Source organism: Micromonospora sp. L32 (assembly GCF_052068055.1).
Taxonomy (GTDB): domain Bacteria; phylum Actinomycetota; class Actinomycetes; order Mycobacteriales; family Micromonosporaceae; genus Micromonospora; species Micromonospora purpureochromogenes.
Map to the genome: position 1 here is coordinate 56,534 of NZ_JBQHDD010000012.1, position 54,856 is coordinate 111,389.

The 54,856-nt window shown below is 72.7% G+C and carries 58 protein-coding genes, 2 pseudogenes and 1 riboswitch (2 of these 61 cut by a window edge); of the genes and pseudogenes, 33 read left to right on the forward strand and 27 right to left on the reverse strand.

What is annotated here, in order from left to right; translation table 11 throughout:
- From ACTMTB_RS27110 to ACTMTB_RS27130, 5 genes are all read left to right on the forward strand, one after another.
- On the forward strand, positions 1–203 hold the 3' portion of the coding sequence (locus ACTMTB_RS27110) for a WXG100 family type VII secretion target (RefSeq protein WP_088964212.1). Its footprint begins 106 nt before the window's first position; 203 of the gene's 309 nt are visible here — the last part of the coding sequence; the start codon falls outside the window, past its left edge; it ends in the stop codon at positions 201–203.
- Between the two features lie 28 nt (positions 204–231).
- On the forward strand, positions 232–510 hold the full coding sequence (locus tag ACTMTB_RS27115) for a WXG100 family type VII secretion target (protein WP_377604913.1): 279 nt from the start codon (positions 232–234) through the stop codon (positions 508–510).
- A gap of 112 nt (positions 511–622) precedes the next feature.
- Positions 623–2,071 carry a S8 family serine peptidase gene (locus ACTMTB_RS27120; protein ID WP_441149027.1) on the forward strand — a complete coding sequence of 483 codons (1,449 nt, stop codon included), beginning with the start codon at positions 623–625 and terminating at the stop codon, positions 2,069–2,071.
- A 34-nt stretch (positions 2,072–2,105) separates the two neighbouring features.
- Entirely contained in the window at positions 2,106–2,666 is a 561-nt protein-coding gene (locus ACTMTB_RS27125) for a hypothetical protein (RefSeq protein WP_441149028.1), read from the forward strand.
- A 17-nt stretch (positions 2,667–2,683) separates the two neighbouring features.
- On the forward strand, positions 2,684–3,976 hold the full coding sequence (locus ACTMTB_RS27130; RefSeq protein ID WP_441149029.1) for a WXG100 family type VII secretion target: 1,293 nt from the start codon (positions 2,684–2,686) through the stop codon (positions 3,974–3,976).
- A 128-nt stretch (positions 3,977–4,104) separates the two neighbouring features.
- On the opposite strand, the gene mycP is transcribed toward ACTMTB_RS27130, so the two are convergent.
- Positions 4,105–5,343: a type VII secretion-associated serine protease mycosin gene (gene mycP, locus ACTMTB_RS27135; protein ID WP_441149030.1), complete on the reverse strand. Its 1,239-nt coding sequence runs from the start codon at positions 5,341–5,343 to the stop codon at positions 4,105–4,107.
- 72 nt (positions 5,344–5,415) lie between these two features.
- Positions 5,416–5,745 (reverse strand): helix-turn-helix transcriptional regulator, encoded by a 330-nt coding sequence (locus ACTMTB_RS27140; protein ID WP_334572654.1) that lies wholly within the window; start codon positions 5,743–5,745, stop codon positions 5,416–5,418.
- Positions 5,746–5,978: 233 nt separating this feature from the next.
- On the opposite strand from ACTMTB_RS27140, the gene ACTMTB_RS27145 reads away from it, so the two are divergent.
- Complete coding sequence (locus ACTMTB_RS27145) at positions 5,979–6,632, forward strand: carbonic anhydrase (protein ID WP_441149031.1); 654 nt, start codon at positions 5,979–5,981, stop codon at positions 6,630–6,632.
- Between the two features lie 64 nt (positions 6,633–6,696).
- Here the strand turns inward: ACTMTB_RS27145 and ACTMTB_RS27150 are convergent, their stop codons facing one another.
- Together ACTMTB_RS27150 and ACTMTB_RS27155 are read right to left on the reverse strand one after the other, a co-directional pair.
- Entirely contained in the window at positions 6,697–7,716 is a 1,020-nt protein-coding gene (locus ACTMTB_RS27150; RefSeq protein WP_441149032.1) for a coiled-coil domain-containing protein, read from the reverse strand.
- 4 nt (positions 7,717–7,720) lie between these two features.
- Positions 7,721–7,851: riboswitch (cyclic di-AMP (ydaO/yuaA leader) on the reverse strand.
- Positions 7,852–8,017: 166 nt separating this feature from the next.
- Positions 8,018–9,358 carry a YibE/F family protein gene (locus ACTMTB_RS27155; protein WP_441149033.1) on the reverse strand — a complete coding sequence of 447 codons (1,341 nt, stop codon included), beginning with the start codon at positions 9,356–9,358 and terminating at the stop codon, positions 8,018–8,020.
- Positions 9,359–9,676: 318 nt separating this feature from the next.
- Between ACTMTB_RS27155 and ACTMTB_RS27160 the strand changes: the two genes are divergently transcribed.
- The 3 genes from ACTMTB_RS27160 (at position 9,677) to ACTMTB_RS27170 (ending at position 12,935) form a co-directional block, all read left to right on the forward strand.
- Positions 9,677–11,710 (forward strand): copper-translocating P-type ATPase, encoded by a 2,034-nt coding sequence (locus ACTMTB_RS27160; RefSeq protein ID WP_441149034.1) that lies wholly within the window; start codon positions 9,677–9,679, stop codon positions 11,708–11,710.
- A 29-nt stretch (positions 11,711–11,739) separates the two neighbouring features.
- Positions 11,740–12,240 (forward strand): hypothetical protein, encoded by a 501-nt coding sequence (locus ACTMTB_RS27165; RefSeq protein ID WP_441149035.1) that lies wholly within the window; start codon positions 11,740–11,742, stop codon positions 12,238–12,240.
- A gap of 68 nt (positions 12,241–12,308) precedes the next feature.
- Positions 12,309–12,935: a DUF305 domain-containing protein gene (locus tag ACTMTB_RS27170; protein ID WP_441149036.1), complete on the forward strand. Its 627-nt coding sequence runs from the start codon at positions 12,309–12,311 to the stop codon at positions 12,933–12,935.
- Positions 12,936–13,023: 88 nt separating this feature from the next.
- On the opposite strand, the gene ACTMTB_RS27175 is transcribed toward ACTMTB_RS27170, so the two are convergent.
- Positions 13,024–13,323 (reverse strand): metal-sensitive transcriptional regulator, encoded by a 300-nt coding sequence (locus ACTMTB_RS27175; protein WP_154939970.1) that lies wholly within the window; start codon positions 13,321–13,323, stop codon positions 13,024–13,026.
- 94 nt (positions 13,324–13,417) lie between these two features.
- Between ACTMTB_RS27175 and ACTMTB_RS27180 the strand changes: the two genes are divergently transcribed.
- The 5 genes from ACTMTB_RS27180 to ACTMTB_RS27200 all read left to right on the forward strand — a co-directional run bounded on the left by ACTMTB_RS27180 (position 13,418) and on the right by ACTMTB_RS27200 (position 18,082).
- Entirely contained in the window at positions 13,418–13,627 is a 210-nt protein-coding gene (locus ACTMTB_RS27180; RefSeq protein ID WP_346536774.1) for a heavy-metal-associated domain-containing protein, read from the forward strand.
- A 34-nt stretch (positions 13,628–13,661) separates the two neighbouring features.
- Entirely contained in the window at positions 13,662–14,660 is a 999-nt protein-coding gene (locus ACTMTB_RS27185; protein WP_441149037.1) for a hypothetical protein, read from the forward strand.
- 14 nt (positions 14,661–14,674) lie between these two features.
- Positions 14,675–16,933, forward strand: coding sequence for a heavy metal translocating P-type ATPase (locus ACTMTB_RS27190; RefSeq protein ID WP_441149038.1), 2,259 nt, complete (start codon positions 14,675–14,677; stop codon positions 16,931–16,933).
- A gap of 189 nt (positions 16,934–17,122) precedes the next feature.
- Entirely contained in the window at positions 17,123–17,296 is a 174-nt protein-coding gene (locus ACTMTB_RS27195; protein ID WP_088964196.1) for a CsbD family protein, read from the forward strand.
- Between the two features lie 282 nt (positions 17,297–17,578).
- The gene (locus ACTMTB_RS27200) at positions 17,579–18,082 is read left to right on the forward strand and encodes a hypothetical protein (protein ID WP_441149039.1); all 504 of its coding nucleotides are present in this window, start codon (positions 17,579–17,581) and stop codon (positions 18,080–18,082) included.
- A 201-nt stretch (positions 18,083–18,283) separates the two neighbouring features.
- Here the strand turns inward: ACTMTB_RS27200 and ACTMTB_RS27205 are convergent, their stop codons facing one another.
- The 4 genes from ACTMTB_RS27205 to ACTMTB_RS27220 all read right to left on the reverse strand — a co-directional run bounded on the left by ACTMTB_RS27205 (position 18,284) and on the right by ACTMTB_RS27220 (position 21,910).
- On the reverse strand, positions 18,284–18,919 hold the full coding sequence (locus ACTMTB_RS27205) for a dihydrofolate reductase family protein (RefSeq protein WP_441149040.1): 636 nt from the start codon (positions 18,917–18,919) through the stop codon (positions 18,284–18,286).
- A 29-nt stretch (positions 18,920–18,948) separates the two neighbouring features.
- Complete coding sequence (locus tag ACTMTB_RS27210; protein WP_441149041.1) at positions 18,949–20,193, reverse strand: RNA polymerase sigma factor; 1,245 nt, start codon at positions 20,191–20,193, stop codon at positions 18,949–18,951.
- Complete coding sequence (locus ACTMTB_RS27215; RefSeq protein ID WP_218896811.1) at positions 20,190–20,549, reverse strand: YciI family protein; 360 nt, start codon at positions 20,547–20,549, stop codon at positions 20,190–20,192. The genes ACTMTB_RS27210 and ACTMTB_RS27215 overlap by 4 nt, the downstream gene beginning before the upstream one ends.
- A gap of 116 nt (positions 20,550–20,665) precedes the next feature.
- The gene (locus ACTMTB_RS27220; RefSeq protein WP_441149042.1) at positions 20,666–21,910 is read right to left on the reverse strand and encodes a DUF2786 domain-containing protein; all 1,245 of its coding nucleotides are present in this window, start codon (positions 21,908–21,910) and stop codon (positions 20,666–20,668) included.
- 153 nt (positions 21,911–22,063) lie between these two features.
- On the opposite strand from ACTMTB_RS27220, the gene ACTMTB_RS27225 reads away from it, so the two are divergent.
- Together ACTMTB_RS27225 and ACTMTB_RS27230 are read left to right on the forward strand one after the other, a co-directional pair.
- Complete coding sequence (locus ACTMTB_RS27225; protein WP_441149043.1) at positions 22,064–22,915, forward strand: DUF3152 domain-containing protein; 852 nt, start codon at positions 22,064–22,066, stop codon at positions 22,913–22,915.
- Between the two features lie 127 nt (positions 22,916–23,042).
- The gene (locus ACTMTB_RS27230) at positions 23,043–23,408 is read left to right on the forward strand and encodes an STAS domain-containing protein (RefSeq protein WP_441149044.1); all 366 of its coding nucleotides are present in this window, start codon (positions 23,043–23,045) and stop codon (positions 23,406–23,408) included.
- On the opposite strand, the gene ACTMTB_RS27235 is transcribed toward ACTMTB_RS27230, so the two are convergent.
- From ACTMTB_RS27235 to ACTMTB_RS27245, 3 genes are all read right to left on the reverse strand, one after another.
- Positions 23,362–24,117, reverse strand: coding sequence for a GAF and ANTAR domain-containing protein (locus ACTMTB_RS27235; protein WP_441149045.1), 756 nt, complete (start codon positions 24,115–24,117; stop codon positions 23,362–23,364). The two genes, ACTMTB_RS27230 and ACTMTB_RS27235, sit on opposite strands and share 47 nt — an antisense overlap.
- 145 nt (positions 24,118–24,262) lie before the next feature.
- Positions 24,263–25,459: a PP2C family protein-serine/threonine phosphatase gene (locus tag ACTMTB_RS27240; RefSeq protein WP_441149046.1), complete on the reverse strand. Its 1,197-nt coding sequence runs from the start codon at positions 25,457–25,459 to the stop codon at positions 24,263–24,265.
- Between the two features lie 69 nt (positions 25,460–25,528).
- Positions 25,529–25,957, reverse strand: a complete 429-nt coding sequence (locus ACTMTB_RS27245) for an ATP-binding protein (protein WP_441149047.1) — start codon at positions 25,955–25,957, stop codon at positions 25,529–25,531.
- A 171-nt stretch (positions 25,958–26,128) separates the two neighbouring features.
- On the opposite strand from ACTMTB_RS27245, the gene ACTMTB_RS27250 reads away from it, so the two are divergent.
- Together ACTMTB_RS27250 and ACTMTB_RS27255 are read left to right on the forward strand one after the other, a co-directional pair.
- Entirely contained in the window at positions 26,129–26,797 is a 669-nt protein-coding gene (locus ACTMTB_RS27250; protein ID WP_441149048.1) for a DUF1707 SHOCT-like domain-containing protein, read from the forward strand.
- 148 nt (positions 26,798–26,945) lie between these two features.
- Positions 26,946–27,164 carry a hypothetical protein gene (locus tag ACTMTB_RS27255; RefSeq protein WP_088964186.1) on the forward strand — a complete coding sequence of 73 codons (219 nt, stop codon included), beginning with the start codon at positions 26,946–26,948 and terminating at the stop codon, positions 27,162–27,164.
- Between the two features lie 148 nt (positions 27,165–27,312).
- Here ACTMTB_RS27255 and ACTMTB_RS27260 read toward each other — a convergent pair whose 3' ends face one another.
- Positions 27,313–27,627 carry a hypothetical protein gene (locus ACTMTB_RS27260; protein WP_441149049.1) on the reverse strand — a complete coding sequence of 105 codons (315 nt, stop codon included), beginning with the start codon at positions 27,625–27,627 and terminating at the stop codon, positions 27,313–27,315.
- A 174-nt stretch (positions 27,628–27,801) separates the two neighbouring features.
- Here ACTMTB_RS27260 and ACTMTB_RS27265 point away from each other — a divergent pair, with 174 nt between their 5' ends.
- Positions 27,802–28,125, forward strand: a complete 324-nt coding sequence (locus ACTMTB_RS27265; protein WP_441149050.1) for a nuclear transport factor 2 family protein — start codon at positions 27,802–27,804, stop codon at positions 28,123–28,125.
- 64 nt (positions 28,126–28,189) lie between these two features.
- On the opposite strand, the gene ACTMTB_RS27270 is transcribed toward ACTMTB_RS27265, so the two are convergent.
- The 3 genes from ACTMTB_RS27270 to ACTMTB_RS27280 form a co-directional block, all read right to left on the reverse strand.
- A complete protein-coding gene (locus tag ACTMTB_RS27270; protein WP_441149051.1) occupies positions 28,190–29,371 on the reverse strand; it encodes a low temperature requirement protein A in 1,182 nt (393 codons plus the stop codon).
- Positions 29,372–29,555: 184 nt separating this feature from the next.
- Entirely contained in the window at positions 29,556–30,110 is a 555-nt protein-coding gene (locus tag ACTMTB_RS27275) for a DUF5994 family protein (protein ID WP_441149052.1), read from the reverse strand.
- A 3-nt stretch (positions 30,111–30,113) separates the two neighbouring features.
- Positions 30,114–30,494, reverse strand: coding sequence for a LapA family protein (locus ACTMTB_RS27280; protein ID WP_441149053.1), 381 nt, complete (start codon positions 30,492–30,494; stop codon positions 30,114–30,116).
- A 578-nt stretch (positions 30,495–31,072) separates the two neighbouring features.
- Here ACTMTB_RS27280 and ACTMTB_RS27285 point away from each other — a divergent pair.
- From ACTMTB_RS27285 to ACTMTB_RS27305, 5 genes are all read left to right on the forward strand, one after another.
- Complete coding sequence (locus ACTMTB_RS27285) at positions 31,073–31,246, forward strand: hypothetical protein (protein WP_441149054.1); 174 nt, start codon at positions 31,073–31,075, stop codon at positions 31,244–31,246.
- The gene (locus ACTMTB_RS27290; RefSeq protein WP_441149055.1) at positions 31,243–32,274 is read left to right on the forward strand and encodes a glycosyltransferase family 4 protein; all 1,032 of its coding nucleotides are present in this window, start codon (positions 31,243–31,245) and stop codon (positions 32,272–32,274) included. Before ACTMTB_RS27285 ends, ACTMTB_RS27290 begins: the two co-directional genes overlap by 4 nt.
- 112 nt (positions 32,275–32,386) lie before the next feature.
- A complete protein-coding gene (locus ACTMTB_RS27295) occupies positions 32,387–33,523 on the forward strand; it encodes a glycosyltransferase (RefSeq protein WP_441149056.1) in 1,137 nt (378 codons plus the stop codon).
- Entirely contained in the window at positions 33,520–34,572 is a 1,053-nt protein-coding gene (locus tag ACTMTB_RS27300) for a glycosyltransferase (RefSeq protein WP_441149057.1), read from the forward strand. The genes ACTMTB_RS27295 and ACTMTB_RS27300 overlap by 4 nt, the downstream gene beginning before the upstream one ends.
- Positions 34,569–36,059, forward strand: coding sequence for a glycoside hydrolase family 130 protein (locus ACTMTB_RS27305; RefSeq protein ID WP_441149058.1), 1,491 nt, complete (start codon positions 34,569–34,571; stop codon positions 36,057–36,059). Before ACTMTB_RS27300 ends, ACTMTB_RS27305 begins: the two co-directional genes overlap by 4 nt.
- A gap of 33 nt (positions 36,060–36,092) precedes the next feature.
- Here the strand turns inward: ACTMTB_RS27305 and ACTMTB_RS27310 are convergent, their stop codons facing one another.
- Positions 36,093–36,905, reverse strand: coding sequence for a SigB/SigF/SigG family RNA polymerase sigma factor (locus tag ACTMTB_RS27310; RefSeq protein ID WP_441149059.1), 813 nt, complete (start codon positions 36,903–36,905; stop codon positions 36,093–36,095).
- Positions 36,906–37,241: 336 nt separating this feature from the next.
- Here ACTMTB_RS27310 and ACTMTB_RS27315 point away from each other — a divergent pair, with 336 nt between their 5' ends.
- Both ACTMTB_RS27315 and ACTMTB_RS27320 read left to right on the forward strand, forming a co-directional pair.
- A complete protein-coding gene (locus ACTMTB_RS27315; protein WP_441149060.1) occupies positions 37,242–37,406 on the forward strand; it encodes a hypothetical protein in 165 nt (54 codons plus the stop codon).
- A 31-nt stretch (positions 37,407–37,437) separates the two neighbouring features.
- Positions 37,438–38,484, forward strand: coding sequence for a fatty acid desaturase family protein (locus tag ACTMTB_RS27320; protein WP_441149134.1), 1,047 nt, complete (start codon positions 37,438–37,440; stop codon positions 38,482–38,484).
- Positions 38,485–38,603: 119 nt separating this feature from the next.
- On the opposite strand, the gene ACTMTB_RS27325 is transcribed toward ACTMTB_RS27320, so the two are convergent.
- From ACTMTB_RS27325 to ACTMTB_RS27335, 3 genes are all read right to left on the reverse strand, one after another.
- Positions 38,604–38,801, reverse strand: a complete 198-nt coding sequence (locus tag ACTMTB_RS27325; RefSeq protein WP_441149061.1) for a hypothetical protein — start codon at positions 38,799–38,801, stop codon at positions 38,604–38,606.
- 114 nt (positions 38,802–38,915) lie between these two features.
- Entirely contained in the window at positions 38,916–39,290 is a 375-nt protein-coding gene (locus ACTMTB_RS27330; RefSeq protein ID WP_441149135.1) for a hypothetical protein, read from the reverse strand.
- A 520-nt stretch (positions 39,291–39,810) separates the two neighbouring features.
- On the reverse strand, positions 39,811–40,437 hold the full coding sequence (locus tag ACTMTB_RS27335; protein ID WP_441149062.1) for a hypothetical protein: 627 nt from the start codon (positions 40,435–40,437) through the stop codon (positions 39,811–39,813).
- Between the two features lie 791 nt (positions 40,438–41,228).
- Between ACTMTB_RS27335 and ACTMTB_RS27340 the strand changes: the two genes are divergently transcribed.
- Positions 41,229–41,978, forward strand: coding sequence for a GAF and ANTAR domain-containing protein (locus tag ACTMTB_RS27340; RefSeq protein ID WP_441149063.1), 750 nt, complete (start codon positions 41,229–41,231; stop codon positions 41,976–41,978).
- A gap of 150 nt (positions 41,979–42,128) precedes the next feature.
- On the opposite strand, the pseudogene ACTMTB_RS27345 reads toward ACTMTB_RS27340, so the two are convergent.
- Positions 42,129–42,446 (reverse strand): annotated as a pseudogene (locus ACTMTB_RS27345) (STAS domain-containing protein); the annotation flags it as partial.
- A gap of 539 nt (positions 42,447–42,985) precedes the next feature.
- On the reverse strand, positions 42,986–43,144 hold the full coding sequence (locus ACTMTB_RS27350; protein ID WP_441149064.1) for a hypothetical protein: 159 nt from the start codon (positions 43,142–43,144) through the stop codon (positions 42,986–42,988).
- 531 nt (positions 43,145–43,675) lie between these two features.
- Here ACTMTB_RS27350 and ACTMTB_RS27355 point away from each other — a divergent pair.
- Both ACTMTB_RS27355 and ACTMTB_RS27360 read left to right on the forward strand, forming a co-directional pair.
- The gene (locus tag ACTMTB_RS27355; protein WP_441149065.1) at positions 43,676–44,485 is read left to right on the forward strand and encodes a hypothetical protein; all 810 of its coding nucleotides are present in this window, start codon (positions 43,676–43,678) and stop codon (positions 44,483–44,485) included.
- 266 nt (positions 44,486–44,751) lie between these two features.
- The gene (locus ACTMTB_RS27360) at positions 44,752–45,744 is read left to right on the forward strand and encodes a hypothetical protein (RefSeq protein ID WP_441149066.1); all 993 of its coding nucleotides are present in this window, start codon (positions 44,752–44,754) and stop codon (positions 45,742–45,744) included.
- A 418-nt stretch (positions 45,745–46,162) separates the two neighbouring features.
- Here ACTMTB_RS27360 and ACTMTB_RS27365 read toward each other — a convergent pair whose 3' ends face one another.
- Positions 46,163–47,557, reverse strand: coding sequence for a hypothetical protein (locus tag ACTMTB_RS27365; protein WP_441149067.1), 1,395 nt, complete (start codon positions 47,555–47,557; stop codon positions 46,163–46,165).
- 105 nt (positions 47,558–47,662) lie between these two features.
- Between ACTMTB_RS27365 and ACTMTB_RS27370 the strand changes: the two genes are divergently transcribed.
- The 3 genes from ACTMTB_RS27370 to ACTMTB_RS27380 all read left to right on the forward strand — a co-directional run bounded on the left by ACTMTB_RS27370 (position 47,663) and on the right by ACTMTB_RS27380 (position 50,373).
- Positions 47,663–48,367 carry an alpha/beta fold hydrolase gene (locus ACTMTB_RS27370; protein ID WP_441149068.1) on the forward strand — a complete coding sequence of 235 codons (705 nt, stop codon included), beginning with the start codon at positions 47,663–47,665 and terminating at the stop codon, positions 48,365–48,367.
- A gap of 619 nt (positions 48,368–48,986) precedes the next feature.
- A complete protein-coding gene (locus tag ACTMTB_RS27375; protein WP_210777039.1) occupies positions 48,987–49,484 on the forward strand; it encodes an RNA polymerase sigma factor in 498 nt (165 codons plus the stop codon).
- The gene (locus ACTMTB_RS27380; protein ID WP_441149069.1) at positions 49,477–50,373 is read left to right on the forward strand and encodes a hypothetical protein; all 897 of its coding nucleotides are present in this window, start codon (positions 49,477–49,479) and stop codon (positions 50,371–50,373) included. The genes ACTMTB_RS27375 and ACTMTB_RS27380 overlap by 8 nt, the downstream gene beginning before the upstream one ends.
- Positions 50,374–50,428: 55 nt before the next feature.
- Here the strand turns inward: ACTMTB_RS27380 and ACTMTB_RS27385 are convergent, their stop codons facing one another.
- Together ACTMTB_RS27385 and ACTMTB_RS27390 are read right to left on the reverse strand one after the other, a co-directional pair.
- Entirely contained in the window at positions 50,429–50,704 is a 276-nt protein-coding gene (locus ACTMTB_RS27385) for a tyrosine-type recombinase/integrase (RefSeq protein ID WP_441149070.1), read from the reverse strand.
- A 223-nt stretch (positions 50,705–50,927) separates the two neighbouring features.
- Positions 50,928–51,545 carry a TetR/AcrR family transcriptional regulator gene (locus ACTMTB_RS27390; RefSeq protein ID WP_441149071.1) on the reverse strand — a complete coding sequence of 206 codons (618 nt, stop codon included), beginning with the start codon at positions 51,543–51,545 and terminating at the stop codon, positions 50,928–50,930.
- A gap of 48 nt (positions 51,546–51,593) precedes the next feature.
- Between ACTMTB_RS27390 and ACTMTB_RS27395 the strand changes: the two are divergent.
- Positions 51,594–52,130, forward strand: a pseudogene (locus ACTMTB_RS27395) (GNAT family N-acetyltransferase); the annotation flags it as partial.
- 824 nt (positions 52,131–52,954) lie between these two features.
- On the opposite strand, the gene ACTMTB_RS27400 reads toward ACTMTB_RS27395, so the two are convergent.
- Entirely contained in the window at positions 52,955–53,869 is a 915-nt protein-coding gene (locus ACTMTB_RS27400) for a DMT family transporter (RefSeq protein ID WP_441149072.1), read from the reverse strand.
- Positions 53,870–54,142: 273 nt separating this feature from the next.
- A protein-coding gene (locus ACTMTB_RS27405; RefSeq protein ID WP_441149073.1) for a GlxA family transcriptional regulator crosses the window boundary here: on the reverse strand, positions 54,143–54,856 show its 3' portion. The gene runs 225 nt beyond the window's last position; 714 of the gene's 939 nt are visible here — the last part of the coding sequence; its start codon lies beyond the right edge, outside the window; it ends in the stop codon at positions 54,143–54,145.

The window sequence follows — 54,856 nt, forward strand, 5'->3', positions numbered from 1 at the left end:
ACGACCTGGCCATCGCCTGGAAGGGACAGGCGTCCACGGGCTTCCAGTCGCTGATGAACCGCTGGAACGAGGACACGGTCAAGCTGCTGACGGCGATGGACAACATCGCCGACCTGCTCGACAAGTCGGGTACGACGCACCAGGTCAACGACGAAGAGCAGCAGCAGATGCTGGACAAGTTCCACTCTGCTCTCAACCCGTGATCCGCCGAGAAGAGCAGGGGAGGAAATCATGAGCATCAAGGTTGACTACGCAGTCCTCGAAAGCGCCAACCAGCAGATGCAGTCCATCTCGAAGACCATCGACGAGAAGCTGGACACGCTGCGGTCGATGCTGTCGAAGCTCCAGTGGGAGGGCCAGGACCGGGCCGCCTACGAGCAGCACCAGGCGCAGTGGGACACCGCTGTGCGCGACATCAACCGCATCCTGAACGAGATCGGCGGTGCGGTCGGCGTGGCGCGCGAGAACTACGTCTCCACCGAGATGAGCAACTCCAAGGTGTGGGGCTGAGATAATCGCCCCGTCGCGGCTCCGGTCCGGCTCGACCGGACCGGAGCCGCACTGCGTTGCGAGTCGTCGAGGTCCTGGGAGTGTCATGCGTACGCGGAAGAGTCTCCGGCCGGTGCTGAGGTCCACTGTGGCCGCGCTGGCCCTGGCGGTTGCCGCCGGAACGGTTCCACTGGCCGCGCCGGCCCCGGCCCGCGCCGCCGACACGGTACGCGGCCTCCAGTGGTACCTCGACGAGCTGAAGATCCCGCAGGCGCACAAGATCACCAAGGGCCGCGGCGTGGTCGTCGCCGTCCTCGACACCGGCGTCGAGCCCGAGGTCCCCGACTTGCGCGGCCAGGTGCTCCCCGGGTATGCCACCGGCGCCGACGGGTCCGCGAAGGGCTGGGGCACCGACGACAAGATCGCGCATGGCACGGCCATGGCGGGCATCATCGCCGGGCGTGGCGGGGGGGAGATGCGCCAACTCGGCATCGCTCCCGAGGCCAGGATCCTGCCCGTCACCGTCGGTACCCGGCTCCAGGCCGACGACATCGCGAAGGGCATCCGCTGGGCGGTGGACCACGGCGCCGACGTGCTCAACATTTCGATGGGCACCAAGGAACCCGCGAAGCCGGAAGAGGTCGCGGCCGTCCGGTACGCCCTCGAGAAGAACGTCGTGGTCGTCGCCGCCGCCGGCAACGTCCACCAGGGCTACGTCGGCGTCGCCTCGCCGGCGGACATCCCCGGAGTGATCGCGGTGACCGGGCTGGGCAGGAACGGCTCGTTCTTCGGCGACAGCGTGCGGGGCCCGGAGTCCGTGCTGGCCGCGCCGCAGGAAGAAGTCATCGGACCGCTGCCCACCTCGGTGTCCGACAACGGCTACGGCGTCAGCAGCGGCACCAGCGAGTCGGGGGCGATCGTCTCCGGGGTGGCGGCGCTGGTCCGGGCGAAGTACCCGGACCTGGACGCGGCCAACGTGGTCAACCGGCTCATCCGCACCGCCCAGGACCGCGGTGCCGCCGGCCGGGACGACGAGTACGGGTTCGGGGCGGTGGACCCGGTGGCGGCGCTGACCCGCTCGGTGCCGAACGTGTCGAGCAACCCGCTGCTGGCCGGCGCGCCCGCCGGTGGTGGCGGGGAGAAGCAGTCGCAACCCCTGCCGGAGCGGTCGAAGGACGGCGGCCCGATTGTCTCGTTCGGCGTGAAGAACGGCACCGGTGCGCTGATCCAGGGCGCGCTCTGCCTGCTGGTGCCGATCGCAGTGGCGATCCTGGTGATCGTGCTGGTGCGCCGATCCCGCCGCCGCCCGGCCGCCCCGCCGACCGGTCCCGGCTTCCCGCCGCTACCCGGCCACGCCGTGCCAGCCGGCCACGCCGTGCCGCCCGGCAACGTCCCGGGCGCCCGTGGCCCGTACCCGCCCGCAGGGCCGGCGCCGCACGGCGTGCCCGGGGGCGTACCGCCGCAGGCGCTCGGTGCCTACGGCCCGCCCGGCGCGGCACCCCACGGTGCCCCGTGGCCGCACCCGGGGGCGACGCCCCCACCGCCGCCGGCCCCGCCGGGCCCCGGCGTGCACCAACAGTAAGCCAGAAAGTCTGATCGGCGACGGGGAGGAACCGATGACGGACGACAGGACGCAGCAGTCGGACAGGGTCGAGATCGACACGCCCAACGTCCCGGTGGCACCCACCATCACGCCGTTCGTCTACTACGACGGCGTCTCGCTGGACAACGTCAACAAGGCCCACCGACCGACGCACCTGACACCCGCCCCTGGCGGCGCGGGCGCCAAGACCGAGTGGGACGCCTCGACCCTCGACAAGGCCATCACGTGGCTCGACGACCACGCCGATTTCCTCAACCAGCAGTCGTACAAGATGGAAGAGGACATCCGGAAGTGGATGCGCAACGCCACCGGGGCGGCGGCGGTAGGCGGCGGCGGTGAGAAGAGCCCGCTCGGCAGCTTCGAGCGGGCCAACGCCCTCGCCACCAAGCACGCCGGCCTCTACGACAGCACCCAGACCAGGCTGCGGGAGCTCGCCCGTGAGCTCTGGAAGGCCGCCAACGCGCTCCGGACGGTCAAGGAGAACTACGACACGGCCGATGAGCGCAACCGTTTGAACGCCAACCAGATGCAGAACGCCATCAACAGCGCGTCCAGCCGCGCCGGGAAGAACTGAGTCGGGGGAGGCGGCAGATGCCGAGTTGGGAAGAGATGTGCCAGCAGATCGTCATCGACGGCCGGCCCGGTGACGTCACCAGCGCCGCCTTCGGCTGGGAGCAGCTGCTGAAGAATTTGAACACGGTCAAGCAGAACCTCGAGACGAACGTCAAGGACCTCGGCGAGACCTGGAAGGGCCCGGCGTACGAGGCGTTCAAGACGCACATCGAGGGGCTCGCGAAGAGCACCGGCGAGGTGGTCGCGGACGCCGAGAGCCGGGGCGGCATCGTGCACTCGTTGAAGGACGCCGCGGACAAGCTCAGCGCCGCGCAGGCCGAGTTCCCGATCCCGGCGAGCTGCGTCAACGACGTGCTGGAGGCCCGCAACGGGCGGATCACGATCAGCGCGGGGTTCTTCGAGATGAAGGTCAAGCCGGACTTCCTCGGCCTGGCCGACCCGATCAGCTCGATGGTCGACTGGTTCAACGACAAGACTGACGACGCCAACCGGGTCTACGGGCAGGTCAGCGGCCACTACCTGGCGATCGACGAGAACCTGGACGCGCCGACCAGCACCGCTCCGTCGACAATCCACGACGACTTCAAGAAGCCGGAGCTCGGCGGGGGCGGCGGCGGTGGCGGCGGTGGCGGCGTGCCGGACATCGGCGGTGCGCCCTCCACCGGCGGCCTCGGCGGCAACCCCTCCATGGGCGGCGTCGGCTCCCCCCCGGGTATCGGCACCGGCGGCCCGGGTATCGGCACCGGCACCCACCCGGACCTCTCCTCCGGCACCGGCGGCTACCCGGGCGGCGGCGGCACCGGCAGCCTCGGTGACGAGTACGGCAGCGGTCTGGCCGGTGCCGGCGGCGTCGGCACGCTGCCCAACTCGGGCCTCGGCGGCGGTGGCCTGCCCAGCACCACCGGCCTGGGCTCCGGCGGCGGCGGTGGTAGCGGCCTCGGCGGCGCGGGCGGCATGATCCCCGGCGGCGGCTCCCTCGGCAAGGCGGTGAGCACCGGCATGCCCGGGATGATGGGCGGCGCGGGCGGTGCGGGCGCCGGCCGGGGTGCGGGCCGCGGTGCGGGCCGGCTCGGCGGCGGCATGGGCGGAATGGCCGGCGGCATGGGCGGTGCGGCCGGTCGTGGCGGTGCCGGCAAGGGCGCGGCCGGCGGTGTCCGGGGCGGTGCCGGGGTCAAGGGCGGCATGGCCGGCATGGGCGGCGGCCACGGCGCTGGCTACGGCGAGGAGGAGGCTCCCCGCAACACCTGGCTGGAGGAGGACGAGGACGTCTGGGGTGCGGACGGCGGTGCCGCGCCCGGCATCCTGCGCTGAGCCTCGACAGGGAGCGCCGTCCACGGTCACGTGGGCGGCGCTCCGCCGTTGGTGGGGGTTCCGCCGTTCGTGGGCCGCTCCGCCGTTGGCCGGGCGCTGCGCCGCTCGTGGCGCGCGTCGGCCGGGGGTCAGGCGTCGACGGTTTCGGCGCGGCGGCCGGGCCGCCACTTCCGCCGGCGGCCCAGGGCCACGATCGGTCGGGCCGCCAGCAGCGCCAGGGCGAGCACTCCCGCGGCACCGGCGACCCAGAGCGCCACGGTGCGCTGCCAGCCCAGCGGGTCCTCCGCCGCGCCGGGTGGCGGCATGGCCCCGACCGGGGAATCCGTCCGGGTGCCGAGCAGGCTGGTCAGCGCCCGGTACGGGTTCACCACCCCGTACCCGAGTTCGGGGTTGTGCCCCTCGGGCGGGTTGTCGGCGGTGCGGGTGAGTCGGTAGGCGACCTGTTCCGGCGTGAGGTCGGGCCGGGCGGCGCGGATCAGCGCCGCCGCGCCCGAGACGTACGCGGCGGCGAAGCTGGTGCCGCCCTGCGGCTCGGCGAGGTAGCCCTGGCCGCCCGGGGCGGGGCCGACGATGTCCAGCCCGGGCGCGGCGATGTCCACGTAGTTGCCGCTGACCGAGCTGCCGACGTGACCGCCCTCCCGGTCGACCCCGGCGACCGCGATCACCCCCGGGTACGCGGCCGGGTACGCAGGCAGGTCCTGCTGCTCCTGCTGCCGGTTGCCGGCGGCGGCCACCACCACGACGCCCTTGCCGAGCGCGTAGTCGACGGCTTGGGCGAGTTCGGGGTGGTCCACCGTGACCAGCGACAGGTTGATCACCTGGACGTCCTGGTCGGTCGACCAGCGGATCGCGTCGGCGATCTGCAGGGGCAGGCCGGGGTCGTTGGTGCGCTGGGTGTCGGGCAGCACCCGGACCGGCAGGATCCGGGCCGCGGGCGCGATGCCGCTGTACGGGGCTCCGGTGTCGTCCCGCCCGGCGATGATCCCGGCCACGATGGTGCCGTGGCCGGCCAGGTCGCACCGGCCCTGCATCGACGGCAGGCCGTTGAAGTCGCGGCCCTCGCGTACCTGCCCCTTGAGCAGTGGATGGGTGGGGGAGACGCCGGAGTCGATGACCGCCACGGTGACCCGCTCGCCCCGGGTGATCCGCCAGGCCGACGCCGGGTCGAGCCGGCGCAGCGCCCACGGTGTCTCGGCGGGGGCGACCCCGCCGGCCGGGCCGGGGCAGTTCGGGGCCGCCACGGCCGGTGCCGGCGGTACCACGAGCGAGGCGAGCAGGGCCGCCACCACTCCACCGAGGACTGTCCGGGATGGACGCCCGGCGGTCTCGGTCAGCGCCGTCCCAGTCGGCCGGAAGCTCTCGCGCACGCGCTGAGATTACCGCCGCCGCGCCCGGGACGGGGCGACGGGCGGTCCGGGCGCCCAGAATGAGAGCGGTCGTCAGGAGGTGGACTCGGCGCGCTCGCCGGTGAAGAGGGCGAGCAGGTCACCCACCTGGCGGTCGGACTCGGCCGGGTGCCGGAAGTGGCCGCGCGGGTTGACCGTGTACTCGTTGCGCCGACCAACCCGGGTGCGGTGCAGGTAGCCGCCGGCCTCCAGGTCGGCGACGATCGCCTGCGCGGCGCGCTCGGTCACCCCGACCTCGTCGGCGACGTCCCGCAGCCGGGCGGTGGGGTTGCGGGCGATGGCGAGCAGGACGTGCGCGTGGTTGGTGAGGAACGTCCAGTTCCGGGTGCTCCCGTTCTGCGCAGTCGTCGCCATGCCCGTCATCGTATGGCCAGCCGGCCGGCATTTCCGCCCTGGCCTCCGCGCACCCGGAGCCGTCCGGGCGCGGCCCGGGGACACGGCGGCGAAACACGCTGCCCACGTCCCGGTAATGTATGAAATCTGTATCACGTATACCTTGACGTATCTTTCGCTGCGTGTGACGGTGGGCGGCGAGGCCGCCTCCGTCGCCGGCCGGGTGTGACCAGGCCGATCTCGCGAGGGACCGAGGTGAGGCAATGACCCTGACCGATCCGACGCAGGCGCTCGCCGAGCTGCACGCCGGCAACCGGCGCTTCGTGACGGGCGCGCAGCGCCACCCCAACCAGGACTCGCTGCACCGGACGGCGGTCGCCGACGGCCAGCACCCGTTCGCGGTGATCGTCGGCTGCTCCGACTCCCGCCTCGCCGCCGAGATCATTTTCGACCGGGGTCTGGGTGACCTCTTCGTGGTGCGTACCGCCGGGCACACCGCCGGCCCCGAGGTGCTCGGCAGCGTCGAGTACGCGGTGAGCGTCCTGGGCACCCCGCTGGTGGTGGTGCTCGGCCACGACTCCTGCGGGGCGGTGCAGGCCGCCCGGGACGCCGCGCGGACCGGCACGCCGCCGGTCGGGCACCTGCGGGCGGTGGTGGACGCGGTGGTACCGAGCCTCCAGCGGGCCGCCGAGCAGGGCGTCGACGACGTTGACGGGATCGTCGACATCCACATCGCGCAGACCGTCGAGGCGCTGCTGGGCAACTCCGCCGTACTGGCCGCCGCGGTCGCCGAGGGGCGGTGCGCGGTGGTCGGCATGTCGTACCGGCTTAGCGCCGGTGAGGTGCGGACGGTGGCCGCGGTGCCGAGCGTCGTGCCGGCCCAGGCCGACGGTCGGGCGACCGCCGTCGCCGGCTGAAACCCCCCGCACGCGACGAGGGCCGCCCCACCGGGGACGGCCCTCGTTCGGTACGCGTCGCGCGCTAGAGCATCGACATGTGTACGTGGTCGGTGTGGTTCGACGGTCCGCTGTACGACTTCCACCCGGTCGCCGGGAACCAGATCTGCCGGTTCCAGATCACGTAGTAGATGCCGAGCCGGTCGGCGTTGCGGATCAGGAACGCGGCGAGGTTGTTGCCGTACATCCGGGTGTCGTTGTTGTACCAGGGCGCGAAGCCGCTCCGCTGCAACGACCAGTCGCAGGCCTTGCCCTTCGGGTGGTCCCACGGCCCACCTGGCCGGTAGCAGCCCGCGAACCGGGTGAAGCCGGCCCGCCGGACCTCCTTGTACGCGTGCAGTGTGCGCGGCGTGATGGTGCCGGAGGTGGTCGGGTCGTTCTCGGTGCGCGACTCGGGCCGCCAGCCGCCGTCGGCCGTCCGGCCGGGGCCGATCCGGGCGACCGGCGAGGTCGCGTCGACCAGGCCGCCGGTGAAGCCCCGGCCACCGACCAGCTGGAGGGCCTTCTCCGCCTCCCGGCTCTCCCGGGCCATGTCGTTGGTGAGCTTCTGCTGCTCGCGCACCTCGGCGTCGAGCGCCAGCTTGGCCTGCTCCGCGCGGTTCTTGGCGGCGGTGACCTTGGCCAGCTTCTGCGCGTTGACCATGTTCAGCTCGTCCAGGGCGGCGGCGCGCCGGACGAACGAGTCCGGGGCGTCGCTCTCCAGCAGCATCGCCACCGCGCCGATCCGGCCGGTCCGGTACGACTGCGCCGCGATCTGCGAGACCGTCGGCTGCAACGCCGCCAGCTCGTCCTGCGCGCGCCGCACCTCCAGCCCGAGCTGCTGCTGGCGCTTCTTGGACTTCTCCAGCTGCGTCTTGGCCTTGGAGTACTCGCGGTTGCGCAGCTCGATGACGTCGGTGAGCAGCTTGGGCTCGCCGTCCTCCTCGTGCCCGGAGGGGGTGGGGGTCGAGGGCGCGGCGATCGCGGCTGTCGGCCCGCCGAGGATGGCCAGCGCGGCGAACACGGCCACCACCGGAGTCAACCAGCGGCGCAGGGGTGCCGTCACAGTGTTCCCTTCCGTCGACCGCCGACCGGGTTAGCTGACGGGTTCGGGACGGAAGTGGCCCCTACCGCTCGCGCGGATTCACCCCATGTACCTGGTTCCCCGGCTCGCCTCGCGGCGATTGGGCGGCGGTACCGCAGGCGCCGCTGCGCGCCTTCGGCGGTGACCGGCAGCGAGGTTACCCGAGAGTCGTACCGGGGATCTACGTCCAGAACCCGACTAAAAGCGTTATTTCGTCGTAGCGATGCGTGACGAGTGACGCGTTCGTCAGGTTCCGCGTCGGCGTCGGTCACGCAGCGGAGTCTCACCATGCGGTGTCCGTGCTCCTTTCCGGGTCGGGCCACCGTGCGGGGGCCGGGGTGGACGGTCCGCCGGGACGCGACGCGCTCAGCGCCTCGAGCGCCGCGTCCCGGTCGGCGGAGGGGCGGGGCGTGGGTGCCGGTCCGGTGTCCCGGGCCGGATCGTCGGCCGGGCCACGACCGGCGGTGGCGACCAGCGCGGCCAGCGCGGTGGTCAGCGGTACGGCGGCGACCAGGCCGAGCGTCGCCACCGCGCTGCGGACGATCTCCTGAGCCAGGAACTCGCTGGTGAGGATCTGGCTCACCGGACGGCTGTCGGCGGTGAGCAGGAGCAGCAGCGGCAGCGAGGCGCCCGCGTACGCGAGCACGATGGTGTTCACCGTGGAGGCGATGTGCGCCCGGCCGACCCGGGTGGCGGCCCGGTAGAGCTGCGTCCGGGACAGTCCGGGGTTGGCGTGCGCCAGCTCGGTGACGGTGGCGGCCTGGGTGACGGTGACGTCGTCGAGCACGCCGAGCGAGCCGATGATGATGCCGGCCAGCAGCAGCCCGTGCAGGTCGACGTCACGCTGGTACATCGACAGCGTGGTGGCCTCCTCGCTGCCGAACCCGGTCAGGTGGGTGGCGGCGGTGGCCAGGCTGCCGAGCAGTCCGGTCAGCACCAGGCTGCCGAGGGTGCCGAGGACCGCCACCGAGGTCTGCGCGGTGATCCCGTGGGTCAGGTACAGCACCACGAACATGATCAGCGCCGAGCCGGTGATCGCGATCAGCAGCGGCGAGCCGCCCGCCGCGATGCCGGGTACGACGAAGGTCAGCAGGATGGCGAAGCTGGCGCCCAGCCCGGCCAGTGCGGCCAGTCCGCGCAGCCGGCCGAACGCCACGATCGCCGCCGCGAAGAGCGCCACCAGCCACACCAGGGGCTTGCCCCGCTGGTGTTCGGCGATCTGGTAGCTGGTGGCGGTGGGGTCGGCCGGGTCGGCGAGCTGGACCAGCACCACCTCGTCGCCCACCGCGACGGTGGGCGCGCCCGGACCGGCGGGCACCGGTGTCTCCACCTGCTGGCCGCTGTCCGGGCCCTGCTCGACCCGGACCGTCACGGTCCCGCACGGCCCTTCGGCCGCGCCGGGCGGTGCCTCCGGGGTCGGCGGGCAGGGTTCGGTCACCACCCGGGTCACCGTGCCGTGGTGGCGTGCCGGCTCGGCGCCGCCGTCGGCCTGCCGCGAGTCGCGCGGCCACAGCACCAGGGCGGCGATCACCGTGACGACGAACAGCGGGACCACCGTCGCGACGAGGATCCGCCGCACCCCCGATGGGGCGGACGGAGCGGGACGGGTGTGGTCGGCGCCCATTGCGAGTCTCCCAACGATCCAGGGCGGGGTACGTGTCAGCCGGCCGTTCGGTTCACCGGCGGGACGCGCGTGGCGGGCCGCGTACCCCGGTGTGGGCCCTGGGTGCCGGCGGGGTCACCCAGCGCGATCGGACGGCGCGGTCGCCCGGCGTGGCGACCCGCCCGGGCGGTCGCTGACGGCGGCCGAGCCCGGCGCGGTACGCGGGCCGGCGGCAGCAGCGGCGGATGGCGAGTCATGGCCGGTGAATCGTAGCCAGGTTCGGTGCGGGTCCGCCCGGTTCGTGCCGTCGGCAGCGCGCTCACCGGGCATCGTGGGGGCATGGACCAGCACGCCGGACCGGCGCGGCACCCGGGGTCGGACCGGCACCGGGGGCACGACCGGCACGCCGGCCACGACCCGGAGATGTTCCGCCGCCGGTTCTGGCTCTGCCTGGCGCTGACCCTGCCCGTGGTCGCCACCAGCCACATGGTGATGGAGTGGTTCGGCTACTCGCTGGAGTTCCCCGGCCGGTCCCTGGTCGGGCCGGTGCTCGGCTCGGTGGTCTTCTGGTGGGGCGGCTGGCCGTTCCTCGTCGGCGCGGTGCGCGAGGTGCGCGACCGGGCCCCGGGCATGATGCTGCTGATCGGGATGGCGATCAGCGTCGCGTACGCCGCCTCGCTCGCCACCAGCCTGGGCGCCTTCGAGCTGGACTTCTGGTGGGAGTTGGCCGCCCTGGTCACCATCATGCTGCTCGGGCACTGGCAGGAGATGAAGGCCGTCGGGCAGGCGCGGGGCGCCCTCGCGGCGCTGGCCGCGCTGCTCCCCGACGACGCCGAGCGGGTCGGGCCGCAGGGCGGCACCGAACGGGTGCCGGTGAGCGGCCTGCGGGTGGCCGACGTGGTGCTGGTCCGCCCCGGTGGGCGGGTGCCGGCCGACGGGCGGATCGTCGACGGGGCCGCCGAGCTGGACGAGTCGATGGTCACCGGCGAGTCCCGCCCGGTCTCCCGGATGGTCGGGGACCGGGTGGTGGCCGGCACCGTCGCCACCGACTCGGCGATCCGGGTTCGGGTGGAGGCCGTCGGCGACCAGACCACCCTCGCCGGCATCCAGCGCCTCGTGGCACAGGCGCAGCAGTCCGGCGGGCGGGCGCAGGCGCTGGCGGACCGCTTCGCCGCCTGGCTCTTCTACGTCGCCACCGGCACCGCCGTGCTGACCGTCGTGGGGTGGACCGCGCTGGGCGAGCGGGACGAGGCGGTGGTCCGGACCGTCACGGTCCTGGTGATCGCCTGCCCGCACGCGCTCGGCCTGGCCATCCCGCTGGTGATCGCGCTCTCCACCGCGCTGGCCGCCCGCTCCGGCGTGCTGGTCCGCGACCGGCTCGCACTGGAACGGATGCGCACCGTCGACGTGGTGCTCTTCGACAAGACCGGCACCCTCACCAGGGGCGAGCACGCCGTGGTCGGGGTGGCCGCCGCGCCGGGGACCGGCGAGGACGAGGTGCTGCGGCTCGCCGCCGGGGTCGAGGCGGACAGCGAACACCCGCTGGCCCGGGCGATCGTCGCGGCCGCCGCCGAGCGCGGCGACCCGGCCCCGGCCGCCGGCTTCCGTTCGCTGCCGGGGCGCGGCGTCCGGGCCGAGATCGACGGTACGCCGTACGCGGTCGGTGGCCCCGCGCTCCTGCGCGAGCAGGGGCTGGAGCTGCCCGGGGCGCTGGAGCCGGCGGCCCGGCGCTGGGCCGAGCGCGGCGCGGCGGTGCTGCACCTGGTCCGCCTGCCGGACACCGTCCTCGGCCTGCTCGCGCTCGCCGACCAGGTACGCCCCGAGGCCCGGGAGGCGATCGCGGAACTGCGTGCCGAGGGGGTTCGCAGCATCGCGATGATCACCGGGGACGCCCGCACGGTGGCCGAGGCGGTCGCCGCGGACCTCGGTTTCCGGCCCGGCGTCGACGAGGTCTTCGCCGAGGTGCTCCCCGCCGACAAGGACCGGAAGGTTACCGCGCTGCAACGCCGGGGGCTGCGGGTGGCGATGGTCGGCGACGGGGTCAACGACGCGCCGGCGCTGGCCCGGGCCGACGTGGGGATCGCGATCGGGGCGGGCACCGACGTGGCGATCGAGTCGGCCGGGGTGGTGCTCGCCTCCTCCGACCCGCGCGGCGTCGCCGGGGTGGTCCGGCTGAGCCGGGCGGCGTACCGGAAGATGCGGCAGAACCTTGCCTGGGCGGCCGGCTACAACGTGGTGGCGCTGCCGCTGGCGGCCGGCGTGCTGGCCTTCGCGGGGGTGGCGCTGAGCCCGGCGCTCGCCGCGGCGCTGATGTCCGCCTCGACGATCGTGGTCGCGCTCAACGCCCAGCTGTTGCGCCGGGTACGCCTCTGATCCCGCCCGGTTCGGGCTAGCGTGGTCGGGTGCGAACGGCGACGGCGCGGCCGGCCGGGTGGTGGGCCCGGCTGCTCCTGCTCGCCTGCACCCTGCTCGGGCTGGCCGCCATGCACACCATCGGCCACAACACGCACTCAGTCGCGTCCCACCCGGACGGCCACGCCGCCGTGTCGCAGCGGGCGCCGGTCGCTCAGGCCGGCGGGCTCGAGGTGGTCCCGGTGGCCCACGGCGCGACGCCTGAAGCGGTCCCGGCCGCCCATGTCGCCGGGCCGGTGTCGTTCGCCGGCCAGGTCGGCGCGGTGGCGCTTCCCGCCGACCAGCCGGGGAGTGCCCCGAGTGGCTGGAGTGTCTGCCTGGCGGTGCTCGGCGCCGTCACGGTGGCGCTCCTGCTGGCGACGCTGCTGTTCGGCCGTGCCCACCACGCGATCGCGACCCGCCATTCGTCCCGGCCGTCGCGTAGGCCGCGCGCCCCGCCACCCCGCCCGGTCGGGCTTCGCCTCGCCACGGTGTCGGTGCTGCGCAGATAGGACGCCCCGACGCGGTACCGCCGCGTCCCGAGTCCGCTGCGTACGTCCTCACACCGAAAGGTCTGATCGTGTCCACTCGTACCATCGCGCGCCGTGCCGCCCTGGCCGGCGTCGCTCTCAGCACCGCTCTCACCCTGGCCGCCTGCGGCGGCGACGACCACCAGGCCGGCTCCGGCCACGACATGCCGGGCACCGGTGCCAACGCCGGCCCGTCGGCCAGCGCGTCCGCCACGTTCGACGACGCCGACGTGATGTTCGCCCAGATGATGATCCCGCACCACCAGCAGGCGGTGCAGATGTCGGAGCTGGCCGACAGTCGTGCCGGGGACCCTGAGGTCGAGCGCCTCGCCGCGCAGATCAAGGCCGCCCAGGCGCCGGAGATTGCCACCATGACCGGTTGGCTCACCGCATGGGGCCGGCCCGTCCCGTCCGGCAGCCCGAGCGGCGGCCACGACCACGGCATGCCGGGCATGATGTCCGACGCCGACATGGCGAACCTGGCGGCCGCCTCCGGCCGGGAGTTCGACCGGCAGTTCCTGGCCATGATGATCGCCCATCACCAGGGCGCGATCACCATGGCGGAGCAGGAGATCGGCAACGGGGTCAACGCGGACGCCAAGGCCATGGCGCAGCAGATCATCACCGCCCAGCAGGGCGAGATCGACACCATGAGGAAGATCCTCGCCCGGCTCTGATCGCCGCCGGCCGGGACGCCTCGGAGCCGTCGTGGCTCCGAGGCGTCCCGGCCGGGCGGGGTGAACCCGCCGGTCGGGCTGCGCGGGCTCAGCCGCGCTTCATCAGGCGGCCGACGGCGGCCATCATCTCGGCGGCCATCTCGTCGGCGCGGCCCTCGGCGGCCCCCTCGTGCATGCAGTGCCGGGCGTGGCCGTCGAGCAGGCCGAGGGCGACCTTGTCCAGGGCGGCCTGGATCGCCGAGATCTGGGTCAGCACGTCGATGCAGTACCGGTCGTCGTCGACCATCTTCTCCACGCCGCGGACCTGGCCCTCGACGCGGCGCAGCCGCGCGAGCAGCTGGTCCTTGCTGGCGGTGTAGCCCCGGGTCGGGGTGCTCGGTGTGGTCATGGCAACCAGGATAGCGTACCCCCTGGGGGTATGCTACGGTCCTCGGGAGAGCTACCCCTGGGGGGTATAGCATGGATGCGGGAGGAGAGTTGCCATGGTCACCACCACGTACCAGGTGCAGGGCATGACCTGCGGGCACTGCGTCAACTCGGTCAGCACCGAGGTGAGCGCGATCCAGGGCGTCAGCGACGTCCAGGTGGACCTGGCCTCCGGCCGGGTCACCGTCACCAGTGAGAGCCCGCTGGACACCGAGTCCGTACGCGCCGCCGTCGACGAGGCCGGGTACGACCTCGTCGAGGCGTGACGGGGTCACGACCCCAGAGAACCGAGGTATCACGATGAACACGGCGACGAAGCTGAGCGGTTTCGCCCTCGGCCTCGCGGCGGTGTTCGGCACGGCGTACGGGGTCGGCCACCTGGCCGGCCCCGTCACCCCGGCCGCCGGCACCCGCCACGAGCCCGCCGGCGCCGGCCACGGCTCCGACCCGCACGGCGGCTCCGACTCGCACGGTGCCGACCCCGCCGGTGCCACGCACCTGCCCGGCGGGCTGCTCGTCTCCGACCGCGGCTACACCATGCAGCCGGTGGACGCCCCGACCGGGCAGTTCGCCTTCCGGATCACCGGCCCGGACGGCGCTGCGGTGACCGGCTACGAGATCGCCCACGACAAGCGGATGCACCTGATCGTGGCGCGGCGCGACCTGTCCGGCTTCCGGCACGTCCACCCCGAGCTGGGCGCCGACGGCACCTGGCGGGTGGACTCCCCGCTGGGCGGGCCGGGCGTCTGGCGGGCCTTCGCCGACTTCACCCCGTCGGGCGGGGAGCCGCTCACCCTCGGGGTCGACGTGACCGTCCCCGGCCAGCTCCAGCCCCGGCCGCTGCCGGCACCGGCCGCCAGCACCACGGTCGACGGCTACACGGTCACCCTCACCGGCACGCCGCAGCCGGGCCGCACCAGCCAGTTGACGCTGACCGTCAGCCGGGACGGGAAGCCGGTCACCGACCTGGAGCCGTACCTCGGCGCGTACGGGCACCTGGTGGCGTTGCGGCAGGGCGACCTCGCGTACCTGCACGTGCACCCGGAGGGCGTGCCCGGTGACGGGCGTACCCCGGCCGGGCCGGCCGTGAGCTTCGCCGCCGAGGTGCCCTCGGCCGGCAGCTACCGGCTCTACCTGGACTTCCGGCACGGCGGGGCGGTGCGCACCGCCGAGTTCACCGTGCTGGCCGGCGACGCCCCGGCGGCCCCGGCGAGCACCCCGGGCACCCGGGCCACCCCGACCGCTCCCACCCCGACCGCCGACGCCGGCCACGGCGCCCCCGGTCACGGGCACAACTGATCGGAGGTGCCGCGATGACCCCGACCACGAACTCCCTGCCGGTCGCACCGCACCGGATCGAGCTGACCATCGGCGGGATGACCTGCGCGTCCTGCGCCGCGCGGATCGAGAAGAAGCTCAACCGGATGGAGGGCGTGACCGCCACCGTCAACTACGCCACCGAGAAGGCCACCGTCCGGTACGCCGACCAGGTCACGCCAAAGGACCTCATCGCCACGGTGGAGAAGACCGGCTACACCGCCGTCGTGCCTCCCCCGCCCACCCCGGCCGGTACGGCCGGACCGGCCGCCGAACCGGCCGACGAGCTGCGCGGCCTGCGGACCAGGCTGTGGGTCTCGGTCGCGCTGACCGTGCCGGTGATCCTGCTGGCCATGGTGCCGGCCTGGCAGTTCACCTACTGGCAGTGGCTGTCGCTGACCCTGGCCGCCCCGGTGGTGGTCTACGGCGGGCTGCCGTTCCACCGGGCCGCCTGGATCAACCTGCGGCACGGCGCCGCCACCATGGACACCCTGGTCTCGCTCGGCACCCTGGCCGCGTTCGGCTGGTCGCTCTGGGCGCTCTTCCTCGGTGACGCCGGGATGCCCGGGATGACCCACCCGTTCCGGCTCGACATCACCCGCACCGACGGCGCCGGCAACATCTACCTGGAGGCGGCGGCCGGCGTCACGGTGTTCATCCTCGCCGGCCGGTACTTCGAGGCCCGTTCCAAGCGGACCGCCGGCGCCGCCCTGCGCGCCCTGCTGGAGCTGGGCGCCCGGGACGTCGCGGTGCTGCGCGGCGACGTCGAGACCCGGATCCCGGTCGACCAGCTCGCGGTGGGGGACCGGTTCGTGGTCCGCCCCGGCGAGAAGGTCGCCACCGACGGGGTGGTGGACGAGGGTACGTCTGCCGTCGACGCCAGCATGCTCACCGGCGAGTCGGTGCCGGTCGAGGTCGGCCCGGGCGACACCGTGGTCGGCGCGACGGTGAACGCGGGTGGCCGGCTGGTGGTCACCGCCACCCGGGTCGGTGCGGACACCCAGCTCGCCCAGATGGCGAAGCTGGTGGAGCAGGCGCAGTCCGGCAAGGCGGCCGTGCAGCGGCTGGCCGACCGGATCTCCGGCGTCTTCGTCCCGATCGTGATCGCCCTGGCCGCCGGCACGCTCGGCTGGTGGCTCGGCACCGGGGCGGGCCCGACGGCCGCGTTCACCGCCGCGGTCGCCGTGCTGATCATCGCCTGCCCGTGCGCGCTCGGCCTGGCCACGCCCACGGCGCTGCTGGTCGGGACCGGCCGGGGAGCCCAGCTCGGCATCCTGATCAAGGGGCCGGAGATGCTGGAGTCCACCCGCCAGGTGGACACCGTCGTGCTGGACAAGACCGGCACGGTCACCACCGGCCGGATGACCCTGGTCGACGTGCTCCCCGACCAGGGGGTCGACCGGGCGGAGCTGCTCCGGCTCGCCGGGGCGCTGGAGGCCGGCTCGGAGCACCCGGTCGCCCGGGCGGTCGCGGCGGGCGCCGCCGAGGCGGGCGCGCTGCCGCCGGTCACCGGCTTCGCCAACGCCGAGGGGCTCGGCGTCACCGGCACGGTGGACGGCCACGAGGTGGTCGTCGGTCGGCTCCGGCTGCTGCGCGAGCGGGGCCTGGACGTACCCGAGGAGGTCGTGCGGGCAGCGGGTGACGCGGAGGCGGCCGGCCGGACGGCCGTGCTGGCCGGCTGGGACGGCCGGGCCCGGGGCGTCCTCGCGGTCGCCGACGTGGTCAAGCCGACCAGCCGGGCGGCGATCGACGGGCTGCGCGGCCTGGGACTGAAGCCGGTGCTGCTCACCGGCGACAACGCCACCGTCGCCCGGGCGGTGGCGGCCGAGGTCGGCATCGACGAGGTGATCGCCGAGGTGCTGCCGGCCGACAAGGTCGACGTGGTCAGGCGGCTCCAGGGCGAGGGGCGGACGGTCGCGATGATCGGCGACGGGGTCAACGACGCCGCCGCGCTGGCCCAGGCCGACCTTGGGCTGGCCATGGGCACCGGCACCGACGTGGCGATCGAGGCCGCCGACCTGACCCTGGTGCGCGGCGACCTCACCGCCGCGGTCGACGCCATCCGGCTCTCCCGGCGGACCCTGGCCATCATCAAGGGCAACCTCTTCTGGGCGTTCGCCTACAACCTGGCCGCGCTGCCGCTCGCCGCCGCCGGCCTGCTCAACCCGATGATCGCCGGGGCCGCGATGGCCTTCTCGTCGGTGTTCGTGGTCGCCAACAGCCTCCGGCTGCGCGGGTTCCGCCCGGTCGGCTGAGCACGGGCGCGCCGCCGCCGGTCCCACCGTGGGGGCCGGCGGCGGCGTCGTTCCTCCCCGTCCCCATCCCGCTGCCCCCGACCAGGTCGCCGGTCACGGTGGGTGATCACGTATGGGTGATCGGTGTTTCCGGCGAAAAGGCCCGGGGTACATCCGGGACGTCGGAGGAACTGCAAACTGGAGGTTCGCATGGGTATCGACGACAAGATCGACAATGCCGGCGAGAACACCACGGGCAAGATCAAGGAGGGGCTGGGTCGGGCGACCGACGACGAGCGCCTCGAGGCCGAGGGCCGCAACGACCAGGCGAAGTCCAACCTCAAGCAGGCCGGCGAGAAGATCAAGGACGCTTTCAAGAGCTGACCGACGCATTCCGCGCGCCGGGCCGACGACTGTCGGCCCGGCGTGCGGCGCGCTGTGCCCGACGACGATCGCTGTCACCACCGGGGAGCCGGTTCGCGGCAGCGGAGCGTGAGTGCCTCCGGCACGACGACCGCAGCACGCCGACGTGACCTCGCAGCGATCCTGGTCGTTGCCAGAAACGACATCCGCCGCGTTCCGACCCGGCGGCCGGGCGACGAGTTCCGGCCGATGGTCGACCCGCGCCGTCCCCTCCGGACGGCCGACACCCGAACGGGGAAACCGATGTTCCGAAGCTCCGCCGCCGCGCTCGCCCTGGTGGCCTGCGCCGCCCTGGTCACCGGCTGCCAGCAGGCCGGAAACGACGCCGCCGACCCGCAGGACGCTCCGGCCGCCGCGAGCGCCACCGCCACCGCGAGCGCCGCCTCGACGCCCAGCCCGAGCGCGTCGCCGACCGGCCCGAGCGCCGCCAACACCGCCGCCGTCTGCCGCCGCGCCGATGACCTGATCATCGAGGCCAGCCGGAGGATCGCCGACGACTCGGCGGCCGCCACCCGCCGCGAACTCACCCCGGAGCAGCTCAACGGCCAGCTCAAGGGCACCCTCGCCGGGCTCGCGGACGACCTGCGCAAGCAGGCCGGCAACGCCGAGGACCCGCGGATCAGGGACCTGGTGACCGACGCCGCGAAGCAGATCGACACGGGAGCCGCGGCGGACAGCCCGGCGACCTGGATGGCGACCGGCTTCGTCCGCATCCCCGAGCGGCTCACCCGCGACTGCCACGTCTGACCGGCGGCGGCCCGGCGAGCGATTGTGCCGTGGAGTCGGCCCGCTGAGCGGGAGCCACAGGCGTGCCACCGACGCTGTGGAGCTGATGTCGTAGATGAATCACCGATCGGGGCCGGCGGCCGGCGGCCATCCCACCCGTGATTCGTTCACGACATCAGCTCCACAGCGAGCGACCCCTGCCCCGACCGGCCGACCAGATGCTCAGCGCCGTACCCGGTAGGTCACGTGGGTGACGGTCGGGCCAGCCACCACCGACACCTGCTCCAGCCGGGGGTCGCCGACCCCCTCGAAGAGCCGTTCGCCGGCCCCGAGCACGATCGGCACCAGGTGCAGATGGAGGGTGTCCAGCAGCCCCGCCGCCAGGCACTGGTTGACCGTGCTCGCGCCGCCCGCCACGGAGACCACCCGGTCGCCGGCCGCCTCCCGGGCCTGCCGCAGCGCGGCGGCGAGCCCGCCGGTGACGAACCGGAACTCCGTCCCGCCGCGCATCACCAGTGTCTCGCGCGGATGGTGGGTGAGCACGAAGACCGGGGTACGGAACGGCGGGTCCTCGCCCCACCAGCCGGTCCAGTCGAGGTCCCACGGCCCGTCGCCGCCGCCGAACATCCGGCGTCCCATCACGTACGCCCCGACGTCCCGGGTCATCTCGTCGACCACCTCGGCGTCGACGCCGCGCTCCCCACCGGCCAGCCCGTGCCGCTCCCGCCAGGCGTCCAGCCCGAAGAACCACTCGTGCAGGCGCAGCCCGCCCCGACCCAGCGGGTCCTGCCGGCTCTGGTCCGGCCCCGCCACGTACCCGTCCAACGACATCGAGATCTGACAGCTCACTGTGGTCATGCGGGGTGGACTCCCGTCGTCACCGGAACTCATCGCTCGCCCGCCAGCCGGGCCGCGCGCACCTCCAGGTAGCGCCGCTCCGGCAGGCTGGTGGTCCGCCGGGCCGCCAGCAGGTACGCCTCCCGCGCCGCCGCCCGCTCCCCGGCCAGCTCCAGCAGGTGGGCCCGGACGGCCGCCAGCCGGTGGTGGCCGGCGATCCGCTCGTCGGCGTCGAGCGGGGCGAGCAGGGCGAGCCCGGCGCGCGGACCGTCCACCATGGCCACCGCGGCGGCCCGGTTGAGGGTGACCATCGGGTTCGGCGACACGGCCGCCAGCACGCGGTAGAGCGCGACGATCTGCCGCCAGTCCGTCCGCTCCGCGGCGGGCGCCTCGGCATGCACCGCCGCGATCGCCGCCTGGAGCTGGTACGGGCCCGGCGGCGACCAGGTCAGCGCCTCGGTCACCAGGGCCACCCCCTCGGCGATGACGGCCCGGTCCCACCGGCTCCGGTCCTGTTCGGCGAGCGGGACCAGTTCCCCGCCCGGCCCGGTCCGCGCCGCCCGGTGCGCGTCGGTGAGCAGCATCAGCGCGAGCAGGCCGGCGACCTCGCCGTCGTCGGGCAGCGCCCGGTGCAGCTGGCGGGTCAGCCGGATCGCCTCGCCGGTCAGCTCGGCCCGGTGCAGGTCCGCCCCGCTGGAGGCGGTGTAGCCCTCGTTGAAGATCAGGTACAGCACGTGCAGCACGGTCGGCAGCCGCTCGTCCCGCTCGGCCGGCGACGGCATGACGAACCGCGCGCCGGCCGCCTCGACGCGTTGCTTGGCCCGGCGGATGCGCTGGCTCATGGTCGGCTCCGGCACCAGGAACGCCTGCGCGATCTGCGCCGTGCTCAGCCCACCCACCGCGCGCAGGGTCAGCGCCAGCTGCGCCGAGCGGGGCAGCGCCGGATGGCAGCAGAGGAAGAACAGGGTGAGGCTGTCGTCCCCGGTGGACGGCGACTCGTCGGCGGGCGGGGCGACCGTCGCGTACGCCGGCTCCCGGAGCGCGACGGTGACCTCGCGGTCGCGGCGGGCCCGCTCGCTGCGCCACTCGTCGGTCAGCCGGCGGCCGGCGACGGTGAGCAGCCAGGCGCGGGGATTGTCCGGCACCCCCCGCTCCGGCCACTGCGTGGCGGCGGCCAGCAGCGCCTCCTGCACCGCGTCCTCGCAGGCGGAAAAGGCGCCGTGCCGGCGGACCAGGATGCCGAGGACCTGCGGCGCGAGGGCGCGCAGCAGGTCCTCCACCTCCGGGGGTGTCACATCTCGGTCCCGGCCTCGTCCATCACCGGGCGCACCTCCAGCACGCCGAAGCCCATCCGGACGTCGGGCCAGCGCGCGGCGATCTCGGCGGCCCGCTCCGGGCTGTCGCAGTCGACCATCAGGTAGCCGGCGAACTGCTCCTTGCTCTCCATGAACGGCCCGTCGGTCACCTCGGGGTGCTCGCCACGGAGCCGGACCGTCCGGGTCTGCGACGGGTCGGCCAGCGCCTGGCCACCGACCAGTTCGCCGGACTCGGTCAGCTCCTTCATGATCTCGTCGACCTCGCCGAAGAGCGCGGTGCGCTCCTGCTCGGAGAGGCCCTCGACGAAGCCGGGCCGGTTCCAGATCAGCAACATGTACTTCACGTGGTGCTCCTGACGTCGGTTGGCCACGCCGTTCGTGGCCCTCGATGACAGGTCGGAGCCCGCCCGCTGGATCCGACACCGCCGCCGGAAGAATTCTGCCCGAGCGGTCAGCTCCGGCCGGGCAGCGGCCGGGCCGGTGGTGTGCCGGCGTGCAGCGAGGCCCGGTCGGCGGCGGAGGTGCCGGAGTGCCAGCCGTCGGCGTCCCGGATGGTCAGCCGAGCCCGGGTGACGCCGGGGAAGAGGCTCTCCATCCGCTCGCGGACCGCGTCCGAGCGGGCGGCCAGCACGGGGAGCAGCCGTTCCGGGCCGGTCGCCTCGGCCGCCTGCCGGTTGGCCTCCTCGGTCGCGGCCCGCAGCCGTTCACCGATGCGCAGCGCGAACGCGTGCAGGAACGACTCGTCGTACGCCTTGGTCCGCCGGCTGCTGCCCCGCTTGCGCTCGGTGCGCCCGCGCAGCATCGCGGCGGTGGCCTGCACCAGCAGCGACGTGTAGAGCAGCTCGACCGCCTCCAGGTCGCCGGCGAAGCCGAGCACGGTGGCGAAGCCCAGGTCGTCGTTCCAGACCGACTCGCACCGGTTCGCCGCCGCCACCTCCTGCACCAGCAGCGCCTTGGCCCCGGCGTACGGGGCGTCGGTGCTCAGGCGCATCCCGCCGGGCAGGTCGGGGCGTTCCGCGGTGGCCTCGACCATCGCCCGGTCCAGGCTGTGCCGGGCGATCAACTCCTGCGCCTTGCCGGTCAGCGCCTCCGCCTCGGCCGGGAAGGTGGTCGACTCGGCCTTGGCCAGCAGCGCCCGCACCCGGTCGAGCATCACCGAACCGCTGCGCCCCGGGGCGGCGCGCCGGGCCACGGCCGGCCCGCCCCCGCCCGGCGGCGGGCGCAGCATCGCGATCGGCGGCAGGCCGTCCAGCAGCGCCAGCACCTCGACCGCGTCGCGCAGCGCGGTGATCCGGTCCTCGCCCTCGCGGGCGGCCCACCGGGCCAGCCAGCCGGCGTCGTCGTCGTCCCACCACACCCGGGCCGCCAGCCCGTCGAGCTGCTCGTCCCACCACGGCGGGACGTCGCCGGCCTGCCCCCGCCGCTGCGCGGCGAGCGCGTCGCGTACCAGCCGGCCGGGTCGCGCGCCGAGGCGGCGGGTCACCATCCGGGCCACGTCGACCGGCTGCCAGCCGCGCGGCCAGAGCCGGGCGAGGGCGCCCGCCAGACGGTCGAGGAGGGCGGCGTCCACCACCGCCGTGCCGTCCGGGGCGCCGGTGCCGACCACGAGCCGGTCCAGCTTCCGCTCCGCGTCGCGTACGTCGGTGCCGCGCACCGCCGCGACCGCGTCGGCGATGAGGGCGTGGGCGTCCGGCACGGGTGGTCCTTCCTGGGCAAGACGCCCGGGTGGTGTCCGGATCGTCGGGAGTGTCTGCCCGGCAACGGTACCGGGTGCGGATTCGACAGCCGGATCACTCATCCGCACGGGCCCCGTCCGCGTACTACTGCCCGAGCGGACGGAGGGTCGAGGGTGGGCAGCCTCACGGTGAGCGGGTCGGCCGACCGCAGCCGGCACCGTGGTCGTCGCGGGGCCGGGGCCCGGGCGGGCGCGCTGGTGCTGGCGCTGGTGGTGGTCGCCGGCCTGGGCGGCGGCGCCTGGGCGGCCGGGCGCGGCGAGCTGGACCTCGGCGAGCTGGTCGGTGACGTCCGCCGGGCGCCCGCGCCGGCCCGCGCGGCGGTGGCCGCCGCACCGGGCCGTCCGGCGGCGACGCCCACCGCTCCCGTCCTGGGCTACCCCGAGCGGGGTACGGGCACCTGGCGGACGGCGACCGCCCGGGGTGCGGTGGCCGGACGCGCGGGCGAGCTGCTGCGGTACCGGGTGGCGGTCGAGGGCGGCATCGACGAGGTGGACGTGGAACTCCTCGGCCGGGAGGTGGCCGTGGTGCTCGCCGACCGCCGGGGTTGGACGGGCGGGGGGCGGTGGCGGCTGCAACGGGTCGGCCCGGACGTCGCGGCCGACTTCACCGTGCTGCTGACCACCCCGGCGACCCGCGCCGACCTGTGCGGGGACGCCGACGACCGCTACACCTCCTGCCGGAACGGGGACCGGGTGGTGGTCAACGTGGCCCGCTGGGCGCGCGGGGTGCCCGGGTTCGGCGGTGACCTGGCGACCTACCGGGCGTACGTGCTCAACCACGAGGTCGGCCACCGGCTCGGCATGGGACACGAGCTGTGCCCGGCCCGGGGCGCGCCGGCCCCGGTGATGCAGCAGCAGACGCTGGGGCTGCACGGCTGCGCGCCGAACGCCTGGCCGTACGTCGACGGCACCCTGCACACCGGCCGTCCCGGCGAGTACGACGACCCGGTGCCGGCCGGGGACTGACCCCGGCGTCGGCGTCCCGCCACGGGACGGACCCGTGCTTTCCCCGCCGGCTGCGGCTAGGCTGGCTGCGCTGGTCTCTGCCTTCTGCTACGAGGGAACGAGCCCGGTGGGCGTAGGGAGCAGTGCAGTGCACACCGAGCCTGGGCAACTCTTGTCGATATCGGCGGCCGACCTCCGGATCACCCTCACCAACATCGGCGGCCACCTCCTGCGGGTGAGCGTCGCCGGCGAGGTGGATTTCGCCACCTCCGGCGAGCTGCGCGCGGCGCTGGACGCCGTGCTGGCCGACCTCACCGGCACCCCCGTCGAGGTGGACCTCGCCGAGGTGCCCTTCCTGGACTCCTCCGGCGTCCACGTCCTGCTGGACGCGTACGCCCGGGCCGCCGACCGGGACTGCCCGCTGGTGGTGGCGAACGCGCGGCCCGTGGTCCGTCGGGTCCTGGAGATCACCGGGGTGCTCGCCCTGCTCGGGCTCGCTCCGGCTGGCCGGTGACGCTCAGCTCGCCGGTCTCCACCAGCTCGCGGGCCACGTCGACCAGCTTGACGTTGATCCGTTGGCTCGCCATCACCAGCAGCTCGAAGGCCTGGGCGCCGGTGAGCCGGTGCCGTTCCATCAGGATGCCCTTGGCCTGGCCGATCAGGTCCCGTACGTCCAGCGCCCGGCTGAGCTGGTCGAGCCGCCGCGCGTCGGCGACCGCCACGGCGGCGTGCGAGGCGAAGAGCAGCCCGACCCGTTCCGACTCGCCGGTGAAGGCGTGCGGCTCCCGGGCGTAGAGGTTGAGCGCGCCCAGATTGTCCCGGGCGACGTAGAGCTGGAATGACAGCATGCTGCCGACGCCCAGCTCCCGCGCCCGGGCGATGAACCTGGGCCAGCGCTCCTCGGTGTCCACGTCGGGCAGCCGGACGGTCCGCTCGGTGTACGCCGAGGTGAGGCAGGGGCCCTCGCCGGTCTCGTACTGCGCCCGGTCGACCCGCAGCACCACCTCACCGGTGCCGGCGGGGGTGCTCACCCGGCGCCGCCCCTCGATCTCGGTGATCCCGGCGTGCCAGGCGCCGGGCACGGTGTCCACGGCCGCGTGCACGATGGCCCGCAGGGTGTCCTCCACCGTCCGCTCGCCCTGGAACTCCCGGGCGAGCATGGCGAGTCGGGCGGCGAGCGCGTGACCGCTGGTCGCCCCGTCCCGGCCGGCGGAAGGGGACACAGCAGGTCGGGAATGTGGTCGATCGTTGGCCGGCACGGTGCCTCCTCCCCACCGCATGCGGGGTTCCGGCACGCCACCGACCCCGACGCGGTCCTTGACGATTCCGCCGATACCCCGGCGCGTCGCGCGTCAATCCGGTGCGTGATCAGGTCAACGGCTGCCCGGCGGGGCCGTGCCAGCGGACCAGCAGCACGGTCGCGTCGTCGACGAGCTGGTCGTCCTGGTAGGCGAGGATCGCGTGCACCATGCGGCGGGCGGTCTCCGGCAGCGGCAGGTCGTCGGCGAGCGCCCGGACGGCGCAGTCGACCAGCCGGTCGACGCCGAAGGCCTCCCCGTCGGCCGAGCGCGCCTCGGTGATCCCGTCGGTGTGGAAGAGCACGTCGTCGCCGGGCTCCAGGGCCTCCTCGACCACCACCGGCGCCCGGTGCTCGCCGAGGGTGACCGGCAGCGCGGTCGGGGTGGGCAGCACGATCGCCACCCGTCCGCGGCGCAGCACCAGGCCGCTCGGGTGCCCGGCGGAGATCACCCGCAGCCGGCCATTGCGTTGGTCGAGTTCGGCCAGTACGCCGGTGATCAGGCCCCGCCGGTCGTGGTCGCGGACCACGGTGTCGATGTGGTGGTAGGTGGCGATCAGGTCGTGACCGGACCGCCGGGCGTTGCGGTACGCGGCCAGCGCCAGGCTGGCCAGCATCACCGCCCGCATCCCGCCGTGTGAGCCGTGCCCCACCGCGTCGAAGAGCGCCAGGTGGGCGATGTCGCCGTTGACCGCGTAGTCGAAGGCGTCCCCGCCCACGTCGTAGCTGGGCTCCAGGATGCCGCTGATGGTCATGCTGCCCGTGGAGAAGGTCAGCGGCGGCAGTTGGGCGCGGAGCATCTCGGCCGCCATCCGCATCGGCGCGCGGCGGCGCACCAGCTCCACGGTGTCGCTGTAGCTGGACCGGGTGACCACCAGCTCCGCCAGCAGCGCGCAGGCCGCCTCGAACCCGGAGACCCGGTCGGCGGGGATCAGCTCGGCGGAGCGCACCTCGACCACGCCCAGCCGTTCCAGCCCGTCCAGCAGCGGCACCCACAGCCGCGCCGGCCCGGGCCCGCCGTCGGCGGCGTACGGGCGCATCATCGCGTACGCCCGCCCGGCCAGGGTGCCGTCGACGGCCAGCGAGCCCCGGTCGGCGCCCCCGTCGTCCATCGGCAGCAGCTCCCGCTGCTCGTGGTCGACCAGGTGGATGCGCATCGAGGTGGCGCCGAGTTCGGTGGCCATCCGTCGGGCCAGCGCCGGCAGGTCCTCCGGGCGCGCGTGGTGGGAGTGACGCAGCAGTCCGTGCAGCGCTGTCCGCTCGCTCACCGTCGCCTCCGTTTTGCCGCCCGCCTGCCGGTACGTACCCCGCCGGCCGCCGCTCGGAACGCCGGCCGGTCAGCTCCGGGGGAAGGCGGCCCAGATGTTCTTGGTGCCGTCGGTGGCGTACCAGCCGACGTCCAGCGAGACGGCCTCGGCGATCTGGAGCCCGCGCCCGCCGGCCCCCATCGGACGGGTGTCGACCAGCTCCGGGATGGTGCTCAGGTCGTGGTCGGCGACCTCCAGGATGAACCGGTCCTCGGCGATCAGCAGGCGCACGATGGTGGGCGGGATGCCGTGCCGCAGGGCGTTTGTGGCCAGCTCCGTGGCGACCAGGACCATCAACTCGGGCACCTCGTCCAACTCCTCCCCGGCGAGCAGTTCCTCGCCGGTCAGCGCCTGGTGCAGCGACGCCCGCAGGCCGCGCAGGTGGGCGGGACTGGACAGCTGCCACCGCCGCAGCTCGGTAGCCTGCGGCGACGGCGGGGAGGTGCGCAGCTGTGCCATGGTCCCGGTTTACCCTCCGTAGCCGCGTCCTAAGCGGTTCCCCCCGGTGTCGTGACCCGGACAATGCCCCGCCGCAGGCCGCCGTCCCGGCCTGCGTGGACCCGCCGCGGGCCCCCGTCGGGCGGGTGGCGCGGGCCCGGCCGGGTGCGTGGTTGTTCTACCCTCCTCTATGTGAGCGAGCTCATTCCGGAACCGGTGCACCCGGGACAGATCCGTACCTCCGACGCCGACCGGGAGCGGGTCGCGGCCGTGCTGCGGGAGGCGGCCGCCGAGGGCCGGCTCGACCTGGGCGAGCTGGACGAGCGGCTGGGCCGGGTCTACGCCGCCCGCACCTACGCCGAACTCGAACCCCTGACCCACGACCTCCCCGCCGTGGGGTCGTCGCTGTTCCCGCCCCCGCCGCCGGCGTACGTCGTCGGGGCGCCGGTGTCGCGCAGCGGCTACGCCCTGGCCGGCAAGTTCGAACGGTCCGGCCCGTGGAGCGTCGGCCCCGAGTTCACCTGCCTGGCATTCTGGGGTGGCGGGCTGGTCGACCTGCGCGACGCGATCTTCACCGTGGGTGCGGTGCGGATCAAGGCCTACGCACTGATGGGGGGCCTGGAGATCTGGGTGCCCGAGCAGGCCACCGTGCACGTGACCGGGGTCGGGGTGATGGGTGGCTTCGACCACCGGGCCACCGGACCGGGCGCGCCGGGTGCGCCGACGGTCACCGTCGGCGGGTTCGCCCTCTGGGGCGGGGTGGCGATCAAGCGCAAGCCCTCCGAGCGGGAGCTGCGGATGCGCAAGCAGGAGAAGAAGCGCAGGAAGCTGGAGAACTCCTCGCCCGACTCCGACGACTGACGACCGGCCGGTCCGGTCGCCCGACTACGACGGTGGGACCGAAAGCGGTCCGTTTCGCCGAGGTCCGGCCGCCCAAACAGCCGATCGAGCTGCGGTAGTGGGCCACCGGGCAGTGCCGATCGGACGCCGGTTGAGATACCGTCGCGAGGTGATCGTCGAGGAGCATTGGTGGAACGGGGACGCGACGGCACGCGGCCGTCGCGACGTGTACATCCGCAGCGACGGGCTGCGCTGGGAGGTACAGGCACAGATCGGCGGCGCCTACGGCCGATCGAAGGTGCAGGAGTGTCCGAGTCGTACCTCGGCGAGCATTCTCGCCGGGGCGTGGCGCGGGGGTAATCCCGCGTGGCGCGAGCTGCCCCGCTGAGCGCGGGCGCGTTCGCGCGAAACTGACGCCGACCCCCGCCGGCGTGGTGGTCCGCGCCGCCGGGGTTCCGCCGTCCGCGTCAGGTCACCCACCCACAAATGTTGATCACGGTACGTCCGGCGGTCGTGGTGGCCCGGGGCCGGTGCGTTCAGCTGCCCGCAGCAATGCCGGCCTGCCGGTTCCCCTCCGCCATGTCGAGGCCGGACGCCTGGAGCGTTTCGCTCACCACGATGCCCAACTGCGACACGGCGATCGTGCCCGAGAAGCCCAGGCCCTCCGTGTACGCCCGGCGTGCCTCGCCCGCAGCCTGCACCGCGCGGGCCCGGGCGATGTCGGGGACGCGGCCGGCGAGGAAGTCCCGGTGCAGCAGCCGCAGCGCCTGCCCGAAGTGCTCGACCGAGCGGGGCAGGTCGGGCGGGACCGGCTCACCGGCGTCGAGCAGGGACACGCTTCGTCGCACCATGCCGCGGGCGCCTTCAGCGGTGCGATGATCCTCGGGGTTGGCCGTGACGTTGCGTGACGTAGGTGGGTCGCTCGGCCAGTGATCCCCGCGCCGTCGTCGCGCACCTACCCGGCGCATTTCGAAGGCGATCTCATCCCGACCGTCTGACCGACGCACGTCCACCGGAGGGCTCCGATGACCGACCCACCCGAGATCATCCGTCGCTACTTCGCGTTGGCCGGCCAGCCGGACCGGGACGCCTACTTCGCGCTCTTCGCCGACGACGCGGTCGTCGAGGACGAGGGCAGGGAGCACCGGGGGATCGAGGCGATCCGCGCCTGGCGCCGGGACACGCCCCTGGTGTCGTACGAGATCACCGACGTCGAGGACAGCTCGGCGGGGACGGTGGTGACCGCCACCATCAGCGGGGACTTTCCCGGCAGCCCCGTCGCCGGCCTGCGCTTCCGCTTCGCGGAGTATGACGACCGGCAGATCCGCCGGCTGCGCATCGCGCCCTGAGCAGGAGGCGAGCCCGACGGGTGACCGGCTGGGCCGCACCCGCGATGGCGCCTCCGGTCACCGGTCACAGGGCGGGCGCCGGTGGCTCGGGTGGGCTTCCGTAGGCGCGGATGCCGTCCGAGACGGCGATCCCGGCCAGGACGAGGGTGGCGGTGAGGCCGGCCACCAGTGCGGGCGCGAGCATCAGGGCGGGGCTCGCGACGGCCAGTACGAGCAGCGCGACCAGCCGGGACGGTGACACGCGGCTGAACACCTCGTACTCGAATCGGGCGCGTCCGGCCAGGAACAACGCGGGTCCGCCGAGAATGACGCCGGCCAGCCAGGGCGTGGTCTGCTCGGTGGGATGGGCGATGACGATCTCGAAACCGGCGGCGGTGGCGACCACGCCGGCCACCATGAGCAGGTGGGTGTTGGGCGCGGACCGCACGAATCTGCCCGGATCCTGGGAAGCCTCGATGGCGGCTTGCAGCAGGGCCCCGGCGCGGTGGACGTAGATCTGCCACAGCAGCACGGTGGCGGCGAACGCCACCAGCAGGGCCGCCGTGTGGCTGGCCGTCACGTGGTGGTCGGCGTAGGTGAGGGTGGTGACGAGGAGGAGATCACCGAGGGCGAGCGTGAAGAACTGCTGATAACGCTCCGCCAGGTGGTCGGCTGCCACCCGGTACTGCGCCGTCGGTACCCGACCGAGTCGTGGAGTCGGGTAACGGAGCCAGGCCGCCCCGTAGTCGATGGCGAGCGCGGCGGCCCACAGCAGGCCGCGCGCCGGGCCCGTCACGAGAGCGCCGGCGAGCCACGGTACGGCGGACACGACGAACCAGAAGATGAACCGGCCGGCGTGCAGTTGCGCCTTGCGGCCGTGCAGTGCGGAGGCGAGAAAGATGCCACGTCCCACGTGGATCGCCACGTACGCGCCCGCGAAGACCAGGGCGTGGTCGGAGAAGGCTCCGGGCAGCGAGCCAGCCATCAGGATGGTCCCGAGCATGACCCAGAGCGTCATGACGAAGATGGGCGGCCGCTGGGCGTGGTAGAGGTCGGTTGCCAACGCGGTGATGGACCAGACCCACCAGATCGCCATCAGCAGCACCACGGTCTGGAGGATCCCGACCCGGTCGAGACTCTCGGCCAGGGTTCGTGAGGTCAGGGCGAGCGCGGCGACGAAGACCAGATCGAGAAACAGCTCCAGCAGGGTCGCCCGCTGTGGCCCCTCACCCTCGCGGGTCAGTCCTACTGCTCGGTCGGTCGTCATCGGTCGCCCGTCCACTGACTCCGGGTCGCGAAGGCCTCGAGGAGCGGCCGGCGACAGGGAACCGGCCGAGTCGGATGCTTCGAGGATCGCCGTACCGAACATTAGTGGAGCAATGGGCGTACTGCGGGCAAAGGTGTGATCCGCCTGGCGATCGAACCCGCGTCTCCCTGGGGGCGGCGACTTCTCAGTCGCGCCCCGCGCGGATCCGGGGCTCCCGGTCGTTCCTGGTGACTCCGTCGCCACCACCCTCGTTGTCCCACACCGCGTACGCATCGGGGCGGGCCGTGGCCGCCGGTGGCACCCGGACGGCGGCCAGGATCTCGGGCGCGCGCCTCAGGTCGGCCGGGTCGGCGGCGGTGGCCATCGCCCGCTCGGCTGCCGCCGGTGGGGTGGCGGGCGGCACCACGAGCAGGTCGACCTGGATGTCCCGGCCGGTGGTGGCGACCAGCAGGGCGGGGTCGAGGGTGTCGAACCAGCCGAGCCGGACCGCGACCGGTCCGACGGTCAACCGGCGGGGCCGGCTGTCCCACGCGTGGAGGTTCAGCATGATGTGCCGGATCCGGCCATGACGTTCGGCCAGGGCGAGGACGAGGCCGGGGAGTTCGGCGGCCGGGTCCCAGGATCGCGGCCACCAGCCGCCGTCCAGTACCGCCCGTGCCCGGGTGGGGGCGAGGACGAGTCGAGGTGCGCTGGGCGTCGAAGCGGCGATCGGGTTGGCGTTTTCGCTGGTGACGGACATGGCTCAGCCCTCCCGGCGGGGCCGCGGGGCGACGCCGGTCGTCGACGGGGCGGTCGGACCGGGCGCGGGACGCCCCGCCGATCGGGTCGCGGAACGGCGGGCGCGCATCCTCAGCTGTGCGATCCGGGCGGTGCCGGGCAGGGCGACGAGCAGGACCCCGACGACCGCGGCCAGCAGCAGTGCCACACCGAGCGGCAGGGCGACGTGTGCGCCGAGGAGCGTCACCTCGGCCCGTTGTCCGTTCTGCAGTACGAAGATCAGGAGCAGCAGGAGCACGATCGCGAACACCACGGCGACGATCCACAGATCCCCGATCCGGGAGCGCTTCACCGCGGGGCGCAGGGGCGTCCGGCGAGTAGTGGCGGGGCCGTCGTGTCCGTTCATGAGGGGGAGTCGGACGTGGCTGTTTCGGGGTGCGGTCATCACGAACCGCCGCCTTCCGATGGGTGCCCGGCGTACCTGGCTGCCGGCGTGGGCAAGCGCGGGTGTCGGGCGAGGGCGGGTCTGCGACGGAGTGTCGCGGCCCGGCGTACCGGTGCGGGGGGAGGGGCCGTCCGCCGGCGGCGGACCGTCAGTCACCGGGGTTCCCGAGCGACACTGTCAGCGTACGCCTGAACCGCCGGCATCACCGCCAGGCGATTTCCGGGCAGCGCTGCCTCCGGTGATTGTGCCGATCCAGCCCGTGAGGCGTACGGTGGGTATGTCGCCCGGGGTCCCCGGTGGCCGCCAGGTGCCGTCGCCGCCAGCCCGCGAGGGGCCTTCAAAGATCGTCATCCCCCGTCCGGGCAGCGAGCTCGTCGTGCTGGCTGATCGCCGACCACGTCCCGACCGCACGATCCGCCGGTCACGCAAGGTTTCAGGTCCGCCCCGCGCCCCGACGGCCGGTGGCGGAGCCGACCGGCGCGAACACACCGCCGTCCAGGAGCTTGACCGCCCCGGACGGCTTCACAAGGGAGCACCCGATGAGGATCGCCAGGCACCGGATCGCCACCGTCCTTCGCGAACGAGGCCAGCACTTCAGGGCCGAGTGGGTCGAGCGCGAACTGCCGGAACGCGTGGACCCGGCCAAGCACGTCGGGCTGCTCGCCACCCTGCATCTCGATCCGGCTGAGCTCGCCGACGCGCCGTCCCCGTGAGGGTGGCGTTGCTCGGACCGGTCGCCTGGCGGACACCCCCGCACCATTACGGCCCCTGGGAGCAGGTGACCGGCCTGCTCGCCGAGGGGCTGGCCACCCGCGGCGTGGACGTGACACTCTTCGCGACGCTGGACTCGGTCACCTCCGCGCGGCTCGACGGGGTGTGCCCCCGGGGGTACGCCGACGACCCGGACCTGGACGGCCGGGTGTGGGAGGCGATGCACGTCTCGCACGCGTTGGCCCGCTCGGGGCAGTTCGACCTGGTGCACAACCACCTCGACTGGTTGCCGCTGGCCTTCGCCGAACAGTGCCGCGCTCCGCTGCTCACCACCGTGCACGGCTTCTCCGGCGCCGGGATCCTCCCGGCGTACGCCAGGGCCCGCTCGTCCTACGTGTCGATCTCCGACGCCGACCGGAGCGCCGAACTCGACTACGTCGCCACGGTGCACCACGGCGTCGACCTCGCCGCGCTGCCGTTCACCCGCGACGCCGGCCCCGGACTGGCCGCCTTCGGCCGGATCCATCCCGACAAGGGCACCCACACCGCCATCGAGATCGCCCGCCTCGCCGGTCGGCCCCTCACCATCTGCGGCATCGTGCAGGACGAGCGGTACTTCGCCGAGCAGGTGGCCCCGCACATCGACGGCGACCAGGTCGTCTTCCTCGGATCGGTGGGTCCCCGACGGCGCGCCGAGGTGCTGGGCGCCAGCACCGCCCTGCTGCACCCGATCACCTTCGACGAGCCGTTCGGACTGTCGGTGGTGGAGTCGATGGTCTGCGGCACACCTGTCGTCGCGTACGCGCGGGGGTCCATGCCGGAAGTCGTCGACGAAGGGGTGACGGGGTTCCTCGTACACACCGTCGAGCAGGCGGCCGACGCCGTCACCCGGGCCGTCGGCCTCGACCGGGCCGGCTGCCGGGCGCGGGCCCGGCAGCGCTTCAGCGCGGACCGGATGGTCACCGACTACCTGTCCGTCTACGACCAGCTGACCAACCACGCCCGGCCAGGATCCCCCGCCCGCAGCTGACCCAGCCCCTTTCGTTCCGCCGGCCACACACGCTGGCCGGCGTGCGCCGTCACCGCGTGAGGTCCGCCCCCGTGCTCCCGGCGGCGGCCGACAACCGGAAGGCCCGACACCCATGCTCAGCTACGGATTCCTCAGCACCCACCCACCGACGCGGTGCGGACTGGCCACCTTCAACTCCGCCCTCGCCGCCCAGCTGACCGCCGACGGCGCGCGCGGCGGCATCGTGCGGGTCACCGACCGCGGCGACGACCAGCGGCCCGGGCCCGGGGTGGTGCACACCTGGTCGACGCGCACCCCGGCCGGCTGGCGGGCCGCTGCGGCCGCCCTGAACACCTACGACGTGGCCGTCGTGCAGCACGAGTACGGCATCTACCCCGGCGCGGACGGCGAGGACGTCCTGCCGCTGCTGCGCCGGCTCACCGTGCCGAGCATCGTCGTCCTGCACACCGTGCTCCGCCAGCCCTCCGCCCGGCAGAAGTCCCTGCTGGAGCAGATCGTCACCGCTGCCGGGGCGGTCGTCACGATGACCGACACGGCCCGCGACCGGCTGCTCGTCGGCTACACCGTGCCCCCGGGCAAGGTCACCGTCATCCCGCACGGTGCCGCCGAGCACGTCGGCGCACCCGTCGCCCGTCGTACCCGGCCGCACCTGCTGACCTGGGGGCTGCTCGGTCCGGGCAAGGGCGTCGAGTGGTCGTTACGGGCCCTCGCGCGGTTGCAGGACCTCGACCCGACACCCACCTACACCGTCGCCGGCCGGACCCATCCCAAGGTGATCGAGCACCAGGGGGAGGCGTACCGGTCGGGACTGCACCGACTCGGCGCGGAGCTGGGCGTCGCGCACGCCGTGGACTACCAGGACGTCTATCACGACCAGGTCGCGCTCGGCCGGTTGGTCCGCTCCGCCGACGTGGTGGTGCTGCCCTACGACTCCCGGGAACAGGTCACCTCCGGCGTGCTCATCGAGGCGGTGGCCGCCGGAGTGCCCGTCGTCTCCACGGCGTTCCCGCACGCCGTCGAGCTGCTCACCGGCGGCCCCGGTCTGGTCGTACCCCATCAGGATCCGGCGGCGCTGGCCGCGGCGATCCGGCGGATCCTGGTCGAACCGGGCCTGGCCGCCCGGCTCGCCGGGCGCGTTCAGCCACTGGCCGCGCACCTGCGCTGGCCGGCCGTGGCGGCCCGCTACGGCACCCTGGCCGAGCGGCTCACCGCCGCGCGCCCGTCCGTGGTCAGCGCGGCGTCGGCGTGACCGCGACCACCGGCCGACCCACCACGTCGGCCGGCCGGCGCGCGTCGGCGGCCCCCGCGCCGAGCTTCGCGCACCTCATCCGGTTGAGCGACGACACCGGCCTGTTCGAGCACGCCCGGCACGCCATCGTCCGCCGGGAGCACGGCTACTGCACCGACGACGTCGCCCGCGGCCTGGTCGTGACCAGCCGACAGCCGGACCCGACCGAGGAGGTGCTCCGGCTCGCGGAGCGCTACCTCGCCTTCCTGACCCACGCGCAGGACGCCGGTGGCGCGTTCCACAACCGGCTCGGTCACGATCGGCGCTGGACCGACCAGCCCGGGCTCGGCGACTGGTGGGGCCGGGCGCTGTGGGGGCTGGGCACCGCCGCCGCCCGCAGTCCCGCCGCCTGGATCCGGGAGGAGGCGCTGGTCGCCTTCAGCAGGGGTGCCACGCGGCGTGCCCCGACTCCGCACGCGATGGCCTTCGCCGGGCTCGGCGCGGCCGAGGTGCTGCGCCGCCACCCCGCCCACGCCGCCGCGGCCGCGCTGCTGGCGGACGCGGCCAGCGCGGTCGGCGGACCCGGGCCAGACCCAGGGTGGCCCTGGCCGCGGCAACAGCTGACGTACGCCAACGCGGCCCTCGCCGAGGTGGTCATCGCCGCCAGCCAGCTACGCCACGGCGGCCCACCCCTCGACGATGGGCTGCGGATGCTGGCCTGGCTGCGCGACATCCAGGTCCTCGACGGGCGGCTGTCGGTCGTACCCGTCGGCGGGTGGCGGTGCGGCGCGGTGCGGCTCCGCCACGACCAGCAGCCGATCGAGGCCGCCGCCTTCGCCGACGCCTGCGCCACCGCCGCCACGGTCACCGGCGACCCCGGGTGGGAGACCGGGGTGCGGCAGGCGGTCGGGTGGTTCCTCGGCGACAACGACGTCGGCACGGCGATGTGGGACGCGGAGACCGGCGGCGGCTACGACGGGCTGACAGCGCACGGACCCAACCTCAACCAGGGTGCCGAATCCACCCTCGCGCTGATCTCCACCCTGCAGCACGCCGGGCGGTGGGCGTGACCGGGACCCTGGCCGTCCGGCACGGCGTGACCCTCACCCCGGATCCACGCCGGGTCATCGCCAAGCTCTTCGTCCCCGGCGAGGACGCCGCGGTGGTACGTACCCGCGCGGGAGCGCTCATCGACCGCGTCGCGCACCTCGACGACGAGGAGACCGGCAGGTTGCTGCGGGACACCTTCGACCGCTTCGGCACCCGGCACCGCGACCTGGCGGGCACGTTCCACCACCACTACGACCTCGTGCGGCACCGCATCGCCCGGGCCCGTGACCTGTCCCCGACCACCCGACTCCTGGTCGGTGCCTACTTCAGCCACGAGTACGCGGTCGAGTCCGCCGCGCTGTGCAACCCGTCGATGGTCGCCCACCCCGACCAGACCAACCTGGACGCCGGGCAGTTGCGCGTCGCGCTCAGCCTGCGCCAGATCGGCGAGGGCCACCTGTCGTCCATCGGGTTCGCCACGGCGATCGTCGGACCCGGGCGCCGGCTCACCGTCGCCGACCGGTCCGGCCCCCTGGTGGTCGGGCAGCGAACGGGCGTACGGCACCGTCGGGACCTGCTCGCTGCCGGCCTGGCCGAGGAAAACTGGGACAACGAGGTCACCGCCACCGTGCTGGACGCCCTGCCCGACCGGTACGACGAGGCTGCCTTCGAGCGGGTGCTCGGCAACCTGCCACCGGACCTGCTCTCGCGCAGCACCGGGCTGGACACCCTCGAACACCTGCGCCGCATCGACGCCGCGAACTACGCCACGACCTTCCCCGCCGACACCGCCCTGCACGAACGGGTGCTCTGGCCGGCCACTCCGGCGGAGAGCAACGGCATGGAGGACGCCCGGTTCGTCAGGTTCACCGACGAGTCCGGACCGGTGTACCGGGCCACCTACACCGCCTACGACGGACGGCGCATCGCCACCCGCGCGCTGGCCAGCACCGACCTGCGTCGCTTCGAGGTGACCCCGATGCGCGGGCCGGGCGCCCGCAACAAGGGCGTCGCGCTGTTCCCCCGTACCGTCGGCGGCCGTCACCTCGCGCTGTGCCGCGCCGACGGCGAGACCATCGGTCTGACCTGCCTGGACGGCGACAACCGGTGGCAGGAGCCGACGCCGCTGCACGCCCCCCGGGACAGCTGGGAACTGATCCAGGTCGGCAACTGCGGATCCCCCATCGAGACCGACGCCGGCTGGCTCGTGCTCACCCACGGGGTCGGCCCGATGCGCCGGTACGCCGTCGGGGCGCTCCTGCTCGACCTGCATCGACCGGAGCGGGTAATCGCGCAGCTTCCCGGCGCGCTCCTGTCACCCGACCCGGCTGACCGGGACGGCTACGTACCCAACGTCGTCTACTCCTGTGGCGGGCTGGTCCACGCCGGGGAGCTGTGGCTGCCGTACGGGGCCAGCGACGCCCGGGTCGGGTTCGCCACCGTACCGGTGGCCGCCCTCGTCGCGGCGATGGTGGAATCCCCACCGCGCGGCGGCCGGGACGGTTGAGCGCCGGGGCTGCGGTCCTGATGGACCGGCGGTTCAGGGGCGCTCGGCGGAGAGATGGCCGCGCAGGGTGGCCAGCGCTCGGGTGATGAGCCGGGAGACGTGCATCTGCGAGATGCCGATCTGCTCGGCGATCTGGCCCTGGGTGAGATTGCCGTGGAAGCGCATGTTCAGGATCCGGCGTTCGCGTTCCGGCAGGGTGGCGAGGGCCGGGCCGAGGGCGACGCGGAGTTCGACGAGGTCGAGGCCGTGGTCGTGGGCGCCGAGGGTGTCGCCGAGTTCCGTGCTGCCGTCGGCACCGGTCGGGGTGGACAGGGAGGTGGCGCGGTAGGCGCGGGCCCCTTCCAGTCCGTCCAGGACCGTCTCCTCGGGCAGGTCGAGGTAGGTCGCGATGTCGGCCACGGTCGGTGAGCGCCCCAGGGTGTGGCTGAGGGTGCTGTTGGCCTCGGTGATCGACAGACGAAGCTCCTGCAGGCGGCGGGGCACCCGCACGGCCCAGGTACGGTCGCGGAAGTACCGCTTGATCTCGCCGATGACGGTCGGGATGGCGTACCCGGTGAAGTCGACGCCCCGGGTGGGGTCGAAGTTGTCGACGGCCTTGATCAGCCCGACCGCCGCCGTCTGGGTCAGATCCTCGTCGTGTACGCCGCGTCCCGAGTAGCGGCGCGCCAGGTGGCGGGCGAGCGGCAACCACGCCTCGATGGCGCGTTCCCGCAGCGCCGGGCGACGGGGGTCGTCGGCCGGAGTCGTGGCCATCATCGCCAGGAGGGCATCCGCGCTGTCGGCGCTCTGCGCGCTGCTGCGCTGGCCGAAGCGGGTGCTGGTCGTCGGTTCGAAGGTGGTGACCATGGGTGTGGCCTTCCCGCACGGGCCCGCTGATCGAAACGACCGGAAGATCTCCGAACCGGCTGTCGCCGGAGCGCACGTACGGGCTGGTGCGCTGTCGCAAGGCCACGATCACGGGCCTCGCCACCGCGTCATGTCGTTCACTTGATACCGCGAACGCTACCCGAAAGGCGGATCAATTGCTATCCGAAAGTATGAGGTGCCGCAGCGTGGCGGCCGGTGACTCGGCGACGGCAGGAGGATCACCCAATCCGCCCCGACACGGCTCGGCGATGGCTGACACTGAAGGTGAAAGGGCACCGGGTCAGCCGGCAGCCGGCCGTCAGGGGGGAGTGCATCGTGACATCGGGATCGATGACCGAACGGATCAAGGGTCTGCTCAACAGCCCGAAGGGTCGTGACCTGATGCGGTTCGGCCGCACCCAGGCGGCCAAACCCAGCACCCAGCAGAAGCTTCGACAGCTCATGGAGCGGGTGACCGGAGGACCGGGTCGACGCCGCTGATCAACTGACGAACCCGACGGCTGGACATGCGATCGTGAGTGACACCAGCATTGGCGCCGACCGCCAGCGCGGCAGTGACTACGCCGACCTGTCCCGGCAGGTCCGGGCCGCGGGTCTACTCGAGCGACGGCGGGGGCACTACGCCGTGCGGATCGGCCTCGTCGTCGCGTCCTTCGTCGGACTGTGGAGCCTGTTCGCCCGGTTGGGTGAATCGTGGTGGCAGCTGGGCGTCGCCGCGGCCCTCGCGGTGGTCTTCGCGCAGGCCGGATTCATCGGCCACGACGCCGGGCACCGGCAGATAGCCCGTACGCGGCGCGGAAACGACCTGATCGGCATGGTGCACGGCAACCTGCTGACCGGGCTCAGCTACGGCTGGTGGGTGGACAAGCACAACCGGCACCACGCCCACCCGAACACCGAGGGCAAGGACCCCGACATCACGGTGGCGCCGCTGTCCTTCACCACCGGCCAGGCCCGGCGACGGCGCGGCCTCGGCGCGCTCGTCGTCCGCTTCCAGGCGTACCTGTTCTTCCCGCTGCTCCTGCTGGAAGGCCTGCACCTGCACGCCAACAGCGTGAAGGCTCTCCTCGGCCCACGCCCCATCGCGCGTCGGCCCGCCGAAGTCGGACTGCTCGCCCTGCACCTGGGTGGCTACCTCGCCGCCGTCCTGCTGGTGTTGAGCCCGGCGCAGGCCGTCGCGTTCATCGCGGTCAACCAGGGGGTGCTCGGCCTCTACCTCGGCTGCTCGTTCGCGCCCAACCACAAGGGCATGCCGATCCTCGCTGCCGAGGACAACGTCGACTATCTGCGGAGGCAGGTCCTCACCTCGCGCAACGTGCGCGGTGGGCGGTTCGTCGACGCCCTGCTCGGTGGGCTGAACTACCAGATCGAACACCATCTGTTCCCGAGCATGCCGTGCCCGAACCTGCGCCACGCCCGGCCATTGATCCGCCGGTTCTGCGCTGAGCACGACATCGACTACCACGAGACCACCCTCGGCCGCTCCTGGGCCGAGGCGCTGCGCCACCTGGACGACATCGGATCCGGCGAGCCGCGGACGGACGCCGCGCTGCGCTGAGGCCGGGTTCCCGCGTACCTCGTGGGTCTGGTCCGGTCCCGAAGGCGTCGCGGCCTGCTCACCGCTCCTCGACCTCGGCCCGCCCGTGGTCCCTGGGACGGGTGGCCGGCGGCGTCGGGTCAGTCGCGCTGCTCCGGGTCGTCACCCCTGGTCGCCGTCGGCCGCTTGGAGGGGCGGGTCGGGGTCACCGTGAAGGGATGGCGCAGCTGCCGCATCGCCTCCTCGCTGCCGTCGAAGGTCACGCCCGGGTCGTCGAGCTCGTCGCTGGTCGGCGTGGCGAGAAACAACGCGGAGCGATCATTGTCGTTCGATGTCATGCAACAGTCCCATTTCGGCAGGTGAGGAGCGCACTGGTTCGCGGACCAGTTCTCGCCGCGGCATTCGTGGTAACCGGCCGGCGCTCGCACTGGCGCTCGGTGGCGGTGTCTCGATCACGGGCGACCGCCCGGCGACACACCCCGAACCTTACCCGGCGTTGCCATCCGTCGTGCACCGCCGCCGCAGCGGGCCGCCTGCCGGCCGCGACGCGCGGTCCGACCCCTGCCCCCGGCGAAGCGGGTGAGGGCCGCCGTCAGGTCCTGCTCGGGCACCGTGTAGTCCAGCCTCGCCAACCAGCCGGCAAAGGCCGCCAGCAGGGCCACGGTGACGTCCTCACCCGGACAGCGGTGCCCGGTGCTCGGGTCGGCCCCGCCCTGCGGGATCAGCTCGTACGGGTCGGGAGCACGCCCGACGAATCGCTGTGGGTCGAAGCGGTACGGGTCCGGCCACAACGCCGCGTCGTGGTTCTGGCCGTAGATGTCGAGCAGGACGAGCGAGCCGGCGGGAACGTGCTGGCCCTGCCCGGTGGCCGAACAACGTCCCCTGTACCGGTTCCGGGATGGCCGTGTGCCGTCGCACGTGCCGTTCGTCGTAGCAGAACCGCACCGCGTCGGGCCCGCGCAGCGCGAGCGCGCGCTGGCCCATCACCCGGGTCTGCACGGCGGGTCCGCCCGCGCGGCGCCACAGCGCAGGTAACCAGGCGTAGCCGTCGAGCATCAACCCGAGGGTGTCGTCCAGATACGGTCCGCGCTGCTCCGTCATGAGTTGTGCAGTGCCCACTGCCCGGAGCGCAAAACGCTCGCTCAACCGGCTGCCAGGACACCGGAAGTACCGTCACCGCCTGCGTGAGCGACCGGCGCCGAGGGCTCGTACCGGGCCGCCGACGTGATGCCCGTCTGCCGAAACTGCGGTGCCGGCGCTGCTCGGTCACCTTCCAACGAATTCGTACGAGTCAGGAATGGTGCGCACCACGGGTGGGCGGTAGGCGTAGATGGCCCGCTGCCTCGCCTAGAAGGTCTCTCGCGGTAGCCAGCCGAGGAAGCGGTGTCGTAGCTGTTGTTTGTTGGCCCGAGGTAAATCGAACAGGGCTGCGCTGAAGCAGGAGCCCAGGTAGATGCCGAGCGCGGGCCGGGTTCCGCCGAATTCCGCGAGAAGTTGGCTCTGTTTCGTGGCGCAGGGCCATTCGTGAGCGCAGCCGCTGCAGGCCCAGGTGGGTGGCATGGGTAGGTGTGTCTCGGCCGGAGCGGTGGCCGGATGCGTCGGTCCGGGCAGAGGCGGCCTCCGGTGCAGATCGTCCGCAACAGGTAGGTGACAGGTCGCCGCGGCGAAGGTGGCTGCTGTGCGCACGAGGGCTTCCGGGCCGGGCTGCTGCGCGAGCAGGGCTGTGAGGGTGTGGTGCGCCAGAAGGTCCAGCCCCGCGCGGTCGATGTCCAGTGCTCTGCACAGCGACACGAGCACGAGGGGCCCTGGCCAGGTGTCCTCGGTCAGGACACAGGTGATCATGTCGTTGAGGAGCGCGCCGACGGCCTCGGCGTGTTCGGTGAGGGCCGGTGGGGCGTTTGGGTCCCGACTGATGGTGGAGGTGGTTTGGCTGACGGTGTTGCGAATGATCGAGGTGCCGCGGAAAACATTCACTGGGTTCCTCCTCGTCAGCAAAGTTCAGGAGTTTGCCGTAAAGGCAGTCGAGTGACCAAGCGTCAGGAGGCGATTGCGCAGCGTTTCAGGATGTGGTGGTGACCTGTCGTGATGGTAGAGAACCATTTCGATGCGCGGTGCGGATCGACGCAACTGCTGACTGAACAGTCAGTTGTGCGGCCGTCCTCCTGGCTCCGGTCCTGATAAGACCGGTCCCTGCGAAGGTGACGGCGTTGTTCGCCGGCGCGCGCCTGTCGCACGTCACCCGCCCGAGCCGCCATCCGCCGGACTGGCCCTCGGACCTCCCGCCCCGGAGATCCTCGCCTACTCGTTCGTATCTCGAATCCTGCGTGCTCCGCGGGAACGCTCTCCGCGGCAGGAGGAGTACATTGAGGGCCCTAGTAGTTCGCATCCGCGGTATCGGGTGCGGCGAACCGGCGTCGAGGAAGCGGCGTAGGTCCCGGCTCCGCCCTGGTGGGTCCGTGCAGTGGCCCGTCAGGTGTGGGCTGCCATCCGCGTTCTCCTCGGCTTCGGTTCCGGGCTGGGCGTGCCGGTCGTGAGGATCGGTGCCATGACTCGCCCCCTGCCGACGGACCCCGCTGACGCGTTCGCCGAACTCGGCCGTATCAAGCTCGGCGAGGTCGGTCTCGACGATGTCCTGCAGCGGGTTGCGGAACTCGCCAAGCGGGTGCTGCCCACACCGGTGGAGGTGTCGGTCACGCTGGTACGCGGTGGGACAGCGCACACGGCGGCGTTCACCGACGACCTGGCCCGCCGGACACCCTGGCCCGTTGCCACCCTTCCCGGCCACGCTGCTCGGGGAGATGAGCATGTCTTCGCCCCGGCCCGACCAGCCGTCTCACGACCTGACGGACGCGCTGCTCGTGCTCGCCGGCCTGCCCGACGACGCTCCCGCACTGCCGGAGCAGCTGCGCGCCATCGTCCGACTGGCCGCGGAGGTGGTGGGCCCGGTGGATTTCGCCTCGGTCACCGTACTCGCCGCCGACGGGCACCGGACCGACGCCGCCAGCGACGAGGCGGCCAAGGCCCTCGACCTGGCCCAGTACGCCGACAACGCCGGCCCCTGTCTGGTCGCCCTGCACACCGGCGAGACGGTCGGGGTGTCCGACGTCGCCGGCGCGGTGGTGTGGCCGGGCTTCCGGGACGTGGCCTGGCGGTACGGCGTCCGGGCCTCGCTGTCCTTCCCGGTCTTCGCCGGCAGCGGCAACCCGGTTGCCGCTTTGAACCTCTACTCCCGCGACGCCGCCGGCATGCGGCTGCTGATCCAACGCGTCGAGTCCTGCTACCACACCGGGCGGACCCAGGTGCTGCCCCGGCTGGACGCCGGCAGCGAGCAGCTGCTAACCGGGCTCGCCGGTGCGTTGCGCACCCGTGACCTCATCCAACGGGCGCTCGGGCTGCTGATGGACCGGGACCACATTCCGGCCGGACCGGCCTACCGGCGGCTGGTCGAGGCGACCGAACCGGGCCGGCCGCTGACCGGAACGGCCACCGCCCTCCTGCACCAGCACGCGAGGTGACGGACCGGTGGGGTCACCCACTATGCCGTGTCCGTCGGCCGTCGGGAGGCGCGGACACGGTGAGAGGTCACCGGTCCGATGGACCGCATCGCTGGTCAGGATCGAGGTAGCAGCGGTCTCGTCCAAGCTCATCGGGGTGCCGGTCAGCGCCAGCAGGTAGGTGATGCACGGGGCCGCGTCGCGCAGGGGCAGCTGGACGTGAGCGTGAGCGGCGGCGCGTTGCGTCTGCAGCAGGGCGCTGATGCCGTGGGCGCTGAAGAAGGTCACCCCGGCGAGGTCGAGTACGAGCCGTGCGGGACGCGCGTCGATCGCGTCTTCGCTCAGCTCGGTGATGAGGTGCGCCGTGCTCATGTCGACCTCGCCGCAGACGGCGATCACCGTCGCCGGTCCTTCGACGCCCAGGGACAAGGTCATGATCGGTACGGCGGGCTCGGTGTCGGGGCCAGTGGGCCGTTCGAGGGTGGACATGTCGCCTCCCGATGGAGCATCGGTCAGTCGGTCCTCCGCGCGCCCGTCGAGGCGCGCTGGCGGACCCTGGGCGCATGTCTTGACCCGCGGACCACCCTACCCGCGGGCCCGGCCCCTGATGGTGATGCGCGGGGAGTACCTCCTCGCCCGGTGACTGGTGGCGATCACCGTGGATGTCCTCGGCCCACGGCAGAAAACCGAAGTGGTGCTGTCTCAGCGGCCTCTTACGACGCCCGGCTGGACTCCCAGCCGGTGCTCGCACTCGTCGGTCAGCGCCCCGTACGTCCGCTGGGCCGAGTTGCTGGGCCTGCACGGCCTCCGGGTCACCACGCCGGCGGAGGTCGACCCATGGTCCCCGAGCTGGCCAAGTGCGTACGGACGAACCTGGACTGCGCCGATCTCTGCGCCACCACGGCACGCGTGCTGTCCCGGCACACCGGCTACGACGCGAACATCACCCGCGGCGTGCCTGGCCACCATCAGCTGACGCCGATGACGCCGGCACCGGCACCACGGCCGGCGCCGGCCTGCTCACGGTGTCATCGCTTGGCCTCGTGCTTGGCCATCTGGGGCTGCTCACCCTTGCCGACCCTGTGCAGCGCCTCGCGCAACTGCTCCTCGGTCATCTTGGAGTTGCCCTCGATGCCCGCGTTGTGCGCCTGCTGGCGAAGATCGTGCAGCCTTTCCCGGTTACCCATCTCGACCTCCCCGTCGTGCGGTGGCGCGGGCGGCTCCGCGCCACTGTCGCCCTTCGTCTTCCCGGAGCTTCGGAGGGCAAACGACCTCAGCCGGCGTCCGGATGAACCGGCGCCGGCGAGCACTCATGGAGCAGCCCACGATCCACCAACGGGTGGCGCCCGGTGGCTCGGCAACCGCTCTCGCACGATGCGGCGGGGTGTGGCCATGCCCCATTGGCGGAGGCCGCACAGGATTTGTCCGCGCCGTCGCGCGACCGACCGGCGCCTCGGCGCCTGGGCGGTGGCGTCGACTCCGCGGTGTGTCGGAGGGTGCCTGGACGGTCACTCCGGCACAATCGCAGGCGTTGGGGTGAACGAAGGCCGTTCCATCGGAGGTGCCTGTTGTCGCGGTGTCCAGGCCGGCTGGCTCGGTGGACGCTGCGCGGCGCTCTCCTGATCGGAGGCGTGGTCGGTCTTTGGGGTTTTCACGAGGCGGTTGCGGATGACGCTGCTCGGGCCGCCGGGGCCGGCGCGTCATGCATCGTCGGCGACTTGCTCAGCGCCGGCGGAACCCTCCTCGGCGGCTCCCTGGAGTGTGAGCGATTCTCGCCCACCGGCGCTGCGATGGAAAGCCCGTCAGACCGCGTCGGCGGGGAGATAACGCTCGCAAGCTGGGTGGCGGGCCTGGACGTACCGGTGCGAATGCCGACGGATGAGCGGTCGGCGAGTGTGCAGATTGCAGTAGGCCAGGTGGTGGACCGGACGGCAACCGCCGACGCCGAAACGGTCGTCGAGAAAGCCACCTCGGCGACGCGTCCAGTGGGCCTGGCGTCGCCTGTCGTGGAAGAGTTCGGCGGGACAGGCCTGCTGGAACCGGTCGGCACTGCCGTCCGGGCAGTGACCGAGCCGGTCGTTGACGTTCTACCGCCCGCTCTGGCGCCGGTGCTCGGCCTGATCCAGCCGATCATCGGCTTACCCGCCGCACCGCCGTCGACGGACGAGGCGCCACCGGTCGCGACGCCCACCACGATCGTCCGGCCCGTACCACCGATGGTTGCGGTCCAGCCGGCAGCCCCGGGGGCGGCGCGGACGTCCGTGACAGCATGCCTTGACCCGCGGTCGCCGAAGGCGGTCGGGACGAGTCACGTGCAGTGGGCAGGCGACCTGGTCCACACCCCCGGGTTGACTCAGGGCGCTCCCGCCAACGCCGCCGGCCACGGCTCCGCCTCCGGCGGGACAGGAATCCCGGCTGACGCTTCGCCGCGCTCCTGGGCCCCGGCCCTGCAACCTGTCGGCGGTTACGTCACCGGATGCGAGAAGCTCGCGAGCCGCTCCGGTCAACCGGCCACCAGGCCCGCCTGAGCAACCTCGGCACCCTCGCCCGAGGCGGGACAGCCGCGACCACCATTCGCCCACACAGGCACCGTCCTCGACGCTGCCACCTGGGTTCCGGTCCCGCCTGCACGGCCCTGCGCAACCGCTTCTGCCCGTACCACTCCTGGCTTCATCGGCACGGTTCGTGAAGAAGAAGCCGCCTCTGCTTCCGGGCGTCATGACGTCCCAGAACTCTGCACAGCCGGCGGCAACGCCATCGCTGAGCAGCCCGCACCTGCTACCCGGAGAACCGCGTGATCAACAACCTGCCCGTCTGCCGCGCCCATTGGCACGACATCCCCCACATCGTCGATCTTGTCGTCGGCCCCTTCGCCGACAGCACCATCGGCGCATGGCTCGTACCCGACGAACACCGTCGGCGGGACATCCTCAGCGCCGTCGTCCGAGTCTGGACCGAACACGCTCTGCTATTCGGCGAGGCCTATCTCCTGCAGGACAATTCCGCCGCCTCCGTGTGGCTGCACCGTTACGGTCCCCTCTCACCGCCAACCGCGTACGGCGAGCGGCTCGCCGTCGCCTGCGGCGAATACGTGGACCGCTTCCTGCACCTCGACGACGTTCTGCAGATGCACCGACCCCGCGGTCCGCACAACCACCTGGCGTTCTTCACCGTCGCGCCAAAGCCGTACCGGGTCAGGCGGGCCAGCACCCTGCTCGCCACCAGCAACGCTCGAATGGGCCAGGCGCTGCTGCCCACCTACACGGAGGTGACAACCCTCGCCGACCGAGACCTGTACGCACGGCACGGCTACGTCCCCCTCGAAGCCTTCACTCTCCCGGACGGCAGCACCACCTATCCCATGTGGCGCACCCCAAGGCAGCGTCGGCCCCGCGACCGTTCATTCACCCCACCCACCCGCCCAAACCAGCCCGCCCCCGCCCTGAAGAACCTGCCGATCCGGCTCGTCCTCGACACATCCGCCATCCTCGCGTTCACCGAGGGCTCGACCGCCGTGGGCGAAGCGATCGCCAAGGTCGCCGACGAGGGATGCGCCTTCGGGCTACCCGTGATGTGCCTGGCCGAGGCAGCCCGATCAGTCACCGACACCGACCGGCTGGACCTCCTGGTCAACCACCCGGCCGCGGCGGTGCTGACCGTCGACCCGCTCCAGTGGAAAACCCTCGCCGCCACCCACCGCGCGGTCGGCCGGCTCGACACCGCGGGCGCTCTACTCGCGGCAGCGGGCAACGACTGCAGGGTTCTGACCGATCAGCCCGGGCAGTAGGGAAACCGACCTAGGCAGGCAAACGATCAGCTCGGCTGCGCCATCATCCGCTGGCGCCGACTCCAACACTCAAAGAGTTAGGAGTTCTTACTAGCTCTCACCGGCCCGGATTCCAGTGCATCGTCCACCGGGTTCAGCCTGAGCGCTGCCGGGCGGTGGGCGGCTATGCGTCAGCCGTACTGTCGGACGCCTTTTGTGTGGCGGGGAGTAGCCGGCGCATCAGCAGCCACGGTGGTGCCGTCGGCGAGATTGCCGTTTCTCCCGGCGAGGATTGGTTGCGCGAGCCAACTGGCGGTCCCGGGCAGGTGAATTCCGCAAGGACGTTGAGATGGGCACCGCGCAGATCGGTCTTTCCGCAGGTGCGCGCCCGGTCGTCACCAAGACACCCGATCCGCTGTTGCTGCAGGAGCCCATTCCCTCAGGTGGCGTGAAGTTGTACCCGCGGGTATCGGCCCGGTGCGTTGCGCACGAACATCTCGAAGTCGGCCAGCGACAGGGGCTTCGGCATGGGACGGCGGTCCGGGATTGCGCGTATCGCGCGCTGGTAGTTGAAGAACACTCCCGGGTCGTTGGGATACCGGTTGGGTGACACACCTGCGAAGACGCCGGCGACGCGGGCTCGCCGTAGCAGCTCGCGCCACTGGTCGGCGCTGGCCGTGCCCACCGATTCGACGCCGTGGCAAAACAGCCCGAGGTGCAGGTGATCGTACTCGTCGCCGCTGTCCAGATAGCGGTGGACGGCGTCGAGAGATGGCTGAACAGGGAAAGCCGTCCAGTAGGGGACCGCGCCGGTGCGTAGGGTCCACCATGGGTCCAGCAACATGAACGAGTCGATCAGTAGCCGGTCGCCCGGTAGGCCGCGTTGCCGGTACCACCAGCGGTACAGGTCAGCGATCATCGGGCTGAGGTCCTCAGGCTCGTCAAACACCAGCCTGCTCACCCGGTAGCCGTGGCGGTTCGCGAAGGCGGCGATGTCGTCGTGGAGCGCCGGCTCGAAGCCCCATTCCGCTTCCGGGCTCTCCGCGTCGGGTGGCGGCGCCTGCCATCTGCTCACCGGCGCGCCGTAGCGATGAAGATATTCGGCGACCCGCGGCCCTCCGGCGCGGTACTCCTGCGGTGACATGCCGCCGACGGCACCGAACTGGAACAGGTGCCGGTCACCGATGCGGGTCGTGGGCCACCGCTGGCCGCATTCGGCCGTCAGGATGACGCCGCCCGGTTCGAGGACGTCGGTGAGGAACTTTTCGTACGCTCGACCCAGCCGGATGCGTTTGATCCGGAAGTATGCCATTCGGCGCAGCGTGAGCCGGTCCTGGTTCGGATCGTGCATGTGATGCAGCACGAGGTCGGGGTTGCGGTCGAGCAACGCGCGGGCGGTGGAGTCGAATGCGTGCGCGGCCCGCATCGGATCGTCGGGCGAGACCCTACGCTGGCGTACGGGCAGCAGCAGCGTCTGCGGCAGCCAGGGCACTCCCAGCGCGGCGCAGAGGTGAATCAGCGCGCCATTGGAGGCCCCGATCATCGCAGCGGGGTAGCGGCGGCGCGGATACAGCCCGGCAATCGATTCCGCTACGGCATCAATGTCGACACCAGCAATGTCCGACTCGGGGCGGCCCTCGGCGCCGCTGAACACGCTGTAGATCCACTCGCGGGTGCGCAGTGGCAGCCTGGCGGCAACGGTGGCGGCGGGCCGCAACACCCGGAGGGCGGGTTTGCCCAGCGGTGGCGTGTCCCGGCCGTGCAGGAACCGCGCCAACGCAACGGCCATCGCGGAGGCGGAGTCGAAACCGGCGATCTCACGGGGCAACTTCATAGGCACCTCCGGCCGATTCATACCCGCCCGCACGGGTACCAGCAGGCTATGCCCCAGTTTCCGCGCGATGTGACCACGTCATACCACGACGGGATCCTGGGTCGGATGCGTAGCCGCGCGATCGGTGCGCCGCGGCCTGGCGTCCCGGAGGTCGTGCTCGTACAGGGCATGGCTGTGGCCGACTACCTGCTACCGGGCTTGGCCGCGTTCGGCCAATGGACCCGCGCGCACCTGGTGGAACTGCCCGGATTCAGCGGCAGCGGCGATCCGCCGCACGAACTGTCGGTGCCGGAGTTCGGGCGCGCCGTGGCCGAATGGCTGACCAAGCGGGATCTCGGCCCTGTTGTCCTGGCGGGGCATTCCAGCGGCACCCAGGTAGCAGCCGAGGCCGCCGTGATCCACTCCGGCGTTGCCGGGCTGGTACTGGCCAGTCCCACCGTTGATCCCGTCGCCCGCGGCCTGGTGCGTCTGCTCGTGCGCTGGCAGCTCGACGGCCGCCACGAGCCTCCGGGCCTGACTGAGTCGCACCGGCCGGAGTGGAAACGCGCCGGCCTGCGTCGGCTGGTTCACCTGGTGCGGGTTCATCTGCGCCACGTCATGGAGGAACCATTGGCGCGGCTGACCGTGCCGCTACTGGTCCTGCGCGGTGAGGAGGACCGGCTGAGCACCCCGCAGTGGGGGCGGCGACTGACCGGTATCGTCGCGGACGGCCGGTACCGCGAACTTCCGGGCGCTCACACCTTTCCCTGGCGAGACCCGCAGGCGTGGTCGGAACCGGTGCGCGCATTCGCCCAGACGGTGAGGCCGTAGGATCATCGTGCCCGCGCCCAGTGGGGCTCCTGGCTACGTGGGGATCCACTGGCAGGTAGGCTGCGCCCTCGCGCCCTCGTAGCTCAGAGGATAGAGCATCGATTTCCTAAGACGGTGCTCGATGCGCGTCCGCAGGCTGACAACCTGCATCCTCTCTGATTTTCCTTGCGTGCCGGTCGCATCGGATCGTGTGCCCACACTGCCAATCGGCCGTCGTTGATCAGGACGACGAAAAGCACTGGCCCAGCTTCTCTGAGAGCATCGACAGCTGGTACGCCGGCGGCAGTGGCGTCGAGAGCTGCCCGCACTGCGGCAAGTCGGCCGGTCTCAACGAGTGGCACTGGAGCCCTCCGGGGGGCTTCGGCTACCTCGGCTTCGAATTCTGGAACCGGCCGCCACTTGATCCTGGCTTCATCGCTGACGTTGCCAATCTTCTCGGACACCGGGTTGTCACACCCTGCGGAAAGATCTAGTGGCTGACGGCGATGCTCCGTGTCCGTGCTTCCGGAACACTGCGTACCCCCGGCCAGCTCCGGCGCGAAACCACTGCCCAGCAGGCAACCGCCGGCGGGGGTGCGGCGTGACTAGGGGTACGACCAGGCGGGGAGGGAGCGGACGCATGTCAGGCGAGGAGAGCTTTGACGCGTTCTACCGAGGTAGCAGGCAGCGGCTCTACGACTGCCTGTACGCCCTCACGGGCAACGCCGCCGATGCGCAGGACGTGGTGCACGAGGCGTACGCCCGGGCCTGGCAGCGTTGGTCGACGGTCGGCGAGTACGCCGATCCGGAGGCCTGGGTACGGACGGTCGCCCGCCGCGTCGCGGTGAGTCGCTGGCGGCGGGCCCGTTCGGCGCTGAATGCCTACCGTCGGGCCGGCCCGCCGCAGGACGTGCCCGGCCCCAACCCGGACAGCGTCGCGCTGGTCGGCGCCCTCGCCCAGTTGCCGCCCGCTCAGCGGACCGCCTTGGTGCTGCACCACCTGGTCGGTCTGCCGGTGGCCGACGTGGCGCGGGAGACCGGCGTGCCCGAGGGCACCGTGAAGGCCCGCCTGTCCCGCGGCCGGCGAGCGCTCGCCAACCTGCTCGAGGCGACACCTTCGGAGGCGCACAATGTCTGACGGATTCGAGAGCACGTTCGCGCCGCTGCGGGGGCAGCAGCCGCCGGCGCCGTTCGCGTTCCCCGAGGCGGTCCGCCGTCGCGGACGGCAGCGCTCGCAGCGCCAGGCGGTCGTAGCCGGCCTGGCCGTCGTCGCCGTGGCGGGGGCGGGGGCGGGGGCCGGCTGGGCCGCGAACCTCGGGCCGGGCGACGGCTCGCCAACCCCCGGCGCCAGCCGGACGACCGTGGCGCCGAGCGGCACCGGGTCGCCGAGCGTGGCGCCGAGCCCGACGACCCCGGCAACGAGCGCCCCGCCGAGCCCGAACGGCAGCGGCAGGCCCGACCCCGGCGCGGCGGACCTGAGCACCCTCATGCTCCGGCCAGCGGATCTCGGGCCGGGTGCGTGGCGGAAGCAGGTGCCCAGCGAGCCGTTCTCCGGCGACACGTGGCGCTGGGCCGACCTGTGCGCGGCCTACCGCAGCTCCGACTACCCGTCTCTGCGCCGGCAGGCGGACCTCGACTTCACCGGGTACGCCACCGGGTCGGCCGGGTACGTCTACGAACACCTGCACCGGTATGCGGGCGGGTGGGGCCCGCGGGCGCTCGACGACGTACGTCACGTGCTGGCGACCTGCGCCGGCACGGCGACACCGTCGACCGCGCCCGGAAGTCCGGCGCCCCGCAGGTTCACCGTCGTGGGCACCGGCTTCGCCGGGGACGAGGCGCTGCTCGTCCGCGAGGAGCAGTGGCACTACGAGGGTGAGACGCTTGCAGCCGATCCGATCGTGACGCTCGTCGCGGTGGTCCGGGTCGGCGACCTGGTCGGCACCGTGATGTTCTCGCCCGACCGGGACGAGCCGTACGCGCGGATGGTCGCCACGGCGGCGGCGGGCCGGCTCGCGGCGGGGTAGCCGACGGCGGACGCGCGTGGCGCACCTCGGGGCGGGCGGGGTGCGCTGCGGCCGGTCAGCTGCCGGAGGTCGCGGCGGCCACCAGGAAGGACAGATCACGGTCCAGGGAGTCCTTGTCCCGGTCGTACCGCTGGGTGGTGCGCGGGTCGGCGTGGCCCATAGCGCGCTGCCGGTCCTCGAGGTCGGCGCCCTTCCTCCGGGCGATGGTGTTCCAGGCGTGCCGGCAGGAGTGCGGGCTGATCTGCTTCCAGCCGGGCAGGCCGGCCGCCTTGGCCAGCCGGCGGATGAACCTGGCCACCTCGTGGCGGTCGATCCGCTCGTTCTTCGCCACCGCGGCAGTATCCACCGCAGCCGTCGATCCTTCAGACCTCTGCCAAGCCCTCGCTATCAAGATCCTCGGAACCGCCGTGCAGGTGTTCGGATCCGGTAGTTGACCAAGCCCACGAGCAGCTCATCCGACTTTCCAGCAAGACCGGCCGCATCCCGACCGCGTGGCTCAACTGCCTTGCCGCCGACCGCGAACGGCAAGTTCACTTGAGCTCGGCTATACCCGCTTACATGTCACCGCGCGGCGGGCGGGCTGTGGTGGCGAGCGTTGCCAGGTAGTCGTCCAGGAGCCGGATCTGCCGCTCGGGCGGGAATTCCTCCGCGCCGAACAGCGCCTGCACGATGAGGCCGAGCGCGAAAGACTGGACCGCCGCCGCGATGTCGTCCGGATCACACGGGGGCAGCTCCGCGAGGCGTTGCGCCGCCTGCACATGGTGGCGGATCCGTTCGCGCGAGCGCGCGTAGCGGGCCGCGTGCCCGGCGGCGAGGTCCGGGTCAGCCAGCGCCGCGTCCCACGAGCTGACCCAGATCCGGTTGTCCGCGGCGGCCTGCGGCGTCAACGGAAGGATGTCCATCAGTATCGCCCGTAATGCGGCGAGCCCCTCGGGCTCGGGTGCGATGCGCCTCGGCCGTGCCGCACGGTGCTCGTCCAGCAACGTCAACGCGTGCGCGACCAGGTCCTTCTTGTTTGGAAAGTAGTGCGTGAGCAGGCCGGTCGTCGCGCCCATCTCGGTGGCGACCGCCCGCAACGTCAGGCCGCCGAACCCGTGCGCCGCCAGCACCCGCCACACGGCCCCGGACACGTCGCGGCGGCGGGCGTCGTGGTCTCCCTTGTGACGTGGCATGCCGACAGGCTACATTCACGCAACATTCGTTATGTAAATGGAGGTTCCGTGTTTGCCACCGCGCTGCGCGACAACGCCGAGCTGCGGGGGCTCGAGCCGCACCACGCCGAGGAGTTCCTGGCCCACCTGGACCGCGCCCGCACGCACATCGTGCCCTGGGTGGGCGCGAGCTTCGTCGCCTCCGACCTCGACGCCGCGCGAGCGGTGCTCCAGCGCTACGCGGACGGCCAGGCCGCCGACCGGCAGCGCCTCTACGGCATCTGGCTCGACGACACCCTGGTCGGCGGCACCATGTTCGTCAGCTTCGACACCGCCCTCGGGGTGTGCGAGATCGGCTGCTGGCTCGAACCGGCCGCGGAGGGACAGGGGCTCATCACCCAGGTGGTCCGCATGATGATCGACTGGGCCTTCCACACACGCGGCCTGGCCTACGCTCAGTGGTGCACCCTGCCGGACAACACCCGCAGCGTCAACGTGGCCAAGAGGCTTGGTATGAGCCTTGACGGCACGCTGCGGCAATACAACCCGGGCGCCGACGGGCTTCGGCGCGACAAGCAGGTCTGGTCCGTGCTCGCCACCGAATGGCCTGAATCCACCCACCTCGGAGGGGGTGCCGACGTCAAGGCCGAGCTCGACCAGCTGATGCGCACCTTCCTCGGCGCGTTCACCAACACCGGCGGCAGCGGGCCGAACGTCGACGTTGTCCGCGAGGTGTTCATTCCGCAAGGAACGGTCATCATGAACGTCGGCACCGAACCCGTGATCTACGACCTCGACGCGTTCATCGCGCCTCGGAAGAAGATCCTCACCGACGGGACGTTGACTGAGTTCTCCGAATGGGAAGTCGCCGAGCGGACCGAGATCTTCGGGTCGGTCGCGCACCGGTTCAGCCATTACCGCAAGTCCGGTGTCCGCGACGGCGAGTGGTTCGAGGGCTCCGGCCACAAGACCACTCAGTTCGTCCGGACGCCCGACGGCTGGAGGATGAGTTCGATGGCGTGGGATGACGTCCGATAAGGACCCCGGCCTGTCCGGCACCGCGATGCGGGAACGTCCGCCAGGCGTGGTCGAACCTGCTCGCGTGGGCATGTAGACGATCGCGGATCTCGCCGAGGCGGGCAAGCTTCGAGCCGAAGTGAGCGCCGTCCTCGCGCAAGCAGACGGGCCCACAAACCGGCCAAGGTGCCACACGGAACCGGCAAGATCCCCTCTTGGCCGGATAGTCCTGGCCCTCATTCGAAATTGCCGGTAAGCCGGACAGTCGGAAACGCCGACCCCGGGGCGTTGCTCGCTCGCCGATTCCGGGGATTGCCGCAAGTGTGCGGTCGAAAGGTCGGAGGTCGGGAGCCATGGCGACCGTCGGGGGCCCGGGCAGGTGTTGTTTGCAGTCCTGGCCCGGGCCAGGACGGCTAGCGGGGCGAGTGGCGGGTGTTAAGCAGGATGGCCGTGGTGAGCAGCCCGGCGCCGATGAGATCGGTGGGGCTGAGACGGTCGCCGAGGATCCAGGTCGCCAGGACCGTTCCGACGAGTGGTTCCAGCAGCGCCATCAGTGCTGCGGTACCGGCCGAGGTGGTACGCAGCCCTCGGAAGTACAGGGTGTACGCCACGGCGGTGGGCGCGGTACCCAGGAGAAGCAGTAGCCCGATGGAGGCCGAGCCCGGGGTGAAGCTCATGCCCGATGTCTCGGCGGCGAGCGGGGCGAGAGTGGCTGCGCCGATGGTGAAACCGAACCCGGTCGCGGCGAGATCGTCGAGGCCAGGAACGGGTCGGGCGCTGACGAAGGTCATGGTGGCGAAACCGCCTGCCGAGAGCAGCGCCAGTGCGGCTCCGGCAAGCACGCCCGAGATGCTGTGACCGCTGGACGGTGCGCCGACGAGCAAGGCCAGACCGGTGACGGCCAGTGCCACTGCCGCGAGGATCGGCACGCTGATCCGCCGCCGTCCGGTGATCCACTCGGCGATCAGGACCAGGACGGGTGACGCGCCGATGGTGAGCAGGGTGGCGACGCTCACCGTGGTGACTGATACCGAGGCGAAGAAGCAGGCCTGGAAGACGGCGGCGAGCATGCCGAGCACGGTGATGCGGGTCCAGGCGTGCCGGCCGCGCGGCAGCGGCCGTCGGATCAGCACGAGCGGGACGGCGATGAGGGTGCCGCCGATGGCAAGCCGGTACGCGGCTACTGCCAGCGGCGATAACCCCGTTTCGAGGGCGAGCAGGCTGCCGGAGGGACCACCGGTGCCCCACAGCACGCCTGCGGATACGAGCAACCACAGGCCGGTGGCGGAGCCTCGAGCGGCGGCCACCGGGTGTTCGGAGATAAGCATGAAGGAATCGCTCCTGCGACGAGAAGGAATAAGTCGCGGAAGCGGGACGTACCGAACTCAACGATGCGTGAACCGCGCGTTCAGCCCACACAACGGCTGGACGCGATGAGAAGAGCCGCCCCGCTCAGGAGCGCGGCGGTGCGATGATGTCGAAGGTCCGGTGCATGATCCAATCCTATTGGCGACCCGGCAGCGACGCCATCTTGTATCGCACGGTGCACGGCCAGCAGGAAAGTCACCTGGTACGGCAACAGATTCGGGCAATGGCGGTCCTCAGACGGTGGGGCGGCTGCCGAAGGCCTTGCGGTAGGTGCGTGGCGGCACGCCGCGGCGGCGCACGAACTGCTCGCGCAGCGCGGCCGCGGAGCCGAACCCGACCTGCCGGGCGACCTCCTCGACCGGCAGGTCGCTGGCCTCCAGCAACTCCTCGGCCCGGTTGAGCCGCTGTGCCAGCAGCCAGGCGTGCGGGGTGGTGCCGGTCGCGTCGGCGAACCGGCGCAGGAACGTGCGGCGGCTGGTCAGCGCGCGGGCTGCCAGCTCGTCGACGGTCAGCCGCCGGTGCGTGTTGGCTTGCGCCCAGGCCAGCACCGCGCCGAGCCGCTGGTCCTCGAAGCCGTCGGGCACGGGCGCGGTCACGTACTGCGCCTGCCCTCCCTCGCGGTGCGGTGGGATCACCAGGTCGCGGGCGACGTCGTTCGCGGCCGCGGCGCCGTACTCGCGGCGGATCAGGTGCAGGCACATGTCGAGGCCCGCCGCGGCACCGGCGCCGGTGACGACCGGGCCCTCGTCGACGTAGAGGACGTCGGTGGTCAGCCGTACCGCCGGGTAGCGCACGGCGAACTCGGCGGCGAAGCGCCAGTGCGTGGTCGCCCGGCGCCCGTCCAGCAGGCCCGCCTCGGCCAGCACGTACGCGCCGACGCAGTGGCTGGCGACGGTCGCGCCGCGGGCCGCCGCCGCCCGGAAGGCGTCCGCGACGGACGGTGGCGG

Excerpts from the sequence above, each read along its gene's own strand:
- ACTMTB_RS27115 (WP_377604913.1), top strand. The coding sequence starts at position 232 with ATGAGCATCAAGGTTGACTACGCAGTCCTCGAAAGCGCCAACCAGCAG.
- ACTMTB_RS27125 (WP_441149028.1), top strand. The coding sequence starts at position 2,106 with ATGACGGACGACAGGACGCAGCAGTCGGACAGGGTCGAGATCGACACG.
- ACTMTB_RS27130 (WP_441149029.1), top strand. The coding sequence starts at position 2,684 with ATGCCGAGTTGGGAAGAGATGTGCCAGCAGATCGTCATCGACGGCCGG.
- ACTMTB_RS27140 (WP_334572654.1), bottom strand. The coding sequence starts at position 5,745 with ATGACGGGCATGGCGACGACTGCGCAGAACGGGAGCACCCGGAACTGG.
- ACTMTB_RS27145 (WP_441149031.1), top strand. The coding sequence starts at position 5,979 with ATGACCCTGACCGATCCGACGCAGGCGCTCGCCGAGCTGCACGCCGGC.
- ACTMTB_RS27155 (WP_441149033.1), bottom strand. The coding sequence starts at position 9,358 with ATGGGCGCCGACCACACCCGTCCCGCTCCGTCCGCCCCATCGGGGGTG.
- ACTMTB_RS27160 (WP_441149034.1), top strand. The coding sequence starts at position 9,677 with ATGGACCAGCACGCCGGACCGGCGCGGCACCCGGGGTCGGACCGGCAC.
- ACTMTB_RS27175 (WP_154939970.1), bottom strand. The coding sequence starts at position 13,323 with ATGACCACACCGAGCACCCCGACCCGGGGCTACACCGCCAGCAAGGAC.
- ACTMTB_RS27180 (WP_346536774.1), top strand. The coding sequence starts at position 13,418 with ATGGTCACCACCACGTACCAGGTGCAGGGCATGACCTGCGGGCACTGC.
- ACTMTB_RS27185 (WP_441149037.1), top strand. The coding sequence starts at position 13,662 with ATGAACACGGCGACGAAGCTGAGCGGTTTCGCCCTCGGCCTCGCGGCG.
- ACTMTB_RS27190 (WP_441149038.1), top strand. The coding sequence starts at position 14,675 with ATGACCCCGACCACGAACTCCCTGCCGGTCGCACCGCACCGGATCGAG.
- ACTMTB_RS27195 (WP_088964196.1), top strand. The coding sequence starts at position 17,123 with ATGGGTATCGACGACAAGATCGACAATGCCGGCGAGAACACCACGGGC.
- ACTMTB_RS27200 (WP_441149039.1), top strand. The coding sequence starts at position 17,579 with ATGTTCCGAAGCTCCGCCGCCGCGCTCGCCCTGGTGGCCTGCGCCGCC.
- ACTMTB_RS27205 (WP_441149040.1), bottom strand. The coding sequence starts at position 18,919 with ATGACCACAGTGAGCTGTCAGATCTCGATGTCGTTGGACGGGTACGTG.
- ACTMTB_RS27215 (WP_218896811.1), bottom strand. The coding sequence starts at position 20,549 with ATGTTGCTGATCTGGAACCGGCCCGGCTTCGTCGAGGGCCTCTCCGAG.
- ACTMTB_RS27245 (WP_441149047.1), bottom strand. The coding sequence starts at position 25,957 with ATGGCACAGCTGCGCACCTCCCCGCCGTCGCCGCAGGCTACCGAGCTG.
- ACTMTB_RS27260 (WP_441149049.1), bottom strand. The coding sequence starts at position 27,627 with ATGGTGCGACGAAGCGTGTCCCTGCTCGACGCCGGTGAGCCGGTCCCG.
- ACTMTB_RS27265 (WP_441149050.1), top strand. The coding sequence starts at position 27,802 with ATGACCGACCCACCCGAGATCATCCGTCGCTACTTCGCGTTGGCCGGC.
- ACTMTB_RS27270 (WP_441149051.1), bottom strand. The coding sequence starts at position 29,371 with ATGACGACCGACCGAGCAGTAGGACTGACCCGCGAGGGTGAGGGGCCA.
- ACTMTB_RS27275 (WP_441149052.1), bottom strand. The coding sequence starts at position 30,110 with ATGTCCGTCACCAGCGAAAACGCCAACCCGATCGCCGCTTCGACGCCC.
- ACTMTB_RS27280 (WP_441149053.1), bottom strand. The coding sequence starts at position 30,494 with ATGAACGGACACGACGGCCCCGCCACTACTCGCCGGACGCCCCTGCGC.
- ACTMTB_RS27285 (WP_441149054.1), top strand. The coding sequence starts at position 31,073 with ATGAGGATCGCCAGGCACCGGATCGCCACCGTCCTTCGCGAACGAGGC.
- ACTMTB_RS27295 (WP_441149056.1), top strand. The coding sequence starts at position 32,387 with ATGCTCAGCTACGGATTCCTCAGCACCCACCCACCGACGCGGTGCGGA.
- ACTMTB_RS27310 (WP_441149059.1), bottom strand. The coding sequence starts at position 36,905 with ATGGTCACCACCTTCGAACCGACGACCAGCACCCGCTTCGGCCAGCGC.
- ACTMTB_RS27325 (WP_441149061.1), bottom strand. The coding sequence starts at position 38,801 with ATGACATCGAACGACAATGATCGCTCCGCGTTGTTTCTCGCCACGCCG.
- ACTMTB_RS27350 (WP_441149064.1), bottom strand. The coding sequence starts at position 43,144 with ATGGGTAACCGGGAAAGGCTGCACGATCTTCGCCAGCAGGCGCACAAC.
- ACTMTB_RS27365 (WP_441149067.1), bottom strand. The coding sequence starts at position 47,557 with ATGAAGTTGCCCCGTGAGATCGCCGGTTTCGACTCCGCCTCCGCGATG.
- ACTMTB_RS27370 (WP_441149068.1), top strand. The coding sequence starts at position 47,663 with ATGCGTAGCCGCGCGATCGGTGCGCCGCGGCCTGGCGTCCCGGAGGTC.
- ACTMTB_RS27375 (WP_210777039.1), top strand. The coding sequence starts at position 48,987 with ATGTCAGGCGAGGAGAGCTTTGACGCGTTCTACCGAGGTAGCAGGCAG.
- ACTMTB_RS27380 (WP_441149069.1), top strand. The coding sequence starts at position 49,477 with ATGTCTGACGGATTCGAGAGCACGTTCGCGCCGCTGCGGGGGCAGCAG.
- ACTMTB_RS27390 (WP_441149071.1), bottom strand. The coding sequence starts at position 51,545 with ATGCCACGTCACAAGGGAGACCACGACGCCCGCCGCCGCGACGTGTCC.
- ACTMTB_RS27400 (WP_441149072.1), bottom strand. The coding sequence starts at position 53,869 with ATGCTTATCTCCGAACACCCGGTGGCCGCCGCTCGAGGCTCCGCCACC.